This is a genomic window from Paenibacillus sp. CMM36 (assembly GCF_053570945.1).
In genome coordinates, this window is record NZ_JBSEDY010000001.1 from 345060 (window position 1) to 402730 (window position 57671).

Below are 57671 nucleotides of genomic sequence, written 5' to 3' on the forward strand. Positions count from 1 at the left end.
GGTTCCCCAACCGATTCGCCCCCGTTCATTGGACCATAGAGGTGCTAATATGCAGTGGTTGCACGAATATGCCCAAAAAATTGAAGAGAACAAGCTGATTGCCCAATTACCCTATTTAAATGGTTGGGTAGATTGTCCAGTGTGTAATACGCCCATATATATATGGGATGAGTTGATGAAAATGGCTGATGGTGTTCGGAGGTATACCGCTTAATCAATCAAAAAAGGGTGCTGTCTTCTACAGCCCCCTCATTTCCTCTTCTATTTTTCTATCTAATCTCCGTATGCTTTGCTCAATTCTACTCCCGGAACGGATTCAAAAAGGTTTTAGGAATGTCGGATTCAAAACGCAGCAATACCCCGGTGACGGGATGAATAAAAGACAATACCCTCGCATGTAGGCCAAGGCGCCCAATCGACTTGGATTTGGAACCGTATTTTTTATCTCCAACAATGGGATGACCGATATCCTCCATATGTACGCGGATTTGATTTTTGCGTCCGGTTTCCAAACGTACTTCCAGCAAAGAAAAATGCCGATTGGCTTGGAGCAGCTTATAGTGAGTGACTGCGTGTTGTCCGTCATTCGGATAAGGACTGGAATACATTTTTAGCGTCTTGCTTTCTTTCAGCCATGAGGTGATTGTACCCTCAGCTTTTTTAACCTGTCCTTCTACAAGAGCAATGTATGTTCGTTCATACACAACTTCCTTCCACGCTTTTTGCATTTCCTGCTGTATGGCTTCGCTTTTCGCAAACATCATCACTCCTGATGTATCACGATCCAAACGATGCAGTACAAAAATACGATTGTACGGATGCTCGCGTCTCACATGGGCCGTAAGCTGGCGATAGGCTGTTACTTCCTGCTCCTGCGCTGAAGCCACGGACAGCAACCCGGCATCCTTATGGATAACGATAATGGCTTCATCCTCATGCAAAATACGTAGCCCAGTCAGTGGTACGACGGGAATTACCTTTTCCTTGGAAAGAGCGACAGTCTGACCTTGCTCCAGTGGAAAATTATGCACGGTACGCGGAATGCCGTTGACGGATACCTGCCCACGAGCCAGTGCTGATTTAATGGAGTTGCGACCCATGCCAGTCACATGCTCTACTAAAAAGCTTAACAGCTCGGCAGGCTCCTGGACGATGTATGTTTTGGCAGGGGCTTTATCAAAAGCATTCGTTCTCCGTGGAGCTTCCGGTCTATGGGAGCCAGATCTTCCGGCAGGTTTATGACTGCGTTTGGAATGGCTTGCGTTTGACGTAGATTTTGTATGATTTTTCCGTTGGGGTTTCCGATTGTTCATGGGTTCTTTCTCCTTCTTGGAACCGTGTCTCTTCATAATTATGGACAAATTTTCGGCACCGTGTTCACTATATCATGAGAAAACAGCGAACGCCATAAGGGACTAAACCAGATTGGTAGTCTTCTAGCGGTTGAACATTACCCTGAACCCCGGTAAACTAAAGGTAACGAAAGAAAAGCCGATATGCGTCAAGGACGCTAGAAATATGAGGAGTTTTGAAACTATGAGTGTACAAGCACCAACCTTGGAACGGGCGCAGGACTTGCTGCAAAAATTTTATGGCTATCCCGATTTCCGGGAGGGACAAAAGAAAATTGTGGCCAGTATGCTGGAGGGCAACGATACGTTGGGCATCATGCCGACAGGGGGCGGAAAATCGATATGCTACCAGATCCCCGCGTTGTTGCATGAGGGGCTGACCATTGTCGTGTCACCGCTCATTTCGCTGATGAAGGACCAGGTGGATGCGCTGACCACGATGGGGATTGCTGCTGCCTACATCAATAGTACGTTGAGTGGTCGAGAAGTGAATGATCGCATACGAGCCGCACGGAATGGTGACTTGAAGTTACTGTATGTCGCACCGGAACGACTGGAACTGGACTGGTTTCGCGATGAAATGGCTCAGTTGCCGATTTCCTGCGTAGCGGTAGATGAGGCTCACTGCGTATCGCAGTGGGGCCATGATTTCCGTACCAGCTATCTGGCTGTGGCTCCATTCGTGGACGGGCTGTATGAACGTCCAATCGTGGCTGCGTTTACGGCAACGGCGACACCGCAGGTCATGGATGACATCGTGCGCTTGCTTCGTCTGCGCTCACCGGAGACGTTCGTTACAGGCCTTGGACGGCCCAATTTGGCGTTCAGTGTGCTGCGCGGGGAAGACAAACGCAGCTTTTTACTGAATTACGCCCGTGAGCATGAGGGTGAATCGGGCATTATTTATGCGGCGACACGTAAGGACGTGGACGATTTGTACCAACGGCTGCGTGATGCAGGCATGGCGGCTGGACGCTATCATGCCGGGATGACAGATCAGGAACGTGCAGATAGCCAGGAAGGGTTTCTGTACGACGATATCCGTGTCATTGTAGCAACTAATGCCTTCGGCATGGGGATAGATAAATCGAACGTACGCTATGTCATTCACTACAACATGCCTAAAAATATGGAGGCTTACGTACAAGAGGCGGGACGCGCAGGACGTGATGGCGACCCGAGTCAGTGTATTCTGCTGTTCGGACCACAAGATATCGTGACGCAGAAGTTCCTGATTGAGCAAAATCCACAGGATGAAGACCGCAAGCGTAATGACTATCGCAAGCTCCAGCAGATGGTTGATTATTGCTACACGACTCGTTGCCTACGTACAGCACAGCTTGAGTATTTCGGAGAAGCGGAGGAGCATAAAGCTTGCGGCATATGCAGTTCATGTACAGATGAACGGGAACTGGTTGATATGACCATAGATGCGCAAAAGATTTTTTCGTGCATTCACCGCATGCGGGAACGTTATGGGGTCTCGATGGTCGCCTCGGTGTTGAAAGGCTCGCGTAACAAAAAAGTGCTGCAGTATGGTTTTGACAGCCTACCAACCTATGGCGTGATGGGCAACCGGACGGAAAAAGAGATCGCCGAAATCATCAATGTTCTTGTTTCGGAAGGCTATCTGATGTTGTCCGAGGGACAATATCCGGTCGTACGCTTGCAGCAGCTTGCGGCTGAAGTGCTGAAAGGCCAGCGAGAAGTCATGCAGCGTGTGGTGCGACATGCCACGGCTTTTGCAGGTGGAGCAGGTTCACGCGGACGACAGGGACGCGATGCATACCCGGCCGCAGTCAACGAAACCGTGTTCGAGCAATTGCGCCTGATCCGCCGCGATCTGGCCGCTCAGGAGCATGTACCGTCTTATATCATTTTCAATGATGCGACGCTGCGTGAGATGAGCGTAGCGAGCCCACAATCCGAGGCAGAGATGTTGCGGATCAAGGGTGTCGGAGAAGTGAAGTTCCGCAAGTACGGCAAGCCGTTTCTTGATTTTTTTCATAATCAGGGGAATATCGGGGGAACGGTAAGTGAGGACGAGATTTATGCAGACGATGTGTACGAGGATTTTGAATAGCCATACTAAGGTAAGGATATAACAGTCCATGCAAACTATAGAAGGTTGTGACCTATGAAAGTCATTTTATCAACGTTAAATGCAAAATATATTCATACCTCGCTGGCCATCCGATGTCTCAAAGCCTACAGTGAAAAGGACTTTGATATCGAGCTAGCGGAGTACACGATTAAAGACCCGGTGATGAACATCGTATCCGATTTGTTTCAACGGGGGGCAGATGTCATCGGCTTTTCCTGTTATATTTGGAACATTGAAGAGACGATTAAAGTCATCGATGTATTGAAAAAGATTATGCCCGAAGTCAAAATTGTTCTGGGTGGTCCAGAGGTATCCTACGATACGGATCACTGGATGAAGCGTTTGGCGAATGTGGACTTTATCGTGGTTGGTGAAGGAGAGGAAACCTTCCATCAACTGCTGCAGGAGCTGGAAGGGGATCGCAAGTTCCATTTTGTGTATGGACTGGCTTACCGTAAGGGAGAAGAGGTCATTCAGATGCCCGGTCGCCCGAAAGCGGACTTGAACGAGCTGCCGTCGCCCTATCGTTTTGCAGAAGATATACCGGAACTCGGGAAACGGGTTGTTTATTTTGAAACGAGCCGGGGTTGTCCGTTCAGCTGCCAGTTTTGTCTGTCAAGCATCGAAGTTGGGGTGCGTTATTACGATATTGAGCGCACAAAGTCAGATATTTTATATCTGATCGACAATGGAGCCAACCTAATCAAGTTCGTGGATCGGACGTTTAATATTAAACGCGATTATGCACTGGAAATGTTCAAATTTTTGATTGAAAATCACCGTGGATGTGTCTTCCAGTTTGAGATTACGGCAGATATTATGCGTCCCGAGGTATTGGATTATTTGGCGGAAAACGCGCCGCCGGGCGTATTTCGTTTTGAAATCGGCGTCCAATCAACGAATGATCCTACCAATGAGCTGGTTAAGCGTCGCCAGAACTTTACCAAACTTTCTCGTACTGTTACAAAGGTCAAACAAAGCGGTAAAATCGACCAGCATTTGGATTTGATCGCCGGATTGCCCTTGGAGGACTACAACACATTCCGTAAAACGTTTAATGACGTTTTTGCGCTCGGCCCGGAAGAGCTTCAACTTGGCTTCCTCAAAATGCTGCGTGGCACCGGACTGCGTATCGACGCAGACAAGTATAACTATACGTATATGGATGTTGCGCCGTATGAAATGCTGAGCAATGACGTCCTTTCCTTTGCCGATATCGTCCGACTCAAGCGCTTGGAAGATGTATTGGAAAAATACTGGAACTCTCATCGTATGGATCATACAGTCAACTATCTGATTGAGCGTGAATTCTCGTCCGCCTTTGATTTCTTTCAGGAATTCGGAGACTACTGGGAAGGACAGGGCTGGCAAAAAATCGGACATCAGCTCGAAGACTTGTTCACACGTCTCCAGTCCTTTCTGGAATCGCGTGGAACAAAGCGAATGGATATGGTGCTTGGACTGATGAAGCTTGATTATTTCCTTAACCATAAATATAAGCCGCGTAAAATTTGGTGGGAGCATAGCTTGGAGAAGAATGATTGGTCCAGCTATATGAAAATGGTTCTCCAGCACCCGGATGCGCTGTTGTCACCTGTGGTTGCAGATTTTGTGGCAGATGCGAGCAAGGAGAGTACAGGCGGAACGGATGTAGGCAGTCAACAGCCGCAGCCATACCGCGAGATTATCCCAGCCTTTGCTTCCTTGAAGCTGAGTGAAAAAGAACTGCAAAAGCACGCTGTGCTGGATGTACTGCCGTTCAGTCTGGATCATATCCTGAGTGGGGGTAGCCCATTGACTGCCGAAGGCCGCACGCTTCTGCTTGTAGTCTATCAGCAAAATGGACAGCAAAAGCCGCTCTACTACACCATGCCGATCGGCAAAAATATCGCTGCGATTTAATATAAGAGGCATCGACTTTGATATACCAAGAGTCGGTGCCTTCTTTTGTCTTATAAAAAACAGGTGAGCACTCCAAATTTTACATTCGTGTAATCTATTGCTTTACGATGCTTTACAAAGCAGATATATGATTACTTTATCATATATGAATATTAAATTTATTGGAGTGTGACCTTGTGAAAAAGCGTTCGATGAAAAAGAGTATCCTTGCTTTAGGTGCCATTACCGTTTTGAGTGCGCCATTGTTATCTGCTAATATCCCTAACGCTTTTGCAGCCTCATCTAATACCAAGTCTACTACGACACAGGTATCCAAAGGACAGAAAACCTCGTCAGCGAAAGTCGATGCCCCTAAGAATGTCATTCTCTTTATCGGCGATGGTATGGGAGAAGCAAGTCGCAACGCGATTCGCTTGGCGACGGTAGGGAAATCGGGATTACTTGAAATGGACAACATGCCTGTAACCGGCCTGGTTAGCACAAGTTCAGGGGATAACCTGGTTACGGATTCTGCCGCCGCTGCGACTGCTATTGCAACAGGTGTGAAAACGTATAACGGCGCGATTGGAATGGATTTGAATAAAAAACCAGTGACAACGATTATGGAGCTGGCTAAAAAAGCAGGCATGTCTACAGGTGTCGTGACGACAAGCCAAGTGACAGACGCAACGGGGGCTGCCTTTGGTGCGCATGTCGAAAAACGCTCCGCTCAAAGCGAGATTGCCAAACAGTATTTGGAGAAAAGCAAGCTGGATGTTATTCTGGGCGGTGGTGAGGATTTCTGGTACCCTGCCGGAACAGTAGGCAAACATCCAGATGCTCCGGCAGAAGATCCTGAGGAAGCGAGTAAGGGAACTCAAGGGAATTTGGTAGAACAAGCGAAGAAGCTGGGTTATAGCTATGTGACGGATCAGACAGGAATGAAAGCAGCCAAAGGTTCTAAGTTGCTGGGGCTGTTCGCCAATGAAGAGATGTTCCAAGCTCACAACAAGCAGGGTAACTCTTACAATCCAACGGTTTCTTTACCGGATATGACGACCAAAGCAATTGATGTTCTTTCCAAAAACCAAAAAGGTTTTTTCCTGATGGTAGAAGAAGAAGGAACGGATGAGATGGCGCATGACAATGAAGGTGAGCTAACGATTAAGGCTGGGCAACAGCTCGATAAGGCCGTTAAAGTAGCTAAAGAGTATGCCAAAGCACATCCAGATACATTAGTGTTGGTGACGGCAGATCATGAAACGGGCGGTTTGGCGATTGAAGGCGAAGATGCGGAGGATGAATCCGGTGAAGGTGTTTCCAAAGAGGATGGTCCTTTTACTGTAAAAGGCTCTAATGAAAAGTTTTATATTGACTGGACCACGGGAGGACATACATCTGTTGATGTGGCGTTAACCGCGATGGGCCCAGGCTCTTCTCAGTTTAGCGGGAATTACCCGAATACTGCCATTCATGATAAGCTGGTTAAGTTGCTTCAATTAAAGAAATAGCTCGGGGTGTAAGCCGCCACTTTAAAGGCTTTCCATATTGGCAATATGGTTTTTCCTGTGATAAATTAAAGCTAATAAGTATATACTGAAAAAGAGCAAGGATGCTGCCAACATCCTCACTCTTTTGCAACAGCCGCTTATAAGGGCGGTAGTTGTAGGGTTGGATTAGTAAAATAGACCGCATTCCTTTTCCAGAGGACGGTCTATTTCTTTTTGTTGAAGGAAAGAATCAAGATCACCAATGTCGCAAATTGAATCATCAACATCAATGTATCTTTAACCTCCACAGGCATTACCTCCTTTGCAGGAGACTAGCCGACCGTGTTCTACCTTTACTCCTCCGTTGTTTTCTTTCCCCATACTAATTTCATTATAAAAAATATAATGGTCAGCATGATGACAAGCAATGCCATCTGCGAGCCATAACGATGAATCAGTTCTCCTACTGCCTGTACATGATCGCCAAAGATACGCCCGAGTAGAAAGAAGATCAGCGTCCAGATCAAACCCGTTGAATAAGAGAAGAGGGCATAGCGCTTGAAGCTCATTTTATTGATTCCGACAATATAAGGAATAATGTGACGGACGATCGGCAGCAAATAACTGATGCAAATAGTGAAGTTCCCATACTTATGTATCAATTTTTCCGAAAACGTAATGTACTTGTCCATTTTTTTCTTCCGGCGTAAACGTTCTAGAATCGGTGTGCCCACGGTTCTCCCCAATACATAACCTAAGGACAGGCCTGATATAACCCCAAGATATACAATTAAAAAAGCGGGTAACGGGTGAAGTATGCCCATGCCTGTTACAGCCCCGCCAGTCATCACAATGACTTCATCCGGGATGGGCAGACCCACAATCCCAAGCCATAGAGAAAAGAATAATGCTGCATAGCCGTATTGTTCGATGATGGAAATTAAATATTCCACGTCCATACCCGTACTCCTTTCTTAAGCTTTCTTTCGGCATACATACACGAATGCGGGTGGAACATTCATGGGCACAAACTTGATTTCTTCAATATCAAACCATTCACCTAACTGCTGCTTCATCTGTTTAGAGTATTGAAAGGCCACAAACATTCCTCCATCCCTGAGCGATAGATGAATTTGTTCTACAATTTGATTCCGCATCGCTTGTGGAAAATTGAAAAAAGGCAGCCCACTGATTATGCAGTCAAGCTGTTCTATTTGGGCATTTTTCATAGCAAGCTGAAGCTCACGCGAGTCGGAATAGCACAGATAATTCGGGAATCTTCTTTTTAAACTCTGCTGCATGGTTTGGTCTTTCTCAAAGAGTAAAACCTTGGGTTGAAATTCAGCAGCAGACGGGATGTATTGGGTAATTGCCCCTGTTCCAGCACCAAGCTCGGCAACAGCATGAACTTCACTCCATGGAATGGATTCTATCATATTTTTAGCTAAAAATCTGGAACTTGGTGTTACACTACCCACATATGCAGGCGAGTACAAAAATTTGAATAGAAACATAAGTCTCTCGTGAACCAAATGGCTAATACGGATCATACATCATTTCCCTACTTTCAATTTTTAAAATACGTTCATTTATTCTTTGCTAAGAGTAACAAATTATCCCTTTACTTACTCCTGTCTCAAGTAGGGTTGATCCCCCCGTCTTGCGGAGGGGATTTTCCTTGACTATGGTCTAGGAAATAATAAAAGGGTTACGGTATTAATGAGTCTGTATTGATTCAGTTATCATTCAGCATACCCTCAGGTTGCATTCAGATTTGCTACCGATGAAAGGTAGGTGGGCAGCCAAAAACATTATGTACACTGAGAGGGAATCTATTTTGTCACTATCCATTAACAGACATCTTATCACGACTTCCTATGATCATTCGAATACGGTGAAGTCACATGAGAATGGACTAAATACCACGGGGCATACCACACACAAGAAATCTAACGATTCACTCGAACTGAGCAAGGAATTCATGAAATACACGGGAGGAATGCAGGCTCCGCTTCCTACGAATGCCACAGATGAAGAAATATCGGCTTTATTCGATAAAATCGCTAAGACTTTTGAACAATCTGTATCATCGTAGTCATAGTCATTAGAGTGCAACACCATAGCTTAGAACCGGTTAGCCCACACGTGTAAACTCATACTTTTATAAAGGGGAAATCTCGTATGAACATTTCATCCACATCCAGCAGTTCTATATCTATTTCAAGCACTTCATCTTCATCCAGTACCAACGATACAGCTAGTCTGGAAAAGCAAAAAGCTCAACTTGAAGCGGAGTACAACAAGGTACAGCAAAGTAAGGATAATAAAGATACAAAAGAAACAAAAATGAAGCAGCTTCAGCAACAAATTAAACAGATTGAAGCTCAAATTGCACAGCAAAGTTCGCAATCCAGCAGTACGTCAACTCCAAAAATGGAAAAGCCCGCTCCAAGTAACACAGAAACAACTCGTATCAACAGCGCTAACAGCAGCGATATTACGGGAGTTGGGAAATCACTGGATATTTCAATTTAATCATCCCCTCTCTTCTCCTGTATGGCAGACGATGGATATAAAGGATAGCAGGTTCTCCGTTTCAGAGGGGCCTGCTTTTTTCGTTACTAAATATTTTGCATGAATCCAGGGAACGACTTTAATCAGCGATATTTAGATTAGAATAATTCTGTCCATCTAAATTGAATCATGTGACTAAACATAGAAAAGTATATACAATATATAACAGTAGGAAGATGAAAGTATTTTAACCCTATTATTTTCTATATTTAAATCAGTAAGTGCTAGTAATCATTTCAAATTGGAGGATTTATGCCATGACGCTGGAACCTCAGATGAATCGAAGTAGTAGAGATGAAGCGCGTTTAGTCAGAAACAAGTTGATTGAGTTTAATGCGAAACACGTTCCAGCAGATATTCGAACCCAATACGAAGAGATTAATCTTACGCTTAAAAATGAAGACGGTCAGGTGATAGGCGGTCTCCTAAGTGTACTATGTTGGAACTGGGTGGAGGTTGATATTTTGTGGGTAGATCAGAGCTACAGAGGAAAGGGCTACGGTTCACAACTACTCGGTGAAATTGAACAAATTGCTAAAGAAAAAGGGTGCGATTTTATACAACTTAATACCTTTACTTTCCAAGCGCCCGAATTCTATGAAAAGCAGGGGTATGAAGTCGTTGGTGTCATTGACGATGCTCCGAGAGGCTTTAAACACTATTATTATAAGAAAAATATCTACTGAGGATTCTATAGATGCGCGTACAGATCAAGGAAATAAATAAAGATCAGCATATCACCATTCGTAATATTGGCAAGGAAAAAGTATACGGCTACTGGACATATTTTTGGCATGAACTGACTTCTGGATATGCGTATGTTGTCCCGTATGAACAAAGCTTAAATAAGATGATTCCCGGTTGTGTAATTTCGGTCGAGACTTCTCAATCCAGTATAGAGGGGTTCAGGAGGCTGAAGCCTACTGAAGAGACAGGGATTTTTCGACCTCAACCAAAGCTAGGCGACTATTGGATTCAAGGAACGATACATCAAGTGATGCAAGGCGAAGCAGACGAGATAGAATGTGTGGAGATTGTAGTAGGAGACACTACGTTTATTTTGGATTCTGAAGAAGTGAATGGTGATGTCAACGTTAAAGCGGGCGACGGTGTCGCCTTTGAAATCATAGGCCTACAGTTGTTTGACGAGGGACTGTGAGCGTTCTATAGCGATTGATTCGAAAAGAGGTAACACATGTCTAATGATAATAGTAAATCGAAAACGTTGGGAGCTTTTCTGAAATCACGTCGAAATCGACTTCAACCAGAGCAGGCAGGTCTTAGACTTTCACAGGGTCAGCGAAGAACACCGGGGCTTCGCCGAGAAGAAGTTGCGATGCTGGCAGGTGTCAGTGCGACGTATTACACATGGCTGGAACAAGGTAGAGAAGTAACAGCATCTAAGGAGATTATCGAAAGTATAGGAGAAGCTCTACAATTAACTCATGATGAGAGAGCACATCTAATTCAATTGTGGAATCCCAATGAGGTGGTTGCGATTTCGCCCATCCATACAAGGCTGAATCCACAGTGGCAACATATTATTGATCAGTTGTCCTATCCTTCCTTTATCAGCAATGAAAAAGCGGAAGTGCTTGCTTGGAATAGCGCGGCGAATGAGGTGATTACCGATTTTTCTTCCCTGTCCGTTTCTGAACGTGTCATGATTCGTTTATTGTTCGTGGATTCCGAATTACGTCGTCGAATGGTTAACTGGGAAGAATTCGCGTCCTATTCGGTAGCTGTTTTTAGAACCTATTATGACAAGTATTTAGGAGATCCTTGGTTTGAGGAGACGGTAGAACGGCTGCGTGTGGAAAGTATGGAGTTTGACACCATGTGGAAGCAGCATCATATCCAGCTCAAAAAGGTGAATCGGGTTTCCCTTCAAATCCCTGGCGCTGTGGAAGCAGTTTCCTATGATATTAATTCTTTAGCAAGTATTACGGACCAACCGGGTCTGCACTTTTGTATCTACACGCCAGTAAGCCAATCCTCTGCCTGGTAATCTTGTTACTAGTATAAACGTACTGTGGTTGCCTCCATAAGGGTCTATTAGAATGAGTACATGTTCATTCCATCCATTTACCCAAAGAAAAGAGGGAACCATGATATGCTGAAAAGGAAATTGGGATGTGAAGGGCTGGAGGTATCAGCTCTGGGCCTTGGCACGATGATGATGCCGAACAACGAGGAGTCGGTGCGCACACTTCAGGGAGCGCTGGACCTTGGTGTAACGTTGTTTGATACAGCAGATCTTTATGGTGAGGAATACGCACAGCAGAAGTTCGGCGGCAATGAGAAGCTAGTTGGACGTGCGCTCAAGGGTCGTCGGGAGGAGGTAGTGATTGCCACTAAATTCGGGATCACACACACTCAGGGACCCAAGGGAGATCCGGCATATATTAAAAAATCCGTAGACGCCAGTCTGTTTCATCTGGGGACTGATTATATCGACCTGTATTATCAGCATCGAGTCGATCCCAATACTCCGATTGAAGAGACCGTCGGAACGATGGCCGATTTGGTTAAGGAAGGGAAAATCCGTTATATCGGCTTGTCGGAAGCGTCGGCTGAACAGATCCGCCGCGCGCATGCGGTGCATCCAATTACCGCAGTAGAAACCGAATATTCCTTGTGGAGCAGAGAAGTGGAAGACGATGTCCTTCCGCTACTAAACGAACTGGGAATCGGCTTCATCCCCTACAGTCCACTGGGTCGAGGTTTCCTCACGGGACAGATCAAAAAATTTGACGATCTGCCAGTGGATGATTACCGCCGTCATTTCCCTCGCTTCCAAGGCGAGAATTTCACCAAAAATCTAGAGGTTGTCCTCCTGATCGAAAAAATGGCTGCTCAAAAAGGTTGTACTTCTGCTCAGTTGGGGCTGGCATGGCTGCTGGCGCAAGGCGACCATATCGTCCCGATTCCAGGAACGAAGAGATTGGAAAGAGTGCGTGAAAATCTTGGTGCCCTACAGGTCTCTTTGTCGGAAGCAGAGCTTCAAGAGATCGAGCGTATTTCGCCCAAAGGTTTCGCAGTAGGTTCTCGTTATCCGGAGCGTGCCTAGAAAACGGAGTATTGGCATGATGATTAAGTTTAGGATAAGACCGTTCCTTTCTGGAGCCGCTGGTAGTACCAGCGGCTCTGCAGAAAGGCGGTCTTTTTTTTACTAATTTTGACCGACGTAGGCATGAGTTCTCAAGTCTAGTCTATGGCTAGAGTTATTGCACTCTACAAAATAACGAGTTAAAGTATGGGAAATGCCATATTTAACCACAGTTTGTCGGTGTGAAAGTAAAACTAGATTTTAGTGAATCGTGAATAAAGAAAGGTATGATCGGATTGACAACAGAAGTGACACATAAAATATATACCATGTGTATGATTCAGGACGGAAGTAAGGTATTGCTTATGAATAGACCCAATCGAAAGGGGTTTCCGGGTTATATTGCTCCAGGAGGAAAAGTAGAGTTTCCAGAAAGCATTGTGAATGGGGCCATTCGTGAAGTAAAGGAAGAAACAGGCTTAGCCGTTACGGAAATTGTATTTAAAGGAATCGACGAATATTGTGACCCAAGCCAAGGGCTGAGATATATGGTCTTTAACTATTTGGCTACAGCCACTGAGGGTGAACTATTAAAAAATCCCCCCGAGGGAGAACTGCTGTGGGTGGATATGAAAGAAGCGCTAAATCTGCCGATGCAGGATTGGTTTAAGCGGAGATTTCCATTGTTTTTTGAGCCAGGAACGTTTGAAGTTAGTTCCGTGTGGCTGGCGGATACAGATGAAACTCTGGAAGCAACGATTAAGAGCTATGGTGTATAGAGATGACGACGACCATATATTTCTCATCTAATCGGCTAGGCGAGGTAACAATTGAACAAGTGCAAAGGATGCTGAATCGTTTTGATTTGGGACGTTTGCTGTCTTATAAGCAAAGCTGACCTCGCTGGATAAACAGCAAATGGCTGAAATGCTTGCTACTGTTTTGTTAGTGCTTCATAGATGGAAGGTTAAGAACAGTGGAGAGCTGGATACAACAACTCTAGGCATTCGTCCTTTTGAAGTCTCTTATCGAGTATGGTTGTATGGACGAATTCGCTATTGGCTAGAGGATGCCAAAAAATACTCGAACATTTCTGTACAGGATATGGAATGGGTAGAGGAAATATTGGAAGGCTCCCGTCAAGCATTCGATCAGCTGGAAGCTGCCACTTTCGTGATGGGGGATTTTAAACCGCAAAATTTCCTTGTGCAGAATGGGAATAAGGGCTGGGGAGTCAGTGGTCTTTTTGATTTTACGACAGCCTATTTTGGGGATGGGGTTGCAGATCTTCCGAAAATAACCATCATGTATCTGGAGAACGGCGAAGAAGAATTGGCAAAAGGTTTTCTTACTGCTTACGCACAAGGGATGGAAGCTAAAGAAGGATTTACTGAGCGTTTCCGGGTGCATATGCTGCATCAGCAGGTTCTAAACTGGGGATGTGCCAAAGCGATGAAGCAAATCACTTGGGATGATAAGCTCTCTTTTGCAGATTGGGCGCAAAAATTCATGGATATTAAGGTATAAAGCAATAGCAGACAAATTGAGTATTTAAAGAGGAGGTAGTGAGTGGGATGCAGACTGTCAGATTGGTAAAGCCGGATCAGGACTGGAAGGAAGCTTATCTTTCATTTTATGAGGAATGGAAACAGAGCCAGGAGCATATGGTACCTTGGGTGATCTCTGTAGAGCCGTACGATTTTGAAGGTATGCTGACGTTTTTAAGTAATCAGGAAAATGGAATGAACCTGTCTGAAGGCTGGGTTAAAAGCTCCACATACTGGCTTGTGAATGCGAATGAACAGGTTGAGGGAGCGGTGAATATCAGGCATGTCCTTAACGAACACCTAATGAATGCCGGAGGTCATATCGGTTACGGTATCCGTCCTTCTGCACGAGGGAACAGGTACGCTGTTACAATGCTGGCCTTGGCGCTGGAAAAAGCAAAAGAGCTGGGGATTTCCCGAGTCCTGGTCGTATGCGACTCCGATAATATTGCCTCCAAAAAAACAATCATACAAAACGGCGGAATGCCGGACAAGGATTACATAGAGGAAGACGGAAACCGTGTAAACCGGTTTTGGATCGAACTGTGAGTGAGAAAGAGGGGAACGCGAGAAGCTCATGAAATTATGGCCTGAATATGCGCAAAACATCATTGTTGGTGTTATTTTTGAAGGAAACTGGAATTGGTATGTGACGGAAAGAGAATATTGGTTTTTGAATACCGAGATGGAGGAACGGTTTGGTATCCCTATTTTGGATGAAACCACAGCAGGAGCATTTTTGGATCACATCTGTGAATATAAGGTGGCTACAGGGGAGCTAACTTCAATGCTCCAGTTGCTGGATGATGCTATTCAGCATCAGGATGAAGTGCTGGAGTTTTATCCTGCTCTGTATGTTAACTTTGATGAGAAAGTTCTCTATTCGCTATTTCCTGAGCCAGCTTCGTTTGAACACTATGTCCCAGTGGGGTGGAAAGGAGAATATCAAAACTTTATGAACGAGGTACCTTCATCTGAACAGTATTGGATGATCGATGGAAGTAACTTTTTTGAAACATTCACTTGATAGAACGAAAGAGGAAATGAATATATGGATGCTTCCATGCATGAGTAGCTATATTAACCCATAAGATGTAGTTCTAAGGTCACGAAAACCTCTCCAAGGGCCATGTTTTTATTTCCTAATTGATATTGATAATTATTATCACTTATAATAAAAGCAGACATATTACGCTATGATAGGGAGAGTTGCAGAGTGACAGTGTCCTTGGAATTATATGATGTAACGATCATCGGCGGTGGTCCTGCCGGTATGTATACCGCATTTTACAGTGGAATGAGAGATATGAAGACCAAGCTGATCGAAGCCAAGCATGAGTTGGGCGGACGGATGCGCATATACCCAGAGAAGATGATATGGGATGTCGGAGGGGTTACCCCGGTTTTATGTGAAAAGCTGATTGATCAGCTGGAGCAGCAAGCGCGGACGTTCGAGCCTACCATTGTGCTGGGGCAGCAGATCACTGGTTTGGATCGGCAAGAGGATGGCACGTTCCTGCTAACTTCTGCCACAGGGGAACAGCATTGGACACGCACGATCGTTCTGGCAGTAGGCTATGGTATTCTCAAAATGGCTAAGCTGGAGATTGAGGGGGCGGACCGCTATGAGGTTACGAACCTGCATTATACTGTACAAGAGCTAGAGCCATTTCGGGGCAAGCACGTCCTGATTTCCGGTGGGGGCGACTCAGCAGTGGATTGGGCGAATGAGCTGGAGTCTATTGCGGCGAGTGTGACCGTCGTACATCGTCGGGATCACTTTGGTGGACATGAGAAAAATGTAGCGCGTATGAAATCATCTTCGGTCCGTGTTCTCACGCCATACGCGGTGAGTCAGCTACATAGCAACAATGGAGAGACGATTGAACAGGTAACGATCAGTCATGTAGATACGGACGAAATACAGGTGCTGAATGTCGATGCAGTCATCGTAAATCATGGACTAAAATCCGATTTCGGTCCGCTTCGGGATTGGGGACTGGATATGGGGGAGTGGCATGCCCGAGTGAGCGAAAAGCTGGAAACGAATCTGCCGGGGATTTTCGCGGCAGGCGATTTTGTCGAGTACGGAAGTAAGCTGTATCTGATTGCCGGTGCGTTCACAGATGCCGCCCTTGCGCTGAACAGCGCGAAGCTGTATATTGATCCGGCAGCTGACAAAGCGGCATATGTTTCTTCTCATAACAGCCGCTTTAAGGAGAAGAACCGCGAGCTTGGTGTCGTGGAGTAGAGTAAGATACGGAATTAAGTTATATAGGATTAGAGATAGGGTAGGGAAAATGTAAAAGAACTTCCGCGACTACGATTGATGTGGTTTGCATTAAAAAATCAAACGAACCTACCATAGAAAGTATGGACTGGATTGAAAGGTGACATATGAAGAGACGAACGGAGCAACAGGAAGCGATTTGTGCAGATATTACTCAAAAGGCAGAGCCCTTTGTACAGCAACAGTTGGAGCATGATCATAGTGGTCACGATTGGTGGCATATAGACCGGGTGAGAAAGCTGTCTCTTAAAATTGCTGCCAAAGAGGGCGCAGATTCGTTTATTTGTGAACTGGCAGCACTGCTGCATGATGTAGCGGATGAAAAATTAAATGATTCCAAACAAGCCGGGCTGGATAAAGTAGAGCAGTGGCTGCTTCTGCATGTAAGTGATCTGGATATAATCGCGCACGTGATGACTATTATTGCTACGATGTCCTACAATGGTGGACAAAACCCGCCCATGGAGACGCTGGAGGGTCAAGTTGTGCAGGATGCGGATCGGTTAGATGCTCTTGGAGCAATTGGGATTGCAAGAACCTTTATGTATGCAGGCTCAAAAGGCAGTATGATGCATCACCCGGATAAAGATTTTTCACAGCATGAGTATCGTGCCGCAGGTAAAAGTGCCATATACCATTTTTACGAAAAGCTGCTCAAGCTCCAGGATTTAATGAATACCACTTATGCCCGAGAGCTGGCGGAGGTTCGGCATCAATGGATGGAGCTGTACCTGGAGCAGTTCTATAGAGAATGGAATGTGGATGATGTTCAGCAGAGAGAGGAAGGCTGATGCTTCTTAGATGCAGTGATTCCAAGGAAAAAAGCTCACCTTTTTAATAAATATTAGAAAAAATATTGCAATGCACTGATTTCTCTCCTACTATTGATAATAGTTATCATTGATAATGATAACTATTATCTGTAATCAAGCAGTAGAGGGGAGCCATTCAGGTTATGAAGAAGTTTGCAGTAGGGGTGTGTACTTTATTATCGGCAAGTTTGTTGTTGACAGCGTGTGGTGGAAAAGTGCAGGAGGTGGATAGCTCGGCTCAAACGAATTCCAATGCATCGACACAGACGTCAGTTTCCGACGGAGAAAGTGCCAAGACGATTACATATCTAGATAAGACTTATAAGCTGACCAAGACGGATCATATTATTGTAGCAAGTCTGGAAGCGATGGAAGATGCGGCTGTCCTGGGAGTAAAGCCGACTGGGGCGGTTACTTCGGGAGGAAAATTCCCCGAATACATGGAAAAAGCGATGGAAGGAGCCGCAGATGTTGGTGACCGAATGCAGCCTAGTGCTGAAACGATCCTGAAACTGAAGGCAGATGTGATTCTTGGGAGCTCCAAATTTCGACCTGCGGTGGCAGAACAGCTGGGGAAGGTCGCTACATTGATTCCAGTATCTCATATTTCAACGAACTGGGAAGCGAACCTGCTCATGTTGGGGCAACTTACGGGCAAAGAGGCGAAGGCGAAAGAGATACTGAACAAGTACAAGCGAGATGCTCAGGCGGCCCAACAGAAGCTCAAGCCATTATGGGAAAACAAAAAGGTGCTTATGGTACGGATTCGTACAGGTAATCTGTATGTATATCCTGCAGATGTATATTTCAATCCTTCGCTATATGTTGATCTGGGAGCTAAGGTACCGGAAGAGTTAAATACAGTAAAGGCACAAGAGGCAGTTTCTTTGGAGAAGTTGGCTGATATGAACCCTGATTATCTGTTCGTGCAATTCTCAGAAGGAGAGAACAAGGATCAGCCGCAGGCATTAGCAGATCTGGAGAAAAATCCGATTTGGAGCAGTATCAGCGCCGTAAAGAATGGGAAAACCTTCGTCAACATCGTAGATCCCAATGCTCAAGGCGGTACTTCATGGAGCAAACTAGCCTTTTTGGAAGCGGTTATGAACCGACTTTCGCAGTAAAGGTAGGAACATGGGAAAAAAATTAATCTCTCCTTACCTTATCATCTTCGTCTCTCCCTTGTTTATCGTGTTAACGTTACTGCTGTCTGTGATGTACGGAGCCAAGACGATAGAATGGGAGACGGTAATTGCTACATTTTTCCATTTTGATGCTGGGAATGTAGATCATCAGGTCGTATTAAACTCTCGTCTGCCTAGAGCGGTCGGCTCTATATTGATTGGTGCTTTTCTCGCGATTTCAGGAGCCATTATGCAGGGAATGACGCGGAATTTCTTGGCTTCACCCTCCATTATGGGCGTGTCAGATGGAGCGGCATTTGTGATCACCTTAATGATGATCCTCGCGCCGAACTCCACTTCGATGGGGCTGATCGGCAGTTCTTTTGTAGGATCGGCTCTTGGGGTAGCTATTGTATTCGGTTTAGCCTGGATGATTCCCGGGGGTCTTGCTCCGGTTCGTATGGCCATTTTGGGAACAATCATCGGCACGTTTTTAAGCAGCCTGTCGGCCGTTCTTTCCATTTATTTTAATGTATCGCAAAATGTAAGCTTCTGGTTTAACGCACGACTGCATCAGATGGATCCCGGGATGATCCAATTGGCAATTCCCTTTGCTCTTGTGGCAGTTGTGGGGGCGATGCTGCTGGCCAAGCCAATAACACTACTGTCGCTAGGCGACGACGTGGCCACAGGCCTGGGACAGCGGTCATTACCGGTCAAGCTGGGGGCGATGCTCTGTGTAGCATTGCTGACGGGTGTTTCTGTTGCGCTGGCAGGAAAAATTGCTTTTGTTGGCTTATTGATTCCGCACATCACCCGATATTTAATCGGAGTAGATTACCGTTGGGTCATTCCATGCTCTGGTTTGATCGGTGGCGTTTTTTTGGGTATGTCTGATGTGTTGAGCCGTTTTCTAAATTATCCGTTTGAAACGCCTATTGGTGTGGTTACCTCAGTCATTGGCATCCCTTTCTTTCTGTACTTAATACGTAGAAAAGGAGGGGGAGAGCATGCGTAAAATCAGTGCAAAACGCCTGTGGCTCGTACTTTTAAGCGTGGCTGCGCTCATTTTAGTAGCCTCCTATATTAGTCTGACCCATGGGGAGTTTGACATGACTCTGCAGGAAGTGGTTCAGACGTTGTTCCGTATTCATCCTACTCCGCAGTTGGATTTGGTAATTTTTGATTTTCGGCTACCTCGTATTGTGATTGCAGCCTTGGTCGGTCTTGGGCTGGGGATTGCTGGGGCGGCGGTACAGGGAGTTACACGGAATGGCTTGGCTGATCCCGGCATTTTGGGCATTAATGCAGGGGCGGGGGCAGCCATCGTCATATTTATGTTCTTTTACCAAGGACAGATGGAAACGACAGGCTGGACTGCGGCGTTGGCTATGCCCTTTTTTGGCTTGATTGGAGGTTTGATGGCTGCCCTGCTGATCTATTTATTTGCATGGAAAGCAGGACGCTTGGATCCGCAGCGGCTGCTTCTCGTAGGTATCGCGATTGGCTCTGGCTTCGGTTCCTTAAGCTTATATCTATCGCTGAAAATGAAAGCCTCGGATTTCGAGATGGCGACAGTATGGATGTCGGGCAGTATTTGGAGTGCGGATTGGAAGCTGGTTGCCGCCGTAATTCCGTGGCTTGTCATTTTGATCCCTGTTATTTGGTTGAAATCGTATGTTCTGGATCTGTTTCAATTGCATGAACATACAGCTAAAAGTCTTGGCGTTGCGACCGAAAAGGAAAAGTCTATTCTTCTGCTGTCCAGCATTGGACTGGTGAGTGCCTGTGTGTCTGTTTCAGGAGGAATAGGCTTTGTAGGATTATTGTCCCCTCATATCGCCAGAAGACTGGTTGGCCTTCATCATCGTCTTGTGATTCCCATATGCGGCATGGTGGGTATGGTGCTGGTACTGTTGTCTGATTTTGTTGCCAAAACGGTGGTTGCGCCTGCGGAAATTCCTGTTGGGCTGATTATTGCGGTGATCGGGGTCCCTTATTTTGTAGTCTTGCTCATGAAAAAAACGGCCTAATTGAATTGAAATTGAGGTTCTATAGGAGGTTATTCCCGTGAAAGACCTATTTACGCATGTTCATCGTTCCAGTGATGCACATGGAGCTGTGTACGTTCCTCGAAGTCAGCATCGAGTGATGTATTCACAGGCTGAAAACCGTGAGTATCATATTTATATTGCGATCCCTGCTGAGAAACCTCCTGTATCCGGGTATCCAATTATTTATGTACTGGATGCCAATTCTGTTTTTGGAACCCTGGTGGAAGCGGTGCGTGTTCAGGGCAGACGACCCGACAAAACGGGTGTTGTCCCAGCTATAGTTGTAGGAATAGGCTACCCAACAGAGGCTCCGTTCCATCCTTCTCGATATTACGATCTTACACTACCAAGGACGGCAGTAGAGCTTCCTGTAAGACCAAACGGAGAAGCACCTATTGAAAGCGGGGGAGCCGAGCATTTCCTGTCATTTATTGAAGATGAGCTAAAGCCTAAAATGGAGCGTGATTTTCACATCGATCGCAGCCGACAAACGATCTTCGGTCATTCATTAGGGGGCCTGTTCGTATTACATACCCTGTTTACAAGACCCGGCTCTTTTCAGATCTATGTGGCGGGAAGTCCCTCTATTCACTGGGGCGGGAGGGCCATTATGGAGGAAGAGAAACACTTTTTAGCCTCCACAGCTCAGGAACAGCGGAACAAAAGGCTGTTGATTGCAGTGGGTGAGCTGGAAGCAGGACATTCAAGTGGTATGCAGGAAAAGGCCAGGGAGCTTGCCGAGCGTTTAACAAATGTGAATGATTCGGGCTTGCACGTAGAATTCCGTGAATTTGCAGATGAAGGCCATATATCCGTGTTGCCAGTACTGGTGAGCAGAGCCGTTCGTTTTGCTTCGGTTTGTCACTAAAACTATAAAAAGAATCAAAAAATGAAGATATATAAAGGGATATTGAGTATAAAAAGGGATAAAATTCAAAAAAACCTCTCCAATGCTACCAGGAGAGGTTTTTTTGAATTGATAATTTTCTTAAATGTACAAATATGGACGAAAACAGACGATTTTCAACATTGACTGTAATTGATGGTTTAGTTATCATATTTTGTAACTCCTAATTGATAATGATTATCATTATTAGTTATTTAAATTCAAAATGAATGATGATTACAGCAGAAACTGGGCGTTAAACTGCTTTTTTTGATTTCGCTGGAAAGGGTGGAATGAACATGAGTGATGACGGAATACAGGGGAAGGTAGCTCTGGTTACAGGTGCTGCCCAAGGTATCGGTGCTGCTGTGGCGCGTTCTCTGGCCGAATTGGGAGCAATCATTGCCGCTGTAGACCGAAACGCAGAAGGTGTGAGCAGGCTGGTAGACGAGCTGGTGCGTGACGGCTATCGTGCAACGGCTTTTCCTGTCGATGTCAGCCATCGTGCGGCTGTCGATGAGACGGTAGAGCAGATTGAGCATCATCTCGGACCAGTTGGCATTTTGGTGAATGTTGCGGGTGTGCTACGAATTGGGCTAGTAGACACGCTCCGTGACAGTGACTGGACGGAAACCTTTGCTGTAAACACAAACGGTGTCTTTTACATATCCCGGGCTGTGGTGAAGCATATGATTCCCCGGAAATCGGGTTCGATTGTCACGGTGGGTTCCAATGCGGGAGCTGTACCTCGTATGTATATGGCAGCTTATGCAGCTTCAAAGGCCGCTTCGGCGATGTTTACTAAATGCTTAGGATTGGAGGTTGCCTGCCATCATATTCGCTGTAATGTGGTGTCCCCAGGTTCTACGGAGACAGAAATGCAGTGGTCCCTGTGGTCTGATGAAAGTGGGGCACAAGCAGCTATTGACGGATCGCCGAACGCTTACAAGGTCGGCATTCCACTGCGAAGGTTGGCTGATCCGGCAGATATCGCGGATGCTGTTGTTTTTCTTGCTTCGGACAAGTCACGCCATATAACGATGCATGATTTGCGCATTGATGGTGGCGCTACGTTAGGTGTCTGAGTGGAATGCAGCAGTCTTGTATGGGAATAGATGATGGCAATCGTGACAGAAAACAATGGAACAGGAGGCAATAACGTATGAAATCCAATACTGCGCTTGAAGTACAAGCGACTCACTTGCTAAAAGATTACAAGCCAGGCTCTTCCTTCTTTTTTGCGTCACCCACCCGGACTTTACTGGCCCAAGGTACGTTGGGGGCATTGCCGCATGGGGAGGCAAGCGATACGGAGGGCGGATTGACCGGGCGTGTAGCCACGTTGCTCGAGAGTGTGCGTCAGTCCCACGGTGGACATCCGATTGTGGTGGGAGCTATTCCCTTTGATGCTTCACGGGCTGCACAGCTTCTGGTTCCGGCAGAGACTCGCTGGGCGGGGCCGCTTCATTCTCACTCTACGAACTGGCACTCCGAGAATGGGAAAGCTGCCGATTCAGCGAATGCTGCCAGCCGTGTGAACCCGACAAAGCTTGGGCAGGCTCCGGACTACGGTATTCGTTCCGTGCCCGATCCGTCGGAGTTTGTACAGGGGGTGGAACAGGCCCTGAAATATATTGCGTCCGGGGAGCTGAACAAAATCGTGCTCTCCAGAACACTACAGCTGGATACTTCGGAACAAGTAGACGTTCCAAGTTATTTGCATAATTTAGCCAGACATAATACCAAGGGCTATACCTTCGCTGTTGATTTACCCGCTTTGGAGGCGGAAGAAGCAGGCTCGGACGGGGCTGTTGTCGGTGTGGAACAGCGAACGCTGATTGGAGCTAGCCCCGAGCTGCTCGTTTCCCGAGAGGGGCTGCATCTGACGGTTAATCCGCTGGCTGGCTCTGCACCTCGCAGTGATGATCCTGTCGAAGATAAGCTGCGGGCTGCGGCATTGCTGGAATCAGTCAAGGACCGGCATGAGCACGCGGTAGTCGTTGAAGCGGTGGCCTTGGCACTCAGACCGCTATGCCGGAGACTGGATGTGCCGCAGAAGCCTTCGCTGATACAAACAGAGACGATGTGGCATCTTTCGACTGAAATTACGGGGGAATTAGTGGATTTGACGGTTTCATCTTTGGCCGTTGCCCTGGCGCTGCATCCTACGCCAGCCGTATGCGGTTCGCCTACAGAGCAGGCCAAAAAGGTTATCCGAGATATCGAATCGTTTGATCGGGGCTTTTACACGGGAATTGTTGGATGGTGTGATGCAGCCGGAGATGGAGAATGGGTGATTACGATCCGTTGTGCAGAAGCTGCAAAGCATTCCTTGCGTTTGTTTGCAGGGGCAGGCATTGTGGCGGCTTCAAACCCGGAAGACGAACTGGCGGAAACAGCAGCCAAGTTTGGAACCATGCTTCAGGCATTGGGACTGAAGCATGAATAACGAGAACGATACAGAAAGAGGAGGAATATCATGATGTTGCCCGGATGCCCTACATGGCCGCAGGAATTTGCCGAGCGTTACCGGAAGGCAGGCTACTGGGAGGGAGTGACCTTTGGAGAAATGTTGCGGGAGCGTGCAGTATCGCAAGGTGACCGGACGGCAGTGACGGACGGCCAAACAAGTACAAGCTACCGTGAATTGGACGAAAAAGTAGATCGTCTGGCAGCCGGATTTTACCAATTGGGAATTAGATCGACGGATCGGGTCATCGTTCAGTTGCCAAATGTTACGGAGTTTTTTGATGTATGCTTTGCGCTGTTCAGATTGGGGGCGTTACCCATATTCTCGCTTCCGGCTCATCGAAGTAGCGAGATTGCCTATTTCGGTGAATTTTCCGAGGCGGTTGCTTATATCATTCCAGATGTATATTCGGGCTTTGACTATCGTGGACTAGCCAGAGAGGTACAAGCCAGAGTGGCAACCCTGCGTCATGTCATTGTTGTGGGCAAGCCGCAGGAATTTACGGCTCTATCCGGATTGTATATCCAACCTGATCAGTCGTTACCCCAGGTGCTTGCGGGGGATATTGCCTTTCTCCAGCTTTCCGGTGGGAGTACAGGCTTGCCCAAGCTAATTCCAAGGACACACGATGATTATATTTACAGTCTGCGGGGCAGTGTTGAAATATGCGGTCTGGATGAAGATAGCGTGTATTTAGCTGCGCTTCCCATGGCTCACAATTACCCGCTCAGTTCTCCGGGTGTCTTCGGAGCCTTATATGCGGGAGCTAAAATTGTACTTGCGCCTACGCCGAGTCCAGATGATGCTTTTCCATTGATTGAACAGGAGCAGGTGACGATTACTGCTTTGGTCCCGCCGCTTGCGCTGGTATGGCTTGATAGTGCTTCGTCGAGAACCTGTGATTTGTCCAGTCTTCAGGTGCTTCAAGTAGGGGGAGCCAAATTCAATGAGGAGGCTGCTCGTCGCATAAAGCCGGAACTTGGGTGTACCCTGCAACAGGTGTTTGGTATGGCGGAGGGGCTGGTCAATTATACCAGACTGGATGATCCGGAGGATATCATTGTAGCAACTCAGGGACGTCCCATTTCAATCGACGATGAAATTAAAATATTGGATGATGAGGACAAAGAAGTGGCACCGGGAGAGGTAGGCCATTTGCTTACACGCGGACCTTACACGATTCGGGGTTATTATAAGGCGGATCAGCATAATGCAAGAGCATTTACGCGGGATGGATTTTATCGTACGGGCGATTTGGTGAGGTTGAGTCCCGATGGCAATGTGATTGTGGAAGGCCGAGCGAAGGATCAAATTAACCGGGGCGGAGAAAAGGTGGCGGCTGAGGAGATTGAAAATCATTTGCTGGCCCATCCCGGTGTGCATGATGCAGCGATTGTAGCCATGCCTGACGAATATTTGGGTGAACGTTCCTGTGCTTTTATTATCCCGTATGAGATGGTACCGACCGTAACGGAGTTGAAGAAATTTCTGCGTGAACGTGGTTTGGCGGCTTACAAAATTCCTGACAGAATTGAGTTTATAACAGCGTTTCCACAGACCAGTGTAGGCAAGGTTAGTAAAAAAGCATTGCGGGAAATGATTACACAGCAGCTAGCATCTGCACCTGAACCGCATGGAGACATAACGATGAGCAAGAACACATAACGCAAGACAGATACTCGTAATGAAAAATGAAAGGAAGCGATATGATGGCTATTCCTCCAATTTCAGCTTATCCGATGCCGAGTGCTTCGGATATGCCCCAAAATAAAGTGGCATGGCGGCCTGATCCCAGACGTGCAGTGCTATTGATTCATGATATGCAGCAATATTTTGTTACCGCTTTTGAGGCTGGGCAATCTCCGGTCAAGGAGTTGATCGCTAACATCCAGTTGTTGAAAAGCCACTGCCAGCAGCTTGGGATACCTGTAATCTATTCGGCGCAGCCGGGAGGTCAGGCTCCGGAGAAAAGGGGGCTACAGCAGGATTTTTGGGGCAAGGGGATGGATGATGGACCTGTTCAAAAGGAGATTGTGAACGAGCTTGCCCCTTCGGATCAGGATATGGTTATGACGAAATGGAGGTATAGCGCATTTCAAAAAACCAATTTAGACGATATATTGCGGCAATATCATCGCGATCAGATCATGATTACCGGTATTTACGCACATATTGGCTGTCTAATGACCGCGACCGAGGCATTTATGAAGGATATACAGCCTTTTTTTGTAGCTGACGCCTTGGGGGACTTTTCACTGGAATACCACAAAATGGCCCTGACTTACGCTGCTGAGCGTTGCGCGGTTACGATGCTGACTGCCCCCTTGATTGACGAGTTGGAGACTACGAAGGGGGCAGCAACGGAAGGTACTCAGGTGCAAAGTGTAAATATGGCTACAGCTCAGACAGGTATAGCTGACCAGAAGCCTGGTGAAAGAGAAAGCGAGGCAAAGACTTCAGATTCAGCAATGGCTGAAAAGGAAGTGCCTGCGGCTCCGCAGTTAACTGAACAATTGGTACGTGAGCAGGTCGCAGGACTGCTGCAGGAATCAGCGGAAGGATTGGCTACCCACGATAATCTGATGGATAGGGGACTGGATTCGATTCGTATGATGAGTCTTGTGGAAAAATGGCGCCGCTACGGGGCAAGGGTGACGTTCGTGGAGTTGGCTGAACGTCCGACACTTGCTGATTGGTGGAAGCTATTGTCTTCGCGAACTAGGCAGTCAATGCCTAATTTAGACTATTTTTCCCTTTAAAGGAGGGTTTGTGTATGCTCAAGCATCAGGCTATTCGTCTTCCTTTGTCGGGAGCGCAAGCGGGCATTTGGTTTGCCCAACAGATGGATTTGCAAAATCCGGCCTATAATACCGGTGAATACGTTGAGATTCACGGGCCGGTCGATCCCATTTGCTTTAAGGAAGCACTTCGCCGCACGATGGCAGAGGCTGAATCACTGCATTTGCGGTTCGGAGAGGATGAGGATGGACCCTGGCAGATGATTATGCCTTCTGGGGAATGGACGCTGCACCAAATCGATGTAAGCGCAGCTCCTGATCCTCGTAAAGTTGCTGAAGTCTGGATGAGGGATGATTTGCTGAAGCCGATTGATCTTACCCAAGGGCCACTGTTTACACAGGCATTGTTTCGGGTAGGTCATCATCAATTTCTCTGGTATCAGCGTGTTCATCATATTGCATTGGATGGTTTTGGCTTTTCGCTCATAGCGCAGCGGGTGGCTCAACTGTACACATCTTTAGCGGAAGGCCGCTTGGACGAAGAGGGTTGCTTTCCGCGGTTTAGCCAACTATTGGAGGAAGATTCGGTCTATCGCGTCTCGGAGAAGTTTGGACAGGAGCGTGAATTTTGGATCAAACGCTTTGCTGATGGGTTCGAGGTGGCCAGTTTGGGAGACCATGCGACGAGAAACTCCAGGCATGTAGCTTCGAAAGAAGCGATGGCTGGAGGTTTCGTACGCGTTACAGCCCATGTCACCTCTGCGGAGCGTGAACGTCTTCAGATGGCTGCGGAACGTCTCAACGTGAGCTGGCCGGATGTAATTTTGGCGGCAATGGCTATTTATATTCACCGGTTCACAGGTGCACAAGACGTTATACTTGGCTTGCCAATGATGAACCGATTAGGCTCAGCCTCGCTCCGTGTGCCGGGTATGGTGATGAATTTGTTGCCGCTGCGTTTGTCGATTCAGCCAGGAATGAAGGTAGCCACATTGCTCCGTCAATTGGTACAGGAGCTGGGTGAGATACGGCGTCATGCAAAATACAGGCATGAGGAGCTACGGCGTGATCTGCGCTTGCTTAGTGAAAACAGGAGATTGTTTGGTCCATTGGTCAATATTATGCCATTTGACTATGAGCTGAATTTTAACGGTTCTCGCGGAATTACACATAATCTGTCGGCAGGCCCGGTTGATGATCTGTCCTTGAATGTCTATGACAGGTCGGACGGATCTGGATTGCGCATAGATTGGGATGCCAACCCTGCTATGTATAGCAAACGGGAAATAGAAGAGCATCAACAGCGTTTCTTGCAGTTGCTTACAAAGGTCGCAGCTTCGGAACCAGAACAGCCGGTTGGACAAATCGACCTCCTGCTGCCTGCGGAGCGTCAGCTTATACTGAAGGGCTGGAATCGTTCTTCCAGTCCGATGCCAGTCGCTTCCTTACAGGAAATGCTCCAGCTACAGGCGGAACTTAGACCTGATGCTGTAGCTGTGGAATGTGACAACGACATGGTGGTTAGCTATAAGGAGCTGAATAAGCGGGCGAACCGATTGGCCCATTGGCTGATTGCTCATGGGACAGGACCTGAGCAGATCGTTGCCCTGATGCTCCCTCGCTCCGTCAATATGGTTATAGGGATGCTGGCTGTGCTTAAAACGGGCGCGGCTTATGTTCCACTGGACCCTGATTATCCGCAGGATCGTGTTGCTTATGTGCTGGAGCATGCGTCTCCGGTCTGCATTTTAACCAATGCCCAGGTAGCGGACCGCATACCGGCAGACATTTCTGTGCCACGTATGTTTTTGGATGGAGGAAGCGGCCAAGGGGATTCGGCGGCTGTTTTGAACGGACATAATCATGAACTATCAGCCTACCCGGATACGAATCCTACGGATCGTGAACGTGTTCAGCCTTTATCCACGGACCATCCTGCGTATATTATTTATACCTCTGGCTCAACGGGCAAGCCGAAGGGAGTCGTTATTACTTTCAAGAGCCTGACAAATTTTTTGCTTGCCATGCAGGATCAATTCACGTTGTGTGAGCAGGATCGACTGCTGGCAGTTACGACGATATCCTTTGATATCTCCGGACTGGAAATCTATTTGCCCTTGTTGAATGGTGCGCAACTGATTATTGCCCGGAAGGAAACCGTTCAGGAGCCGTCTGCTTTGGCCGAACTGATTAACCGTTCACAGCCTACCCTGATGCAGGCGACGCCTACGCTGTGGCATGTGCTGGCAACGGAACATGCAGAGGCTATTCGGGGTTTGCGGGTGCTGGTTGGAGGCGAGGCTCTTCCAGAGGAATTGCTGCATGCACTCCAGCGTCTGGATTGCCGCATTACGAATCTGTACGGTCCCACCGAAACGACGATTTGGTCTACTGCAGCTTCCATCGAAAAAGGGGACACGGGAACACCGGCTATCGGCAGGCCTATCCGCAATACGCAAGTGTACGTGCTTGACGGTAGTCTTCAGGCAGTTCCGGCAGGGGTCACAGGGGACCTGTACATTGCCGGGGATGGGCTGGCTCGGGGATATTATGGGCGCCCGGATTTGACAGCGGAGCGTTTTGTAGCCAATCCGTTTGGCCCTCCGGGGAGCCGCATGTATCGAACTGGAGATTTGGCCCGCTGGAGATTGGACGGATCTCTTGAATACGGGGGGCGTGCGGACCACCAGATTAAAATTCGCGGCTTCCGCGTAGAACTGGGTGAAATTGAAGCCGTTTTGGCGCGGCATTCCGATGTAGCTCGAGTCTCTGTGATTGTCCGTGAGGACCGCGAGGGCGATCAGCGGCTGGTTGCCTATATCGTACCGATCGCTGCCGCAGCAACGCCGGTGCTTACCGGAGCTGAGACAGAGACTATTCAGCAGGAGCCGGGTAGGTCATCGAGACAAAGTGAGCAATCCGAACAAAAAGCGCCTGCCGAACCTTTTGGATATCAAAGTATAAGAGGGGACTTGTGCTCATCGCCTCATCGTTTGCATTCACTGGCGTTACGTGAATATGCCGCTGCGAGTCTGCCCGATTATATGGTACCTTCAGCGTTTGTGATGCTGGGGGCCTTGCCGCTCATGCCTAATGGCAAGCTGGACCGTAAGGCATTGCCTGCTCCTGTTATGGATAAGATTCTCCACGTCCGTACTCCCAGAACACCACAGGAAGCCATGTTGTGTGACCTGTTCGCAGAAGTGCTGGCACTACCGATAGTCGGTATTGATGACAGTTTCTTTGATCTGGGTGGTCACTCGCTACTTGGCGCACGCTTGATGGCAAGAATTCGGGAGGTATTCGGGGTAGAACTGAATATAGGCCGCCTGTTTGAAACTCCTACGGTTGCCAGTTTTGCGGAACGACTGGACCAAGGGCAGAGCTTAAGGCCCTCATTGCTTCCGGCCGTACGTCCACAACGAATTCCTCTCTCCTTCGCCCAGAGCCGATTATGGTTCCTGCATCGGATGGAGGGACCAAGCCCTACATATAATATCCCACTCGTTATCCGTATGTCGGGGGATGTAAATGTGGAGGCACTTCAAGCTGCCTTAGGAGACATCGTGGCCCGCCATGAGACGCTGCGTACGATTTTTCCAGATGTGCAAGGTGTAGCGCAGCAGGTCATTCTGGAAATGCAGCAAGCTTGGCCTGTACTCCGTGTGACGAAAATTTGTGAGGCAGAGCTGCCACACATGCTTGCTGAAGGGTCACGTTACTGCTTTGATCTTGCAGTGGAGCCGGCTTTGCGAACCGAACTGTTCACGCTGTCTGCTGACCAGCATGTGCTGCTTATGACGTTGCACCATATTGTCGGAGATGGCTGGTCGCTGAATGCTCTCACACGTGATTTGGCTACAGCCTATGCTGCGCACATCGACCGTTATGCACATGCGGGACAATCCGCACATCCTGAAAGCATGGCACCGGTGTTGCCGATGCTGCCTGTACAATATGCGGATTATGCGTTATGGCAGCAGGATCTGCTTGGCAGGGAGAACGAGACTGGCAGCCTGATGAACAAGCAGCTTGCTTATTGGCACGACGCATTGAAAGGTCTGCCGGATCAAATAGATCTGCCTTCAGACTATCCACGCCCTTCCGAGGCCAGCTACCGGGGAGATACCGTTGTATTGCGTATCGCTCCCGAATTGCATGAGCAGTTGCTGCGTTTGGCTCGTGAAAGTCGGGGCAGCCTTTTTATGGTGGTGCAGGCTGGGTTGGCCGCATTGCTAACCCGATTGGGTGCAGGAACGGATATCCCGGTGGGCAGCCCGATAGCGGGACGTAACGCAGAGGGACTGGATCATCTCGTGGGCTTGTTTATCAACACGCTGGTGCTTCGTATCGACACATTGGGCGACCCTACTTTCCGTGAGCTTTTGGAACGGGTCCGTCGCACTTGTCTGGATGCGTATGAACATCAGGATGTACCCTTCGAGCGGCTTGTAGAGATGCTGAACCCTACACGTTCCAGATCGAGACATCCATTGTTTCAAGTTATGCTTGCTTTACAAAACACCCCTGATCCCGAATTGCTGTTGCCCGGTGTGGAAACTCAACTGCAATTGGCCAGTGTGGGTGCAGCGAAATTTGATCTGACGGTGGAGCTGCGCGAGTGTCGGACCGCAGACGGGCGACCTGATGGAATCAAGGGATGGATCGAATACAACACCGATTTATTTAAAAGAGAAACGATAGAAGCTATGAAGGTACGGCTGGAGCGACTATTGGTGGCCGCGGTGGCTAATACAGAACAACCGATAGGGGCCCTGGATATTTTGGGACCAGAGGAACGACACGAAATCCTCGTGAAGTGGAACGGTGACACGAACGCGAGCACTCGTCCTAACCAAGCGTCTACCTCAAGCTTGCCTGCTCTATTCGAACAACAGGCTGCCCGTACCCCGGGAGCTGTTGCAGTTTCATACGAAGGCAACCAGCTAAGTTATGAGGAATTGAACGCGCGTGCCAATCGACTGGCGCATCTGCTGATAGCGCGTGGTGCAGGTCCAGATCGCATTGTGGCGCTGGCGCTTCCTCGGTCACTGGATATGGTTATTGCATTGCTGGCTGTGCTTAAATCGGGAGCCGCCTACTTGCCGCTAGATCCTGATTATCCGGCAGATCGTCTCGCATATATGCTAGAGGATGCTTCACCTGCTCTGATGATTACCAGCATTCACGTGACAATATCCTCAATTCCGGTAACAAGCACGGTATTCCCGGTTGTACTGGAGGATCCTCAGACAAATAAGGAGCTGAAGTCATATCCCGACCGGAACCCGGTGGATGCAGACCGTCTGATGCCTTTGTTGCCGCTTCATCCTGCTTATATTATTTATACGTCCGGTTCTACCGGAAAACCAAAGGGAGTAGTTATTCCTCATCAAAATGTCGCGCGTTTGTTTGATTCGACGCAGCCCTGGTTTCATTTTGGTCCATCGGATGTATGGACTCTGTTCCACTCCTATGCGTTTGATTTTTCAGTATGGGAAATTTGGGGACCGTTGCTGCATGGAGGCCGTCTTGTCATTGTGCCGTATACTGTCAGTCGTTCTCCGGAGCAATTCCTGCAATTGCTGGTGAACGAGAGTGTAACGGTGCTCAATCAGACACCTTCGGCATTTTATCAACTGATGCAGGCTGATCTTGAACAGCCTGTCCTTTCACAAAAGCTGGCGTTGCGTTATGTCGTATTTGGTGGTGAGGCTCTGGAACTGGGCCGGCTGCCTGCATGGTATGAGCGTCATGCAGACGATGCTCCTACCTTGGTGAATATGTATGGGATTACGGAGACAACTGTACATGTCAGCTATATTGCGTTGGACCGTGATATGGTGGCTGAAAAAGCAAACAGTCTGATTGGGCGTCCCATCTCTGATCTGCAAGTGTATGTGCTGGATGATCGACTTCAGCCTGTCCCGCCGGGTGTAACGGGTGATTTATATGTCGCCGGTGCTGGATTGGCACAAGGCTATTTGGGAAAACCCGCTTTAACGGCAGAGCGTTTTGTAGCCGATCCGTATGGTTTGCCGGGGAGCCGGATGTATCGGACAGGTGATTTGGCCCGCTGGCGGTCTGACGGCTCGCTGGAGTATGCCGGACGTGCTGACCAGCAGGTCAAAATACGTGGTTTTCGCATGGAGCCGGGAGAAATTGAAGCGGTGCTGGTTCGGCATGATGATGTGGCTCAGGCAGCGGTCATTGTCCGCGAAGATCAGCCGGGGGACAAACGACTCGTCGCCTATATTGTTCCTGTACCTGGCGGTGAACCGCAAGCGTCCAGACTCCGACTGCATGCAGGAGTCAGCTTGCCTGATTATATGATACCGTCAGCTTTTGTCACGGTATCCGATCTCCCGCTTACACCTAATGGCAAGCTGGATCGTAAAGCATTACCTGCTCCCATGCAGATGGCTGCGGGTGGAGGAAGGGGACCGCGAACGCCACAGGAGGAAATCCTGTGTGATTTGTTTGCCGAGACGCTTGGCATGGAGCGAATCGGTATAGATGATGGCTTTTTTGATCTGGGAGGTCATTCATTGCTGGCTGTGAAGCTGATTAGTAGAATCCGCGAGGCATTGGGTATCGAGTTGGGCATTGGCAACCTTTTTGGAACGCCAACAGTGGCTGGCCTAGCCGAGCAGTTGAACGTAGGTGCCAGTCAAGGGGCTTTGGACGTTTTGCTGCCTTTGCGGGCAAGCGGATTGCAAGCTCCGTTGTTCTGTGTACACCCGGCAGGCGGATTAAGCTGGTGTTATGCGGGCTTGATCCAGTCCATGGGCAAGGATTATCCGATTTATGGCTTACAGGCTCGCGGGATCGCCCGACAGGAGGAATTGCCGCAGACGCTGGATGATATGGCAGCCGATTATATTCGTCATATTCGCACAATTCAGCCCACAGGACCGTATCATCTGTTGGGGTGGTCTTTGGGAGGGAATGTAGCTCATGCAATAGCGACACAGCTTCAATACGAAGGAGAGACAATTGCGATTCTGACCATGCTGGATTCCTACCCAAGCAACCATTTGCCGCTGCGGGGAGGACCAGATGAGGAGGAAGCGTTAATTGCTCTGTTGGCTCTGGGGGGTTATGACCCGGATAGTCTGAATGATGAGCCTTTGCGGCTTTCCACCGCCCTGCATATCTTACGAAGCGATGGTAGCGCCTTGGCCAGCCTCAGCGAGGAGACGATTTTAAACCTCAAGGATACTTATGTAAATTCTGTGCGTATCTTGGGGGAGTACGTTCCGAGACGGTACAAAGGTGATATATTATTTTTCCGATCTACAATTATCCCAGATTGGTTTGAGCCAATTGCTCCGGAAACCTGGCTTCCCTATATTGATGGACAGCTAGAGCAGCATGAACTGGATTGCCGTCATAAGGATCTGTGCCAGCCGGGACCCTTGGCTCATATTGGAAAACTGATGGCAGCAAAACTATACAGGCTTTCTAAATCAATACATCACAATCGCAAGGAGGAAAACAAACCATGATTAATCCTTTTGAGCAGAATGAAGGTGGTTATTTAGTGCTGATGAATGGAGAAGGACAGTATTCACTCTGGCCTGATTTCCAGCATGTACCGACTGGATGGGAGGTCGTTCACCCGACAGACAGCCGTGAGGCATGTATGAATTATATCAGCACACATTGGACAGATATGAGGCCGGATTCCTTGCATCCCAAGGCCGATGCAGTGCGTCGCTAATCGGGGAGTCATCATATCTTTATACAACTATACAACTGTTGCTCATATATGACCCATGAAATGATGACAAATGTAACGCCTTTTGATGATACCATACAATTTTTCGTGATCTTTAAAGTTTCATAGGAAGGCAGAGAACGAATTAGGCTGTTTCCTCTAACCGAGCGTATCGGAGGGGAAACGGCCTTTGTTTTTTATAAATGTCATATTGATATTATCGGGAACATGTGTTATTTTATTGTTAATAACAAAATGATAATAACAAAATAATATAAATTGTAAAGAAAGCGGGGAAGCAGCTATGTTTGGATTTAATTTTGTTAAATTTCAGCCCAGTGAATATGTGATGAAGGTGAAAAACGGGAAGGTGGTTCGGGAGGGTGTTGGATTATCCTTTTATTACTACGCCCCGACCACCTCGGTTGTTGTCGTGCCCGTCTCTTCTATTGATGCGCCGTTCATGTTTGAGGACATGACAAATGATTTTCAGGCGGTGACGGTACAGGGGCAACTGACTTATCGAATTGTGGATTATCGGAGAACGACGCAGATTTTAAACTATACGTATGACTTGAAGGAACGACGTTACATTTCGGATGATCCAAGCAAGCTGGCCCAACGGGTGATTAACATTGCCAAGGTGCTTACCAAAAAGTATTTGGAGCGTGTCCCGCTCAAAGAAGCTGTTCAGTCCAGTGAACGTCTGGCCCAAAACATGACAAAGGATATTGCTCAGCATACGGAAATGGAAAAGCTCGGCATTGAGGTTATGGGGCTGTCGATTTTGGCGATTCTACCTAATAAGGAGACGATGAGAGCGCTGGAGGCTCAAGCGAGGGAAGAGATTCTTCGCAACGCGGATCATGCTTTGTATGAGCGTCGTAATGCATCTATTGAGCAAGAGCGGCGTGTGAAGGAAAACGAGCTGAACACTGAGATTGCAGTGGAGACGAAAAAAAGGCAGATCCGTGAAACTCAACTTGATGCCGAGCGTTCCGTAAAGCAAAAGCAAAGTGAGATGAAAGAGGAGCAGCTACGATTTGACACGGCCTTGGAGGAGAAAAAACGCGAGCTGATTGAGCTGACCGTAACGAATAAAAAGGCAGAAGCCGATGCCAAGGCCTATGAGCTGACAGCCGTCATGAAATCGTTGCAGGATGTTGAACCGAACGTACTTCAAGCTATGGCTAACATGGATATGAGCCCGGATAAACTAATTGCGATTGCATTCCAGGAGCTTGCAGAAAATGCAGGGAAAATCGGTCAGCTGAATATTACGCCGGATCTGCTGCAAGGTCTCATGTCAGATACGGGAGCAAGCGGATCAGGAGGATCGAGAGGGTCTGGAGGAAGAACACGATGAGCGGCCGAATGACAGAGCAGAAGATCATTTTGGTGAAGCGTAAAACGCGACTGGAGGAACTGATTGTCCGATACAATACGGTGCAGCAGGCTCGCTTCTTTATGGAACGGCTGGGTGCGGATTTCAGTGATTATGTGCTGGAGGACGAAAATTACCGCAGGGCGGTGGCAACGGCAACGTCGGAGTTAACGGCCTTGGGTCGTGTTCAGATTGTGGAGCGGGAGCATGTGCCGAACTTTATTTTTGGTGAGCAGGATACAGTGGTGGTGCTGGGTCAGGATGGGCTGGTAGCCAACACCTTAAAATATTTGACCGAGCAGCCGCTTATCGGCGTGAATCCAGATCCATTGCGCTGGGACGGGGTATTGCTGCCGTTTACCGTATCCGACCTGCGCTGGGTAGTGCCGGATGTATTCGTGCACAGACGGCCAATTAAGGAAGTTACGCTGGCTAAGGCCCGATTAAATGATGGCCAATCCTTGTATGCTGTAAATGATTTGTTCATTGGACGCAAAACTCATGTTTCCGCGAGATATGAGCTAAGGCTGGAGGATCAAGTAGAGCAGCAATCCTCCAGCGGCATTATCGTTTCAACCGGATTGGGAGCGACAGGCTGGCTGACCAGCGTACTGGCTGGAGCGGCCGGAATTGTCGGCAGTGCTACACGGCATCCAATCTCGCTGACTCCAAGCCAGCTGATGCCAGGTACAGCCTTCAGTCAGGAAGGGACAGCAGACGGAATGAGTCATGATCATCGTGCAACCTGGAGTTCGCCATCGCTTTATTTTACGGTGAGAGAACCATTCCCCAGCCGAACGACTGCTGCGGATCTCGTGTTTGGTCAGGTAGCAGCCGAAAAACCGTTACGGATTGCATCGCAGATGCCGGAAAACGGAGTTATTTTCAGTGATGGAGTAGAAAGTGACTTTCTGGAGTTTAATGCTGGCATTGAGGCGATCATTGAACCCGCGGAGAAAAAAGGGCATCTGGTCGTGTAGAGGTTTGTACAGGACGGCAATGGGTAATTATGAGTAAGGTACAACCATCAGATGAAATTAAAAAAGGAGGAATCAACATGAGCGACCACACTCAAGACGAAGCGAAAATCCGCAACAAGAAGGACGAGGACGGAGATTCCTTGATGGAGAAAACGAAGCTGGAAAATGGCGTGGATATCGAGCCTGAGGCTGATGAATGGATTGCGAAGCCCTCACCAGTGTCATACGATGATACGAACTCCTCTTCGAAGAAATAAGGCTCTGGCATTCCAATAGAGCAGTGATGCAAAGACAGATGATCCCTAATCGGGTCATCTGTCTTTTTTACATAGGTTAATTGAATCTGGAATATACCTTCCATACTAGCTCACGACGGCTGCTTACATCTGTTTTCAAGAAAATCGCTTTCAGGTGATCCTGCACCGTGTAGGCAGTAATATGAAGTGCGCTGGCCAGCTCCTTGGTCGAAAAGCCCTGAACAATGAGTTGGACAATTTGTCTCTCTCGTTCGGACCATGAGTACACCTCAGCCATAAGCGGTAGCATGTCAGTTGCTTTAGCAGCCTCAAACCATACGGCTAGCTGCTTCTGTCCCGTATGCTTCTGTCCGCCTTGCAGAAGGGTGGCTCTGATGGTTACCCATGGGGCTCCTGCGTCTGTGGAAGGGATACATAGTCGTGCTGGTGCAGTGGCAGTGGATAGCGCTCGCAAGCATACCACCCGGACGGGAGCCGGAAGACCGTCTTCATGGATTCCCTCCTGCTGCCGAAGCAACTGTAGCCACTGCTCTGCTACTAAATTGGACGAAATCGGTTTTAGCTTATCGGAAAGCATGAGAACTCCTGGCTCAAGTCCATTTTCCGTGATCATGGCAGGGGATGGAGATAAACCGACACTGGCCTGACGCAGATGGTAGGCTATGGACGGCGCTAACGTTTCAAGCAGTTGTTGCTCTTCCACGCTGAATACAGGCTTTCCGTGATGACGGAACAACGTAAGAAATCCCCAACAGCTCCCTTTGTACATAAACGGAACACGTAGCTCGTCCCCGAATCCGGCGGGTTGCAAAACATCTCTATATCGTGTGCTCCGATCCGGTTGGCCTTGTGTAGACCCATGTAGCGTCGCTACAGACCGTCCTTCCCGCACCAACTGATCATATTTCATCATATCGGCGTGCAGGTATTCGTATTCTAATAGTTTGTTATGAATGTCCTCCACACCCGACTCTGTAAATGCCCCTGTGGAAAGCAGCGTACGCGGATCTACTGAGGTACAGCACGCCGCATCGAAAGTAACCTGAGTACGCAAGCGGTCGATTAGGGTGTGCTTGTAGTGTGCGTTCATCATTTACTCCTATCGTGAAAGCTGGAGATTCTCAAGCGCGATTATTAAATCCCGCATTTATGGGATGGTGGATATTTGTATTGTCTTTATAATTGAGAATGATTCTTAATTAAATCTACAATAAATGAATGGTCTGAGAAGATCAAGGCTAAATGTTTGGAGGAAAGCACATATGAGACATACCCCTATTGGAAATACGGACTCAAATCAACCTATGAGCTGGAATCATCCGAATGTGCATAAGTACGCGGATACGATTGCTTTAAAAATACCTGGATATGCTCATTTGTACGAGATGACAGACGGTTTGATAGCCGCACAGCTTGAAGCACAAACTCATATTCGAAATATAGATCCAAATGTGCTAATTGTCGGAGCTGGAGGCGGTCAGGAATTGATTACGCTCGGAGGGCGCCATGATGCATGGTCCTTTACGGCAGTTGATCCCTCTGAGCACATGCTGGATTTGGCACGTAAGCGTGTAACACATGCGGGCATCAGTTCAAAAATATCGTTTGTTGCAGGTACGTTGGAAGAGTTGTCTGGAGAACAGCCTGAAGAACAGCGCGAAAAGCACAGCGAAGAATCATGCAGAGAACCGGTCTATGACGCTGCAACCTGCCTGCTGGTGCTTCATTTTCTTCAAAGCTTGGAAAGTAAACAGGCGTTGCTACGCCAGATATCTACTCGACTCAAGCCGGGTGCGCCTTTTTGTTTAGCTTCTATTAATGGGAATTCACAGGAGCCTTCTTTTTCCATCCAAATGCAGGCGTGGAAAGGTCATATGCTGAGCCAGGGCATTTCACTGGAGGATTGGGAACGATTCGCTGCTTCCATCGGTCGTGAGTCAAACCCAGTGTCCAATGCGGCAATACAGGAACTGTTGATAGATGCAGGCTTTACCCACATCACCCGGTATTATGGTGCTTTTTAGTAAATGCATGGTTTGCAGTTAAAGAGGGAGGGACATCTTATGACAAAGGATAACATCATCATCATTGGCGGGTATGGCCATGTTGGAAAAATTGTATGTACAGAGTTAAGTGAAATGTTTCCCGGCAAGGTATTTGCCGCAGGTCGTAGTCTGGAACGGGCCACTGAATTTAGCCAACGATCGAATGGTAAGATACGGCCCTTGCAGCTTAATATTCATGAGCCGATGGACCCGTCGATATTAGAGCAAGCCAAATTGGTAATCATGTGTTTGGATCAGGACAATACGGCCTTGGTACGTGCCTGCCTTCGACATGGGGTGCATTACATGGATATTACCGCGAATGCGGACTTTTTGAGTCAGGTGGAGCAGTGTCATCAGGAGGCCCGAGCTCATCAGGCCACAGCCCTGTTAAGTGTAGGATTAGCTCCGGGACTGACCAATCTGTTGGCACTGCAAGCGACACAGCTCATGGATCAGACGGATGAGTTGAATATATCTTTGATGCTGGGTTTGGGAGATCGACACGGTCAGGCTGCTATTGAGTGGACAGTAGATCAGATTCATGCCGATTTGGAGGTTATAGAACAGGGACGTTTTGTGACTCGAAAAAGCTTTACTGGCGGAATAGTGGCAGATTTTGGTGCAGGAGTGGGTCGTCATCGGGCGTATCGATTTCCTTTTTCAGATCAGCAGACACTTCCTCGTACGCTCAAAGTTCCTACGGTTAGCACACGCCTTTGCTTCGATTCGCGCTTGACCACTCGGCTTCTAGCAGGGCTTCGGACGATAGGAGTTTCAGGTCTACTCCGACAGCAAACCGTGCGTGATGCAGTGGTTCGCAGCTTTAGCAAGGTACATATAGGTGGGAATGCTGTAGCGGTCAAGGTAGATGCTCGAGGAACTCTCAATGGCAAGGAGACGAAGGTCGAATGTCGGCTAAGGGGTCACCATCAGTCTGATTTAACCGCTAAGGCAGCCGTCTTTGCAGCGCTCGCCCTGTACCGTTCAGAACTTCCATTCGGTGTATTTCATACGGAGCAGGTTTTTTCATGGAATCGCATGCGGGCTTGGTTAGGGCAGCAAGTAGCCGCAGATATTCAGGTGAACGGACAGCAAGCATAGAAGTCATACATTCTAATAAATGAATCTCATATAATCCAAGCTTATTCAGCAACGCATTGCGGATAGGTCTTGGATTTCTTTTCCTGTTAGATTACACTAGAATGAAGTACATATTTTTGGAAAAGACCTAAGGGGATGATATGAAATGTGGAACCCCTATGAAAATAGCAGACAGCATCCGCACGATTTTATAATAAAATATCGATTTTACACACCGGAAGAAGGAGGCAGGAAACAGCTGCCTATTCAGGGTTATCGCTGTGATTTTGCCTATGAGGGTGACGACATCGGGAATACGGGAATTTATGCCATACATCCTGAGTTTGAAGATGGAGATGGTCAACTGATTATGGATGTTGGTCGTCCTGTTCAGCGGGAAGGGCAAGCGAGAATGTGGATTTTGTTTGGAGAAATGAGGAAAAAGGTACACCGACATCGGATACAGGTAGGAACAAGGGGATATTTCATGGAAGGTCCGCGCCGTGTTGGTGAAGTTGAAGTTACAAGCCTGGTAGGCCTCTTGACCAATCCGGTCAACTAGGTAGTTGCTGAGGAGTCGATAAGAGATGGATATCGCTTATATCATAGATTTATTACGTAAACACGATGTGACCCTAGCTCCAGGCTTATCCATGCAGGAGATTACCGACGTCGAAAGCAGGTATGATATTCACTTCCCGCCCGATTTGCGGGAGCTTCTGATGAGTGTTCTTCCCATCGGTAAAAGCTTTATCCCTTGGAGAGATACGTCACCACAGCGGATGGGTGTAATTCGGCAAAGGTTGAATTGGCCGTTAGAAGGTATGATTTTTGATGTAGAGCAGCATGTATTCTGGCCTCCCGAATGGGGCGAAAAACCGACAGATTCGGCGGAAGCTGTTGATATATGTAAACGTGAGTTTTTACGTGTGCCCAAGCTAATCCCAATCAACGGACATCGATATATCCCAGAGCAGCCATCTGAAGAAGGAAATCCGGTATTTTCCGTATATCAAACGGATATTATCGTGTATGGGGAATGTTTACAGGAGTATTTCAAGCTGGAATTTGGGGAGAAGCCTTATGAACAAATTGATTTTAATGCCGTAAAAAAGGTGCGTTTTTGGAGCAGCTTGTGTGAGTGAGTATCAGGAAGGTGAATAAGTCGAAACGAAGGAAGGGGAGCATGATGTGAAGGTGGAGCAGGATTTGGAAGAAATCAAAGAAAGGTTGACCCAGATCGAGATCAAACTGGAACAAAAGTCGACCTCCAAGAGAATCTTAAAGTACATGATCATTATTTTCTTTTCTATTTTTCTTCTTTTATTTCTAATCGGAATTATTCAATTTGTTTCAACCTAATCGGGCAAGAGGATGAAGGAAGGGAGCTATTTATGTCCATAGAAGCGATTGTTTTTGATCTGGATAATACTCTTATTCATCGTAAACAGGCGTTTGCGGCATATACAGAGCGTTTTATAGAACGATTTATAGTGGCAGAAGAACCGGCGATCCGCGCGGCTGTCGTTGAACAGATACGATTGGCGGATCGGGACGGATACCGGGATAAGAAGGAACTGTATACCGAGCTGCATACAGACTTGGAACTGAAAAATCCCGATACGTCAGTACAAGAGATGCTGGGCTTTTGGTATAGTGAATTTCATAAGTTTACGGTGTTGATGGACGGGGCCAAGGAAGTATTGTCCGAACTGCGGTCGCGTGGCTTGAAGCTCGGTATTATTACCAACGGCTCACTCCGCACGCAGCAAGCGAAAATCGACCGAGTTATGCTGAGGGATTATGTGGATTCTATTATCGTATCGGGTGGCGTCAACATCCAGAAGCCTCATCCTCGAATTTTCGAGTTGGCTCTGAATGAGCTGGACATTGTCGATCCCGACCATGCCTGTTATGTAGGCGATCACCCGACAAATGATATTCGTGGTGCACAAAGTGCAGGATTGCATACCATCTGGCTGGAAGGCTTTATGACGTGGCAGGAAACGGGCATTGTACCGGACTATCAGATTGGGAGTTTGCGTGAAATCACAGGTTGGCTGGATCGTCGCAGTTATTCAACGAATAAGGAGGAGGGTGCATTATGAGTATGGAGCAGCAACCGAATCCGATTCTCTTATCGTTCCCGGACCAATTCCAGACGGAGAGATTGACCATACGCGCTCCGCAGTGGGGGGATGGAGCGGCAGTCAATGAGGCGATGCGAGAAAGTGCGAATGAACTGCGGCCTTGGCTTCCGTTTGCAAGAAATCTTCCGACGGTAGAGGAATCTGAAATCCGTTCGCGTCAAGCCAGACTTAAATTTCTGGATCGCTCTGATATGATGTTGTATATATTTGATACGGCTTCGGGAGAATTTGTAGCCAGCAGCGGTCTGCATCGGATTGATTGGGATACACGAAGATTTGAAATTGGGTATTGGCTCAGAACATCCTGGACTGGAAAAGGCATCATAACAGAGGCCGTGCACGGTATTACGGATTTTGCCATACAGCATTTGCATGCCAATCGGGTGGAGATTCGTTGTGATTCCAGAAACACGCGCAGCGCCAAGGTAGCGGAACGTGCAGGTTTTACACTGGAGGGGATTTTAAGAAACGTCGAGTATGATGAAAAGGGGAGCATGGCACACGAAATGGTTTTTGCCAAGGTGCGTGGTATTGAATTTTAGTATCCTCACATGAATAGTTTGGAAGTTGCTGATATGTTTGTACGATATTACGGAGGCTCATTATGATTAATTATATTATGAAAAATACAGACAAGTTGGTGTGCATACAATATGACATCAGCAAAAGGTTCTGCAATCTTGCAAACGCTATCCAAGAGAGGGTGCTTAAAAATTTCCCGCAGCTTGGCGAAGATGTCCCAGCATTAGGACAGGTGATTTAGCATGAGGAGCGTTCGTAAGAGCGTCAGCAGGAAGGCCAATCGGGAAATAAAGGCGAAATTCCGCTGGAAGGCCCGTGCTGCGTACCTTGTTGCTGTGCTGGTCACGATCTTGTTGGGTTTGGGAAGCCGAGTTTTCTCCTCCCAGTTGCCTGAATTCGTTGCTAATCACTTTGGGGATGCCTTGTGGGCGTGCATGATTTATTTTGGGCTGAGAATGTTGGGGGTGAATCGTCAATTGTCCGTAGCCCTGTGGGGCAGCTTGCTGTTTTGCTTCGCCATTGAGTTCAGCCAGATGTACCAGGCTCCCTGGATTAACCACATTCGGGCAACGACACTGGGCGGCTTGGTGCTTGGGAAAGGGTTCCTGACCGCGGATCTGATCAGGTACACGGTTGGCATTGTGGTATCCTGGGCGCTGGACCAAGGCTGTCAAAAGCTAGCGGGGATCAATACACGTATAGACGATGACAAACCACTCAAATAATCTGAAAAGCGAGGGTTGCGCTTGAAACAAAAGGGAAAGCGTCACAGGTTGTTCGGTAAGATGATTGGATTATGCGCAGGGTTCAGCTTGTTGTTTGCAACCATACTTATCCCAGGGCAGGCATTAGCCGAAAAACAGCTTGTGGCACCTCTTCGTTTTGATTTTGGCCCCGGCAAGGTAGCTGACGGCTACACCCAAGTCACTGCCAATGATGTTTACACGCCTGAGCGAGGCTATGGATTTACCGATCTTTCCAAAGTGAATGAAGAAGATGTGGTGGAAGTGATGCTATACGCTCAGATTTTGTTCGTGTTCAAGGATCATCCTTTGTTGTCAATTTACCACCTGCGGATTACACGCTTTCCCTGATTGCCGGAGATACTGCCGGAAACACAGACATTACGGTTAAAGCCGAGTCCATCGTCAAGGTAGAACCTACTGCCAAAACAGCAGGACAATTTATCGAGGCTGGATTTGAACTTGCACTCATCGACGGTCAGCTCGAATTGTATTTCTCAGGTAATGAAGCGAAGATTAACGCTTTGGTTATTACCCCAAAGGATGCTCGAACGGCTGGAGAACATCCTTCGGTATACCTTGCGGGAGATTCTACGGTTCAAACCTATAAATCCGCGATGAAGCCTCAGGCGGGCTGGGGGCAAATGATTGCTCCGTTCTTCACAGATGAGCCTATTTTTGTGAACCGTTCTATTGGTGGACGAAGCACGAAAACCTTTCTGGTACAAGGGCGGTTAGATGATATTTTACGCAATATCCGTCCAGGAGATTATCTGCTCATTCAGTTTGGGCATAATGATGCCGCGATCAACAACCAAGAGCGTTATGTTTCACCCGCGGATTACAAAGTTTACTTAAAAACCTACATTCAAGGAGCCATCCAACGCGGTGCAACACCTGTGCTAATTACTCCTGTTGGCCGCCGGGATTATGATGCGGCAAGTGCCTCGTTTCGGATTAGTTTCCCGGAATATGTGCAGGCCATGAAGGAAACAGCATCGGAGACAAATGTTGCACTGGTCGATCTTAGCCGCTTGAGCGTAGCGTACTATGATACACTTGGACTGGAAGGAACACTCCCGTTATTTTTGCATGTGGAGCCAGGGGTGTATCCTGCATTTCCTGATGGAGTGAAGGATGATACTCATTTTCAGGAATATGGTGCGGAGCAAATAGCTCGGCTGGTAGCTCAGGGAATACGTGAGCTGAATATTCCTTTATCCTCTTATGTACAGGTGGAAGATTCGCAATAAAACATTATTTCCATAGCCATGGTATACTTAGAAAATAAGCTGGCCCTACCCAAAGATAACATTGTTTAGGCTTGGGTAGGGCTTTAATGTTCTGGATCTTAAGGAGGAAGCGAGAATGACAGTCGCTCAACTTCATAAACTTATTAACGGTCAACTCCTGTACAATCAGCATCGGAGTTTATTTTATATGCGTGAGGGTTCTGTTCTGTTAGGACCTTCAACGGAAATGACGTACTGGCTGACGCAGAGAAGCTCAGAACTGATCCTCATGCTTCAAGGCTTGAAGCGCCAGCATATGTATAACGCTTTTGTGACGGATGTAGCGGCTAAAATACTGTCCCAGTTTGTAAATACCAATCAATATCTACATTTTCACACAGCTCATGTGAGGGAGCTTACGGAGCTGTATGATCGACTTTTCACCCGGATTGAGAACCTGTTCCAGAAGAAATTTATAGATAGAGCAACCTTGGACTTACTGCTTCAGCAGCATTACGGGCATTTGAGAGATTTTTTAACTCGTACCAACGGACGTGAAATGTTTGCTAAGTATGCAGAGTGTGAGTATACCTTTTGGATACCTTGTGAGGAATATACGCCGGAGTTGCAAGCCAATCTGCTAGGATTGGACATTGCTCGTTTGCAAGAGCCTGTTCTAGATGTTGGTTGCGGATCTGAGGCACGGTTGGTTACTTATTTACGTGCCTGTGGAATTGAGGCTTACGGAACAGATCGGTTGGCTGAAACAGAAGGTTGGGTCACTCAAGGAGATTGGTTAGAGACCACCTTTGGGGAACGCACATGGGGAACGATCGTTTCACATATGGCATTCTCCAATCATTTTATACATCATCATCTGAAGGCAGATGGTAATATTCATGAGTACGCTCGCAAATATATGGAATTGCTTAGAGCCATTCGGCCCGGAGGGAGTTTTATTTACAGTCCGTGCCTTCCATTTATGGAAGGGCTTTTGGATGCCCGAATGGGTTATGAGGTAGAGTATATCCAGTCATCTGAAGGTTACAGGGCCACGAAAATAACGCGTATACATTCATAAGCGCTAGTAGTAGTCCATTCATTTGTCAGATTCCTTCTTGGAATGGTATTATAAGGATAGATATTACTCTATTTGGGATTCAGTTGATGATAGAAATTCTCATGACGCTAATTTGACACCATAGAGGATGATCATTAGCAGCATGGCTGCACTGAATAATAATGATTAGCCTACGGATAACTGAATTTTAGGGAAGATTAAACCATATTTTCCTAAAAGCCGATATATGGGAATGAGGCGAGAACATACTGTTATTAAACCCGCCCGAAAATGGATGTATATAATTGGGTTAGGAGAGTAGAAGAAGTGTCAGATCTGTATACGAAAAAAGAAGTAGAAGATTATGTAACCAACGTGGTTTTCGAACGACCTTTAGGTGTAAGCATTTCAGCCATTTTATTGATCTTTAATGGAGCACTTCTGTTGGTGACCCAGCTATTGACGCTTAATGCATTAAATGAGGCTGCTACGTTAGTAGGCATTTGTAGGGGCATGTTTCAAGGATTTATCGCGTTACTTGGTTTGGCAGGGACGACTGCCGGTATCGGCATGTTATTTGGTAAGAAGTGGGCTTGGTGGCTGGCAGTATTTTATTTTACATATGAGACCATGCGTTATACGTGTGCAATTCTGTTTATTCCAGATGTCCCTCCAACGTTGGGCGGTGTACAGTTAAACCCTGCTTTATACTACGTAAAATATGGTATGCGTATTATTTGGAATTTGTTGTTTACGTTGTTCATGTGTCGTAGTAAAGTGACGGGTTTTTTTCAAACAAGTGGAATCAGCAAGTGGAGAGCATGTATTGCATTATTCTTCATCAATGGAGTGATAGTTGGGATTGGCTGGTGGCTGATAAGATAAGGTTCTTCGATGTGAAGGAGGAGATAGATCATGGCAATGGAAACGTTTCCGATTTTAGAAACTGATCGGCTTCGTTTAAGACAGCTTACAGTAGGGGATGCGGAGGATGTATTCGGTTATTTCTCCAAGGATGAGGTCACACAATATTATGACTTGGAAAGCTTTACAGAGGTAGAGCAAGCCGAAAAATTTATTCGTTCGATGCTAACCAGATATGAGAAGCAAGAGGGCTTTCGTTGGGGGATTACATTAAAAAAAGCTCCTGAGCGGATCGTGGGTACAATTGGATTTCATAACTGGCAGAAGGAGCACTCCCGTATTGAAATCGGCTATGAGCTGGCACCGGAATATTGGCGGCAGGGTTTGATGACAGAGGCGATGACGGTGGTAGTGGATTATGGCTTTCATTTGCCGCAGGTTCACCGTATAGAAGCCTTCATTGATCCAGATAACGAAGGCTCCAAACGGCTGCTACTCAAAAGTGGCTTTACTAAAGAGGGTCACCTGAGAGACTATTTTTATGAAAAAGGTCAATTTGTCGACGCTATTATTTTTGGATACCTTCGGGAAGAGCATCCCGTGGATTGGTAATTTACAAATACCCTTTGTCCCCGTAAGGCTGGAGTCGATCAAGCCAGGTCTGCTCCAGCTTTGCTAGTGTATCCTTGACATCAAAGAACGCGGATTCCTTTTTCTTCAAAACGTCCAGCACTTCAAATTCAAACGAATCTTCGCCATACTCATTCCATTCCTGTTGCAGTTGTTTATTCTTAAATCCACCCATATTTAGCTCAAAACGCCGTCCATTCAGCGACTTTAAATTCGGCGTGGAAGAGACGAAAATTTTCCCATTACGTGTATTGCGAATGCAATAGATTCCTGCCTCTGTCTTCATCTCCATGTATTGCTGCACCAGTTCTTTTCTTCGATTCATTGTCGAATCCTCCTATTTGAGCATTTCGCATAAATCCCAAGAGCCTTTTCAAATCAGCAATGTATAGATCGAAACGCTTTAGTTCGTCTATATATTGTACCTACGAGCGTTGGGAATCGAATTATGCAAAATGCTGATTTCATAAGCGCCTAGCTTCAAGATTCCTTCAACCAATACTCACTGCCATCCGGTTTGCGATCCAACAGACTGTATTCAATCATATATCTTCGCACCGTGACATAATCGTCATACACTTCCTGTAAAATCGCATTGATATCCTTCTCATGATATATTTGTCCCTTCACAAAACGGCTTGCAATTTCACGCAGCACAATCAGCTTGTGCTTTTCTTGCATTTTAAAGGTCTTAAGGCGTCCGTCTGTACCATTCGGAAAATACTTCGTGAGTACCTTTTGTCTTTCGTCTTCCGTAATGTTATAGCGTTCGTCCACCATCCGTGCTCCTATGGGTACTTCTACAATGGCGGGAGCGTGACGATCTTTCTCCTTTAGTAGCTCCATTAATGTGAGAAATACTTTGGCCTGTCGTTCTTTTTCTTTGAGACCAAAGCGATGATTGCGTATGGTGGATGCGCTACCGATTCCGGTTTCCTTTTGAATGTCCGCATCGCCCATGCCTTGATAAAATAACTGAAGCAACCGATTCTGATGATCCGTCAGTCCAGTCAGCTTTTTGTCCAGACCGATCAAATAGTCAAAGACCGAACCGTACGTCCGCTCAATATGAAGTCGCATGTACCTCTCCGCGTCATAAAATACCCCTTGATCCTGATATATGATGCCTTGCTCAAATCGCTGTCCGTCCAGCAAGCAAATGACCTGCTCTCCTTGGCGAATATATCCACGCTTCAGTTCTTCGATACCAGCATTCCAGAATAGTTCGGAATGATCCATTTTAGCAAACACCTCAATTAAATGATGATTATATTATAGACAATATAACATTTTGTTTATTTTAAATCAATGAGTGGATATCTCTTTAGGGTTTCGACAATGTTCGCTATATACAAAAGAGACATCAGATTGTTATCATATGTAAATTATTGAATTACATTTAAGTCTGGATAGTTGCTATATATTGTAATAAGGTGGGCTGGTAAACTATGAACAAAATACGATTAGAAGAAGTCATAGAAAGTGGAGATTTAAAGGAAGCGGTAAAGATTATAGAGGATGTGGGTGAAAAGCTGGATCATACATTCACTCCAATATTATTGAGATATTTAGTAACGACGGATAGTGTATTGCTAAGAAATGTAATCGCCATTACGCTAGCTGATCTAGGAGACAGTGAAGCGGTGTTACCTCTTATCGACTTGTTAAAAAATCCAAAGACCAAGGGGAATAGAGGAACGCTGTTATATGCTTTAGAATTTTTTGACGTATCTACTTATGTTGTGATGTTGGTAGATTTACTGGATGATACCTTTGAAGCGAGTAGACAATCCTACCAACTGATATGTACCGTGCAAGATAAAATCTCTGAGGCTCAAAAGGATATATGTAGACAAATGATAAGAAGAAAGCTGACCGATCATAAAAACAAATATAAGCGTGACTTTTTGCTGGAATCTTTAGAGCTTTTTACATGATTCTTTTATTAGAGAGGTTTGGTTGGAGTGGTAAAAAAAGCTGTTTTATTCGTGATCATCATTGTCATTGCATATATAGTTGTATCCATTACAACAGGAAGTCCAATTGAAAGAGTCAAATTTCGGAGCAACGTTACTGACTACCTACATAAAACATACACTATGAACTGGAAAATTGATTCAGTAGATTATGACCTTAAGAATGATAAATTTATAGCTAATGTGATCTCTGGATTAGGGATTTCTTTTTTGGTGGAAGAAGACTATTATGGGCTAATGATGGATGACTATGCCTCTTCTGTGTGGAGAGATGAGCTAAAAGAAGCTGTAACACAAAAAACAAAGCAAGTTACAGGATCAGATGCAGAAGTCATCGTAAATGTATCTAGTATGGGGCAGGATGCTTTAACCTACCATGACGAGGTTCCAAGCTATTCTATGGTTAGTCAAAAACTCTCCTCAGAAGCTTCAATTTGTATTAAAGGTAACTTTTCGGCCACTCACTATCTGCAAGAGATGTTGGAAATAAAGCAGTGGATTGTTGAAAAGAAGTATGATGCTTCGTTAACATTTAAGTCCGAGAAGGAAAAAATTTATTTTGCAATACCTGCAGAAGATCTAAAAAAGATAAAAAGTGTAGAGGATCTCAATCCTTATAGGCTTCAAATTGATTAATTATTGGCTCTATTCCGAAATGCTAAATGCTACATTCCTTAAAACTATTGTGAGGAGATATGATATGAAATATAGATTTGCTGTCATTGACGATGAAAGTGGGCTCACGGTTGGTTATTGTAGAGATGTGGTTGGCTTAACGGGTGATATCATTGTCGAAACGTATGAAAAGGTTATTTTTGAACAATTTGTCTTTAATGAGGATTTCATAGGAAACATAATAAAGACAAAACAATCTGTACACAACTTGTACATTGCTATTTTAAATGATGAAGAAAAAGTGATTGGAAGCTATCATTATCACCTACCTGAATCCTACATAATCCATAAACTAAACTACAATAAAGGAAACTTCAATCTGGAGTTAACAGGTATACTTGAAACGAAGCCCTCCCCTGTGGAATTAAGATTATGGGAGTTTTTAAAGGGTGCTCAGTCGCTTGAAAATAATATATGGCAAGGCTTTTCTAAAGAAGAACGGTCCGGGTGGCTAAACGTGACTAGAATACATTCTGCATCTAATCATTTTGCTAGACTGGATAAACGAGGAGAAGTCTACACCTTGGACGGCGAATACATATCTGATTTTACAACATTTTTCATAGCACTTGGTGAAGCGATTAATGGACCCGGAGGGTACTATGGATTTAGCTTGGACAGTATATCGGACTGTCTCTGTGGAGGTTTTGGAACAGTAGGACCGTTCACGATCCATTGGAAAAACGCACATTATTTCTTGGAAAGATTCGAGGAAGAATGGGATCAAGAAGAGAGATGTTATAGATTTTCACCACAGCAATATTTTATGGATCTTTTAACGATCTTAGTATCAGGTGGTGTTACCGTGAATTTTTTTTCGAATAAGATAGCAAAGCAAGAAGGGGATTTTGAAATGGATATAAATTAATGCAACCACCTTTTGACATGAAAGAATACTCTGAAATGAGTAAAAACGAAGGGAAAGAACATTTAGAAGCAGATGAACTTGTGGCAAATTCCTTAAAAGAAATTTTAATACGGGAAATGGAAAAAGAAATCTAACAAGAGATATTAATTACTTAAGGGGGAAAAAGGAGCAAGAGTGTTTTTTAGAATGAATAATGGCCAAATGAACATTTTGGCTAAGGCTAATATGGCTAAGTTATTGATATCATATATAAAGTTTACGGTAAATGAGGAGGCCCAAATGAAAGTGAAAAAAATTGTATATCCAACTTCACTATCTCAGATAGCAGATATTGAGGATGATAATATAGATGTATTTATTGAACTTGAAGATGGGACTAATATTTCTGTTGCTGTATGTACCCCAAAAAATCTAATTAGTTATATGACCAAAGAGAATATTAATTTTATTCCTGCATCGCCACCAGATATTATTGTGAAGTCATTAACAGAAGAAACTATTGAACAAGCTATTGAAAATTACGCTCAGGAGGATGCTTTCTGGCTAAAGTTGTTTTTTGTAGCTGGCGTTGATAAAACAGTCATAGATTTAGACAGAATTGATTTGTGCCTTAAAGAAATGAAAAGAATAAATCAGGAACTCTTGAACGATTAAAAATTAATTGTATAGTTATTTTGACCATATGGAGTATAAATCTCTATGAGGTTTCTTTTTAGCTCCTCATTCTGAAAATATATAATTAGGAGACAACATGCTCTAAGATGATCATTTGCTCGTTAAATTGAGAGTAGGAGGATTTTTTCCTGTTCCACGGATGCATGTTCCAATTATCTTGTAAGGAGAATATTTTGTGAAAATATCAAATATTATCAGAAAAACCATAGGGAACAAATTAGCTGCTTTGAACTTTACTTATGAGCATTTAAACAATACTTGGTTTTTTACAAGAGTAGTCAATGGATTTAAGGAAACAATCCAAATCGATAAAAGTTATTGGACAGAGAATGCAATACGCATTACTTTTATGACTGAGTCCGAATCAGTGTATAGCTTTTATTTCATTGATGGATCAAAGATAGATAAATTCCATTACTATGAGGATGAAGAGTCATTACGAGATATATTTATCACCCTAGGAAAGATTATTGATGAGCATGCTCTAAAATGGTTTGAAGAGAATGTGCCTAAAGATACGCTTCCTCCTGCAAATTTTTTGGATAAAGGATGGTTTGAGAAGCTACAGAAATTTGTCGAGGTAAATAATCTGAACTTTAAAGATGAAAAGTCGCTAAAAACCATCGAAGCTTTGCTAAGTTCAGAACCGACGGAGGAAAACGTTCTGTTATCAAGCTATTTCTTAGGAGAATTTTTTATCCATACGTTAGATGGTGAGTGGTACTACGATCAAAATTATGGCCCTTCTATTAAAAATATAGGTGGAATTAGTAGTTTTAATAGAAGACCTTATAAAATCTCTAACAGTTTTGCTTCTAATCCTCAAAATAACTCAATTATTAATCACTATCAGGCCATTACTGGAACTGTAAAGAATCTTCAAGGTAATAGGAAATAATCAAATTAAATTGAGAGCAAAAACATGTTCCGATTTTTTATTCGGTCCAAGATGTTTCTTTAATAGTGAGTTTGCACTCCAATCACATGGATTGATTCTATGTGGTTTTTCTTTTCTATGGGTTTAAGAGGAGTTGAAACTGTATGGATTGTACAAGTTTATACAGGAAAAAAGGGTGAAATGAGAAAATATAAATGACCCAATGCTTTATTCGACATTTATAATATGTGGGAGAAATATATTTAAAGTGGCCTGATAGAAAGGGATTACATTGTTCAAATTTAATTGAGTGGAAGATCGGTAAAAAAGTATTTTGAATATTACACAAAGAACAGAGAGCCGTAAGAATGTTAACGGCTCTCTCTGGCAAGTATTCGATCAGTTCACTAGGGAGTACGCCGGTTCTAAACCTAATTGAAACAGTTTCCCATAACAAGAGAAGTCCATTTTACTAATTTGTATCATCCTCTACATACTCGATAACATCTTGAACATGGCAGTCTAGAGCTTTACAAATTTTATCTAGCGTATCAAATTTCACACCGTCTGTTTCTTCGTTGTAAAGTTTGGTGATTCCGTTTCTATGTAATCCAGTCATGCGAGAAAGCTCGGCAATATTTATTCGTTTTTCGCCCATAATACGGGAAAGATGAATCTTTATCATATTTTCCTCCAGATAAATGCACTCTATAGTGTTAAAAAAACCCATCAAAGTATTGACAATAAACACTATTCAATGTATTCTAGAAACAACAAAAATAACACTGTAATGTGCATTTGGTTTATTGAGATGTTATTTGTGAACGTCATAGTAATATGCTTATCGTATCAAAACGTTTTACAATTAGCAATTAATTATCGTTCAACAGCCTAGTTTGAAAAACTACCTGTAAAAGAGAGCATATTGGCAAATAAGAAACTTTGAACAAAGGAATGGAGCGAGGATGTATGACAGAATCGGTAATGGAATTGGAACGGGTATCCATGGTTCAGGGGCCGTATGATTACCCTCATATGTATGAGATATGCGAAGGGGTTCTTTATGACCGTCAATATTTCTTTTACCTCGAAAATGGCTTACTGTGTCTGCGCCATGTGAAGAAGGTGGAGCAGTCATATCATACGCATCTTTACCTGGATGGAGAAAGCGGAGGTTTGCAACTGGCAGAGGGTGTACAAGGGGAAGTTATGCAAGTTGTCACGGAGATCATCGAGCGCTTGCGCGCCAAGGATGGACTGACATTTTTATTCGATGAACTGCTGTGGCTACATGGTAGGGGCCCCATTGAATTAAACCTTTTCAATAAGAAGGATGAAGTGACCTTAGGTGGCAGACAATTTGCTACGAAATAAATGATTCTTATGCTTTATATCATGGAACTTGTCGAAATAAAGCTTATGATTTCACCGAATATATCAGTTGTTGACTGATGAAAATGAGCGGATTCCGAATCCATATGGTCAATTCCAGCATCACAGCATCGGCAGAAGGACTAAAGCCCCAATCACCTCCGAATAAAATGTTTTGCTGCTGCTCTAATATAGGTGACTGAGGTTCTTCCAAGCCATACTGTTCTTTGAATCTCTCTTTCGTTTCATGATCTATGACAAGGTTATCCTGTGCAAAGGTATAGCAGATAGGAACGCTTAACTGTATTAAAAGAAGTAATGCAATGGGGATAAGTAATTTTTTGCTTTGCATGGTTAGCTCCTATGATCTCTGTTTTTGACCTCTTAACGTGAAAATAATCCCTTTACAGGATTTTATGACCAGAATATAATGGTAAATAACAGCATCGATCTACATACACTGGGTTATCGGGGTATAGCGCAGCTAGGTAGCGCGCACCCTTGGGGTGGGTGAGGTCGTGGGTTCGAATCCCGCTACTCCGATTTCAATCAAAATGTCCTGCTGATGCAGCTAATGCGTCTGCCGGGCGTTTTTTTTGAATATTACATACCCTATCGTTTTTGTCTCTACTGGGTTATGACGAGCTAGTCGTATGCAACGAATGTATGAAGCCACCTCTGAACTGGATTCGGAGGCAGAAGTGGCAACTCAACAATCGCAATCGCTGGCGGAATGGTCTGCTGTATGACTTTTTTAATTTGCCTATAAAGATTCCTGAAGGGTCTTGGAAGAAGTACTGTAATCAGCATAACGGGGAAGCACAATAGTGTAGTATATTCCTACAATAACGGTACAGATCCCAACTAATAAAAACAAGACTTCAATTGAAATAAATGAAGGAAAGCTTATAGCAATGAAACCTAATGTAAGAGACTGGGACAGCATCATTAACGGATTAATCAAACCTTGCACACGTCCCATCATTTGAGGATCTACAATACGAGGAAGCCATCCTCCTATACCAATGTTAATGAACGGAAGTATCAGTGCGATGACAAAGTTGATAATCAGGAAAGCATAGATGTGGTTAACAAATCCAAGTGTGCACATACCCATTCCGGCTACCAGAACTCCCGCTGCAATCATTTGGTGTAGTTTTAGCTTGGCAGAGATGAGAGAAGCGATTAGGGTACCAAGCAACACACCAGCCCCAAAAATAATACCCGTCCATACCATATACTGCTCGTAATTGCCGGGAGCTAGCTTGTATTTAAGAATAAACATCGGTAAAACGCTAAAACCACCATTTAAAATACCGAACATAAAAAAGCCTGAAACCAACCAAAGCAATAGTCTGTTGCGTAATATGTAAAGAAACCCTTGTTTAAAATCGATCATGACAAGTTTGAATTTTAATTGTTTGAATTGATGTGCCCCGTTCGGAAGGCGTACTTCCTTTGGAATTTTGCAGGAACGAATAAGCAGTGCAGACACAATAAAAGAAACAGCATCAATTAGGATGGCTCCAGTAATTCCAAAGTGCCAGTAAACGACAGCCCCGAGAGTTCCTCCGAATAGCATGAAAAGACTCCCCATCATTTGATTGAGGCCTGCGGCAATGGTGTAATCATCTTCGCTTAATATCCCCTGTATAATGGCACTTTCGGCCGGGAAGAAAAATTTGGAGGCAGCACTACGGATGAACAGGAGGGCAAATATCAAAGGAATCGAATCGACCCAAATAAAAATAAGCAAACATAAGGATAAAAAAGCGCTGATCCAGTCACAATTAACAGCAATTTTTTGTCTGTCCATCCGATCTGCCAGCACTCCAACTACGAGAAATACTACCAGCATAGGAAGCGAATACATTAACTCGGCAAGCGTTGCATAATAAGGCTGATTTGTAAACCGTTTCAACAAATAAAACATGAATGCAGTAACCCCGATAATTCCTCCCATTTGTGAGGCGAAGGTTGCCAGAAAAAACCTGACATAATTCTTGTTTCTGAGTACTTGTTTTAGTCCAGTCACAGTTCCATCCCTTTCGCTTTCAAAGCGGTTTTTAGATGCCTAATTAAAATAATAGTGAAAAGTAGGAATATTGTACAGAAAAGTGACTTTAATGTCACTTTACGTTTGAATTTGCATCGTATCGGACCTTCTGCCTTTTAAATTCTGCTGTTGACGGTAATCATAGTGGGGTGGACTCGGAAGTTGCATTCAAACTCGTTTGGCGTTATGAGGTGCAACATAGACTAAATAACCAGCTGTCAGTTGATATTCGACGGCTGGTTATTTAAGTTGCCAGGTGTTTGATTACAGATTAGCCCGATTCATCTCATTTACGCATGGATATGTTGAGAAAAAGGAAATGCTCATAGCTAGAAAACTTTATACAATGGAAGAGGAATAAGAATTGTGAAATTCGACTTTTGATGAAGAATTTCATATAATGTGAGCATATTGTGAACAACTTAAATTGAAGATTAATAAAAAAATGAAAATGATTTCCGTCCAGCTATGAATTTCAAAATTTGACGGAGGGAACGAGATGACAATGGAAGAGAGCAGCAGACAGGTACCTTGGCAGGCGTATTACGGACCTAATCTAGGTTATGTGCAGGACCAGTATGAAAAGTATGTAGCGGACCCCGGAACGGTTGACCCGGCTTACCGCGAGCTATTTGATCAATGGGGTGAGCCGCCACAATCCGAATACTCGGCTGCTTCCATGATAGACAACAAATTGCAAGGCCCCCCCACAAGTGCTTTGGGGCATCTTGATTCGAATACATTACAGAAAGCGGTTACAGCGGGCAAAATGGTATGGAATATCCGTGAATACGGACATTTAGCCGCCCAAATCGATCCGCTGGAACTGGATGCAGAGCAGGATACACGCTTGCTTAATCCAGCATCTTACGGTTTAACTGAACAAGACTTGAAGGCTTTTCCAGCCTCTTTAATATGGGATAACGCTCCTGCGGGAACACTTAACGGATGGGAAGCCATTCAACGGCTACGTGTAGCATACACAGGTCCGATTGCCTATGAATTTAGTCATATTCATAACGAGGAGGAACGCCGCTGGCTGAACAGCTATGCAGAATCCGGTTGGTCCTCCAAGCCCCTCACCACACAGGAACGCAAGTCGTTGCTGGGCAGATTGGTAGAAGTAGAACAGTTCGAAGAGTTTTTGCATAAAACATTTGTCGGACAGAAACGTTTTTCCATCGAGGGTAATGATGTGCTTGTCCCTGTTCTCGACGAGATTATTCGTCTAACCACAAATGCAGGAGCAAGTCATGTCCTGATGGGTATGGCGCATCGCGGCCGTTTGAATGTACTGGCACATGTGCTGGGCAAGCCTTACAGTAAAATTTTCTCTGAATTTCATCATTCGCCGAATAAGGATTTGATCCCGTCGGAAGGTTCCACAGGAATTAACTACGGCTGGACTGGCGATGTGAAATATCATCTGGGTGCTGATCGTTTTGTAAAAGATGGGGGAGCGGTGCAGGCCCGTCTGACATTGGCGAATAACCCAAGTCACCTGGAATATGTGAATCCGGTGGTACAAGGGTTTTCACGAGCTGCACAGGAAGACCGCAGTGAGGCTGGTTATCCGAAGCTGGATGTGAGCAAGGCAGCTACCATTATTATGCACGGTGATGCTGCTTTCCCAGGTGAAGGTATCGTGGCAGAATCACTTAATTTCACGAATTTGCGCGGCTTCCGCAATGGCGGTTCAGTTCATATTATTGTGAATAATCGTCTGGGCTTTACGACAGAGAGTGTTGATTCCCGTTCGACCCGTTATGCCAGTGATCTCGCTAAAGGCTATGAAATTCCAATTGTGCATGTGAACGCGGATAATCCCGAAGCTTGTATTGCAGCTGCTCGTATGGCTGGCGAATATCGCAATCGTTTCAAGAAGGATTTTCTGATTGATCTGATTGGTTACCGTCGTTATGGTCACAATGAATCCGATGACCCGGAAACAACACAACCGCTGGTATATCGTAAGGTGAAGAATCATCCGACGGTGAGCAAATTGTATACTCAAAAGCTGATGAAGCAGGGGATTGTGGACGAAGCGTTTAGTGCCGGCCTCATTGAGAAGGTGCAAAACAGACTGAAGGAAGCGCATGAGCAGGTGAAGAATCAACCGGAACAAGAGCCGG

General features: G+C 45.9%; 58 protein-coding genes, 1 tRNA gene and 2 pseudogenes (2 of these 61 cut by a window edge). 51 read left to right on the top strand and 10 right to left on the bottom strand.

What is annotated here, in order from left to right:
* A protein-coding gene (locus ACWA2B_RS01755) for a hypothetical protein (RefSeq protein ID WP_029516410.1) crosses the window boundary here: on the top strand, positions 1-214 show its end. 635 nt of this gene lie to the left of the window's left edge; 214 of the gene's 849 nt are visible here — the last part of the coding sequence; the start codon falls outside the window, past its left edge; the stop codon is at positions 212-214.
* A gap of 85 nt (positions 215-299) precedes the next feature.
* On the opposite strand, the gene ACWA2B_RS01760 is transcribed toward ACWA2B_RS01755, so the two are convergent.
* Positions 300-1313: an RluA family pseudouridine synthase gene (locus tag ACWA2B_RS01760; protein WP_069012016.1), complete on the bottom strand. Its 1014-nt coding sequence runs from the start codon at positions 1311-1313 to the stop codon at positions 300-302.
* Positions 1314-1536: 223 nt separating this feature from the next.
* Between ACWA2B_RS01760 and recQ the strand changes: the two genes are divergently transcribed.
* From recQ to ACWA2B_RS01775, 3 genes are all read left to right on the top strand, one after another.
* Positions 1537-3435 carry a DNA helicase RecQ gene (recQ, locus tag ACWA2B_RS01765; protein ID WP_029516412.1) on the top strand — a complete coding sequence of 633 codons (1899 nt, stop codon included), beginning with the start codon at positions 1537-1539 and terminating at the stop codon, positions 3433-3435.
* Positions 3436-3489: 54 nt separating this feature from the next.
* Positions 3490-5358, top strand: coding sequence for a B12-binding domain-containing radical SAM protein (locus tag ACWA2B_RS01770; RefSeq protein WP_069012020.1), 1869 nt, complete (start codon positions 3490-3492; stop codon positions 5356-5358).
* A gap of 176 nt (positions 5359-5534) precedes the next feature.
* Positions 5535-6848, top strand: coding sequence for an alkaline phosphatase (locus ACWA2B_RS01775; RefSeq protein ID WP_185156331.1), 1314 nt, complete (start codon positions 5535-5537; stop codon positions 6846-6848).
* A 203-nt stretch (positions 6849-7051) separates the two neighbouring features.
* Here the strand turns inward: ACWA2B_RS01775 and ACWA2B_RS01780 are convergent, their stop codons facing one another.
* The 3 genes from ACWA2B_RS01780 to ACWA2B_RS01790 are packed head-to-tail and all read right to left on the bottom strand — an operon-like array spanning position 7052 to position 8377.
* Positions 7052-7141 carry a putative holin-like toxin gene (locus ACWA2B_RS01780; protein ID WP_367988533.1) on the bottom strand — a complete coding sequence of 30 codons (90 nt, stop codon included), beginning with the start codon at positions 7139-7141 and terminating at the stop codon, positions 7052-7054.
* A 39-nt stretch (positions 7142-7180) separates the two neighbouring features.
* A complete protein-coding gene (locus tag ACWA2B_RS01785; protein ID WP_342434978.1) occupies positions 7181-7786 on the bottom strand; it encodes a DedA family protein in 606 nt (201 codons plus the stop codon).
* A gap of 15 nt (positions 7787-7801) precedes the next feature.
* Entirely contained in the window at positions 7802-8377 is a 576-nt protein-coding gene (locus ACWA2B_RS01790) for a class I SAM-dependent methyltransferase (protein ID WP_322251346.1), read from the bottom strand.
* A 233-nt stretch (positions 8378-8610) separates the two neighbouring features.
* Between ACWA2B_RS01790 and ACWA2B_RS01795 the strand changes: the two genes are divergently transcribed.
* The 25 genes from ACWA2B_RS01795 (at position 8611) to ACWA2B_RS01915 (ending at position 36712) form a co-directional block, all read left to right on the top strand.
* Positions 8611-8922 carry a hypothetical protein gene (locus tag ACWA2B_RS01795; protein WP_449291638.1) on the top strand — a complete coding sequence of 104 codons (312 nt, stop codon included), beginning with the start codon at positions 8611-8613 and terminating at the stop codon, positions 8920-8922.
* 86 nt (positions 8923-9008) lie between these two features.
* A complete protein-coding gene (locus tag ACWA2B_RS01800) occupies positions 9009-9362 on the top strand; it encodes a FlxA-like family protein (protein ID WP_165144962.1) in 354 nt (117 codons plus the stop codon).
* A gap of 296 nt (positions 9363-9658) precedes the next feature.
* Positions 9659-10087 carry a GNAT family N-acetyltransferase gene (locus tag ACWA2B_RS01805; RefSeq protein ID WP_165144965.1) on the top strand — a complete coding sequence of 143 codons (429 nt, stop codon included), beginning with the start codon at positions 9659-9661 and terminating at the stop codon, positions 10085-10087.
* A gap of 11 nt (positions 10088-10098) precedes the next feature.
* Entirely contained in the window at positions 10099-10560 is a 462-nt protein-coding gene (locus ACWA2B_RS01810) for a hypothetical protein (RefSeq protein WP_069012027.1), read from the top strand.
* A 36-nt stretch (positions 10561-10596) separates the two neighbouring features.
* Positions 10597-11409 (top strand): helix-turn-helix transcriptional regulator, encoded by an 813-nt coding sequence (locus ACWA2B_RS01815; RefSeq protein WP_449291639.1) that lies wholly within the window; start codon positions 10597-10599, stop codon positions 11407-11409.
* Positions 11410-11514: 105 nt separating this feature from the next.
* Positions 11515-12471, top strand: a complete 957-nt coding sequence (locus ACWA2B_RS01820) for an aldo/keto reductase (RefSeq protein ID WP_449291640.1) — start codon at positions 11515-11517, stop codon at positions 12469-12471.
* 266 nt (positions 12472-12737) lie between these two features.
* Positions 12738-13229, top strand: a complete 492-nt coding sequence (locus tag ACWA2B_RS01825) for an 8-oxo-dGTP diphosphatase (protein ID WP_029516423.1) — start codon at positions 12738-12740, stop codon at positions 13227-13229.
* A gap of 139 nt (positions 13230-13368) precedes the next feature.
* The gene (locus ACWA2B_RS01830; protein WP_449291641.1) at positions 13369-13977 is read left to right on the top strand and encodes a phosphotransferase; all 609 of its coding nucleotides are present in this window, start codon (positions 13369-13371) and stop codon (positions 13975-13977) included.
* 47 nt (positions 13978-14024) lie between these two features.
* Positions 14025-14546 (top strand): GNAT family N-acetyltransferase, encoded by a 522-nt coding sequence (locus ACWA2B_RS01835; protein ID WP_165144974.1) that lies wholly within the window; start codon positions 14025-14027, stop codon positions 14544-14546.
* A gap of 28 nt (positions 14547-14574) precedes the next feature.
* Positions 14575-15024, top strand: a complete 450-nt coding sequence (locus tag ACWA2B_RS01840) for a hypothetical protein (RefSeq protein ID WP_165144977.1) — start codon at positions 14575-14577, stop codon at positions 15022-15024.
* A gap of 189 nt (positions 15025-15213) precedes the next feature.
* Positions 15214-16248 (top strand): NAD(P)/FAD-dependent oxidoreductase, encoded by a 1035-nt coding sequence (locus ACWA2B_RS01845; protein WP_103047635.1) that lies wholly within the window; start codon positions 15214-15216, stop codon positions 16246-16248.
* Positions 16249-16394: 146 nt separating this feature from the next.
* Positions 16395-17078: an HD domain-containing protein gene (locus ACWA2B_RS01850; protein ID WP_449291642.1), complete on the top strand. Its 684-nt coding sequence runs from the start codon at positions 16395-16397 to the stop codon at positions 17076-17078.
* Between the two features lie 164 nt (positions 17079-17242).
* The gene (locus ACWA2B_RS01855; protein ID WP_029516428.1) at positions 17243-18223 is read left to right on the top strand and encodes an ABC transporter substrate-binding protein; all 981 of its coding nucleotides are present in this window, start codon (positions 17243-17245) and stop codon (positions 18221-18223) included.
* 10 nt (positions 18224-18233) lie between these two features.
* The gene (locus ACWA2B_RS01860; protein WP_039269698.1) at positions 18234-19241 is read left to right on the top strand and encodes a FecCD family ABC transporter permease; all 1008 of its coding nucleotides are present in this window, start codon (positions 18234-18236) and stop codon (positions 19239-19241) included.
* Positions 19234-20256 (top strand): FecCD family ABC transporter permease, encoded by a 1023-nt coding sequence (locus ACWA2B_RS01865; RefSeq protein WP_449291643.1) that lies wholly within the window; start codon positions 19234-19236, stop codon positions 20254-20256. The genes ACWA2B_RS01860 and ACWA2B_RS01865 overlap by 8 nt, the downstream gene beginning before the upstream one ends.
* A 118-nt stretch (positions 20257-20374) precedes the next feature.
* Positions 20375-21145: an alpha/beta hydrolase gene (locus ACWA2B_RS01870; protein WP_449291721.1), complete on the top strand. Its 771-nt coding sequence runs from the start codon at positions 20375-20377 to the stop codon at positions 21143-21145.
* A 317-nt stretch (positions 21146-21462) separates the two neighbouring features.
* Positions 21463-22248 (top strand): 2,3-dihydro-2,3-dihydroxybenzoate dehydrogenase, encoded by a 786-nt coding sequence (locus ACWA2B_RS01875; RefSeq protein ID WP_039269699.1) that lies wholly within the window; start codon positions 21463-21465, stop codon positions 22246-22248.
* A gap of 77 nt (positions 22249-22325) precedes the next feature.
* On the top strand, positions 22326-23612 hold the full coding sequence (dhbC, locus tag ACWA2B_RS01880; RefSeq protein WP_449291644.1) for an isochorismate synthase DhbC: 1287 nt from the start codon (positions 22326-22328) through the stop codon (positions 23610-23612).
* A gap of 33 nt (positions 23613-23645) precedes the next feature.
* The gene (locus ACWA2B_RS01885; protein ID WP_340933887.1) at positions 23646-25298 is read left to right on the top strand and encodes a (2,3-dihydroxybenzoyl)adenylate synthase; all 1653 of its coding nucleotides are present in this window, start codon (positions 23646-23648) and stop codon (positions 25296-25298) included.
* Positions 25299-25342: 44 nt separating this feature from the next.
* The gene (locus tag ACWA2B_RS01890) at positions 25343-26392 is read left to right on the top strand and encodes an isochorismatase family protein (protein WP_029516436.1); all 1050 of its coding nucleotides are present in this window, start codon (positions 25343-25345) and stop codon (positions 26390-26392) included.
* A 14-nt stretch (positions 26393-26406) separates the two neighbouring features.
* On the top strand, positions 26407-33879 hold the full coding sequence (locus ACWA2B_RS01895) for an amino acid adenylation domain-containing protein (protein WP_449291645.1): 7473 nt from the start codon (positions 26407-26409) through the stop codon (positions 33877-33879).
* Positions 33876-34094 (top strand): MbtH family protein, encoded by a 219-nt coding sequence (locus ACWA2B_RS01900; protein ID WP_029516437.1) that lies wholly within the window; start codon positions 33876-33878, stop codon positions 34092-34094. Before ACWA2B_RS01895 ends, ACWA2B_RS01900 begins: the two co-directional genes overlap by 4 nt.
* A gap of 301 nt (positions 34095-34395) precedes the next feature.
* Complete coding sequence (locus ACWA2B_RS01905; RefSeq protein WP_029516438.1) at positions 34396-35457, top strand: SPFH domain-containing protein; 1062 nt, start codon at positions 34396-34398, stop codon at positions 35455-35457.
* Positions 35454-36455, top strand: a complete 1002-nt coding sequence (locus ACWA2B_RS01910; protein ID WP_029516439.1) for a diacylglycerol kinase catalytic domain-containing protein — start codon at positions 35454-35456, stop codon at positions 36453-36455. Before ACWA2B_RS01905 ends, ACWA2B_RS01910 begins: the two co-directional genes overlap by 4 nt.
* Before the next feature lie 77 nt (positions 36456-36532).
* A complete protein-coding gene (locus tag ACWA2B_RS01915; RefSeq protein ID WP_013309345.1) occupies positions 36533-36712 on the top strand; it encodes a hypothetical protein in 180 nt (59 codons plus the stop codon).
* 76 nt (positions 36713-36788) lie between these two features.
* On the opposite strand, the gene ACWA2B_RS01920 is transcribed toward ACWA2B_RS01915, so the two are convergent.
* Positions 36789-37802 (bottom strand): LuxR C-terminal-related transcriptional regulator, encoded by a 1014-nt coding sequence (locus tag ACWA2B_RS01920; protein WP_449291646.1) that lies wholly within the window; start codon positions 37800-37802, stop codon positions 36789-36791.
* A gap of 172 nt (positions 37803-37974) precedes the next feature.
* On the opposite strand from ACWA2B_RS01920, the pseudogene ACWA2B_RS01925 reads away from it, so the two are divergent.
* The 13 genes and pseudogenes from ACWA2B_RS01925 to ACWA2B_RS01985 all read left to right on the top strand — a co-directional run bounded on the left by ACWA2B_RS01925 (position 37975) and on the right by ACWA2B_RS01985 (position 47023).
* Positions 37975-38789, top strand: a pseudogene (locus ACWA2B_RS01925) (class I SAM-dependent methyltransferase).
* Complete coding sequence (locus tag ACWA2B_RS01930) at positions 38776-39861, top strand: saccharopine dehydrogenase family protein (protein WP_340954851.1); 1086 nt, start codon at positions 38776-38778, stop codon at positions 39859-39861. Before ACWA2B_RS01925 ends, ACWA2B_RS01930 begins: the two are co-directional and overlap by 14 nt.
* 145 nt (positions 39862-40006) lie before the next feature.
* Positions 40007-40402, top strand: a complete 396-nt coding sequence (locus tag ACWA2B_RS01935; RefSeq protein WP_029516441.1) for a hypothetical protein — start codon at positions 40007-40009, stop codon at positions 40400-40402.
* Positions 40403-40427: 25 nt separating this feature from the next.
* A complete protein-coding gene (locus ACWA2B_RS01940) occupies positions 40428-40985 on the top strand; it encodes an SMI1/KNR4 family protein (RefSeq protein ID WP_449291647.1) in 558 nt (185 codons plus the stop codon).
* 46 nt (positions 40986-41031) lie between these two features.
* Complete coding sequence (locus tag ACWA2B_RS01945; protein ID WP_318626838.1) at positions 41032-41202, top strand: hypothetical protein; 171 nt, start codon at positions 41032-41034, stop codon at positions 41200-41202.
* A 32-nt stretch (positions 41203-41234) separates the two neighbouring features.
* Complete coding sequence (locus tag ACWA2B_RS01950; RefSeq protein ID WP_449291648.1) at positions 41235-41948, top strand: HAD family hydrolase; 714 nt, start codon at positions 41235-41237, stop codon at positions 41946-41948.
* On the top strand, positions 41945-42532 hold the full coding sequence (locus ACWA2B_RS01955; protein WP_209949601.1) for a GNAT family N-acetyltransferase: 588 nt from the start codon (positions 41945-41947) through the stop codon (positions 42530-42532). Before ACWA2B_RS01950 ends, ACWA2B_RS01955 begins: the two co-directional genes overlap by 4 nt.
* Positions 42533-42594: 62 nt before the next feature.
* A complete protein-coding gene (locus tag ACWA2B_RS01960) occupies positions 42595-42753 on the top strand; it encodes a hypothetical protein (protein ID WP_209949598.1) in 159 nt (52 codons plus the stop codon).
* A gap of 1 nt (position 42754) precedes the next feature.
* Positions 42755-43237 (top strand): ribosomal maturation YjgA family protein, encoded by a 483-nt coding sequence (locus ACWA2B_RS01965; RefSeq protein ID WP_029516445.1) that lies wholly within the window; start codon positions 42755-42757, stop codon positions 43235-43237.
* A 60-nt stretch (positions 43238-43297) separates the two neighbouring features.
* Positions 43298-44508: pseudogene (locus ACWA2B_RS01970) on the top strand (rhamnogalacturonan acetylesterase).
* A 115-nt stretch (positions 44509-44623) separates the two neighbouring features.
* Positions 44624-45568: a class I SAM-dependent methyltransferase gene (locus ACWA2B_RS01975; protein ID WP_341039112.1), complete on the top strand. Its 945-nt coding sequence runs from the start codon at positions 44624-44626 to the stop codon at positions 45566-45568.
* 306 nt (positions 45569-45874) lie between these two features.
* Positions 45875-46432, top strand: a complete 558-nt coding sequence (locus ACWA2B_RS01980; protein WP_029516448.1) for a hypothetical protein — start codon at positions 45875-45877, stop codon at positions 46430-46432.
* A gap of 30 nt (positions 46433-46462) precedes the next feature.
* Positions 46463-47023 carry a GNAT family N-acetyltransferase gene (locus ACWA2B_RS01985; protein ID WP_029516449.1) on the top strand — a complete coding sequence of 187 codons (561 nt, stop codon included), beginning with the start codon at positions 46463-46465 and terminating at the stop codon, positions 47021-47023.
* A gap of 1 nt (position 47024) precedes the next feature.
* On the opposite strand, the gene ACWA2B_RS01990 is transcribed toward ACWA2B_RS01985, so the two are convergent.
* Positions 47025-47366: a GIY-YIG nuclease family protein gene (locus ACWA2B_RS01990; RefSeq protein WP_449291649.1), complete on the bottom strand. Its 342-nt coding sequence runs from the start codon at positions 47364-47366 to the stop codon at positions 47025-47027.
* A 155-nt stretch (positions 47367-47521) separates the two neighbouring features.
* Positions 47522-48280: a DUF2087 domain-containing protein gene (locus ACWA2B_RS01995; RefSeq protein ID WP_029516451.1), complete on the bottom strand. Its 759-nt coding sequence runs from the start codon at positions 48278-48280 to the stop codon at positions 47522-47524.
* Between the two features lie 209 nt (positions 48281-48489).
* On the opposite strand from ACWA2B_RS01995, the gene ACWA2B_RS02000 reads away from it, so the two are divergent.
* From ACWA2B_RS02000 to ACWA2B_RS02025, 6 genes are all read left to right on the top strand, one after another.
* Positions 48490-48978, top strand: a complete 489-nt coding sequence (locus ACWA2B_RS02000; protein WP_449291650.1) for a HEAT repeat domain-containing protein — start codon at positions 48490-48492, stop codon at positions 48976-48978.
* Between the two features lie 162 nt (positions 48979-49140).
* The gene (locus tag ACWA2B_RS02005; RefSeq protein ID WP_449291651.1) at positions 49141-49653 is read left to right on the top strand and encodes a hypothetical protein; all 513 of its coding nucleotides are present in this window, start codon (positions 49141-49143) and stop codon (positions 49651-49653) included.
* Between the two features lie 64 nt (positions 49654-49717).
* The gene (locus ACWA2B_RS02010; protein WP_318626833.1) at positions 49718-50560 is read left to right on the top strand and encodes a barstar family protein; all 843 of its coding nucleotides are present in this window, start codon (positions 49718-49720) and stop codon (positions 50558-50560) included.
* Positions 50560-50694, top strand: coding sequence for a hypothetical protein (locus ACWA2B_RS02015; RefSeq protein ID WP_274385797.1), 135 nt, complete (start codon positions 50560-50562; stop codon positions 50692-50694). The genes ACWA2B_RS02010 and ACWA2B_RS02015 overlap by 1 nt, the downstream gene beginning before the upstream one ends.
* Before the next feature lie 145 nt (positions 50695-50839).
* Positions 50840-51214: a hypothetical protein gene (locus tag ACWA2B_RS02020; RefSeq protein ID WP_165145016.1), complete on the top strand. Its 375-nt coding sequence runs from the start codon at positions 50840-50842 to the stop codon at positions 51212-51214.
* A gap of 196 nt (positions 51215-51410) precedes the next feature.
* A complete protein-coding gene (locus tag ACWA2B_RS02025) occupies positions 51411-52133 on the top strand; it encodes a hypothetical protein (RefSeq protein ID WP_029516456.1) in 723 nt (240 codons plus the stop codon).
* Between the two features lie 451 nt (positions 52134-52584).
* On the opposite strand, the gene ACWA2B_RS02030 is transcribed toward ACWA2B_RS02025, so the two are convergent.
* Positions 52585-52797: a helix-turn-helix domain-containing protein gene (locus tag ACWA2B_RS02030; RefSeq protein WP_016820594.1), complete on the bottom strand. Its 213-nt coding sequence runs from the start codon at positions 52795-52797 to the stop codon at positions 52585-52587.
* A gap of 284 nt (positions 52798-53081) precedes the next feature.
* Here ACWA2B_RS02030 and ACWA2B_RS02035 point away from each other — a divergent pair, with 284 nt between their 5' ends.
* On the top strand, positions 53082-53486 hold the full coding sequence (locus tag ACWA2B_RS02035; RefSeq protein WP_449291652.1) for a hypothetical protein: 405 nt from the start codon (positions 53082-53084) through the stop codon (positions 53484-53486).
* 43 nt (positions 53487-53529) lie between these two features.
* On the opposite strand, the gene ACWA2B_RS02040 is transcribed toward ACWA2B_RS02035, so the two are convergent.
* Entirely contained in the window at positions 53530-53835 is a 306-nt protein-coding gene (locus ACWA2B_RS02040) for a hypothetical protein (protein WP_318626831.1), read from the bottom strand.
* A 117-nt stretch (positions 53836-53952) separates the two neighbouring features.
* Between ACWA2B_RS02040 and ACWA2B_RS02045 the strand changes: the two genes are divergently transcribed.
* Positions 53953-54026 (top strand) — tRNA-Pro (locus tag ACWA2B_RS02045).
* A gap of 220 nt (positions 54027-54246) precedes the next feature.
* Here ACWA2B_RS02045 and ACWA2B_RS02050 read toward each other — a convergent pair.
* Positions 54247-55518, bottom strand: a complete 1272-nt coding sequence (locus ACWA2B_RS02050; protein ID WP_340884810.1) for an MFS transporter — start codon at positions 55516-55518, stop codon at positions 54247-54249.
* A 520-nt stretch (positions 55519-56038) separates the two neighbouring features.
* Here ACWA2B_RS02050 and ACWA2B_RS02055 point away from each other — a divergent pair.
* On the top strand, positions 56039-57671 hold the 5' portion of the coding sequence (locus tag ACWA2B_RS02055) for a 2-oxoglutarate dehydrogenase E1 component (RefSeq protein WP_342425852.1). Its footprint extends 1259 nt past the window's final position; the window shows 1633 of its 2892 coding nt (coding positions 1-1633); its start codon is at positions 56039-56041; its stop codon lies off the right edge, out of view.

Coding starts and splice junctions, on each gene's coding strand:
- ACWA2B_RS01760 (WP_069012016.1), bottom strand. CDS start 1,313: ATGAACAATCGGAAACCCCAACGGAAAAATCATACAAAATCTACGTCA.
- recQ (WP_029516412.1), top strand. CDS start 1,537: ATGAGTGTACAAGCACCAACCTTGGAACGGGCGCAGGACTTGCTGCAA.
- ACWA2B_RS01770 (WP_069012020.1), top strand. CDS start 3,490: ATGAAAGTCATTTTATCAACGTTAAATGCAAAATATATTCATACCTCG.
- ACWA2B_RS01780 (WP_367988533.1), bottom strand. CDS start 7,141: ATGCCTGTGGAGGTTAAAGATACATTGATGTTGATGATTCAATTTGCG.
- ACWA2B_RS01785 (WP_342434978.1), bottom strand. CDS start 7,786: ATGGACGTGGAATATTTAATTTCCATCATCGAACAATACGGCTATGCA.
- ACWA2B_RS01790 (WP_322251346.1), bottom strand. CDS start 8,377: ATGATCCGTATTAGCCATTTGGTTCACGAGAGACTTATGTTTCTATTC.
- ACWA2B_RS01795 (WP_449291638.1), top strand. CDS start 8,611: ATGAAAGGTAGGTGGGCAGCCAAAAACATTATGTACACTGAGAGGGAA.
- ACWA2B_RS01800 (WP_165144962.1), top strand. CDS start 9,009: ATGAACATTTCATCCACATCCAGCAGTTCTATATCTATTTCAAGCACT.
- ACWA2B_RS01805 (WP_165144965.1), top strand. CDS start 9,659: ATGACGCTGGAACCTCAGATGAATCGAAGTAGTAGAGATGAAGCGCGT.
- ACWA2B_RS01810 (WP_069012027.1), top strand. CDS start 10,099: ATGCGCGTACAGATCAAGGAAATAAATAAAGATCAGCATATCACCATT.
- ACWA2B_RS01815 (WP_449291639.1), top strand. CDS start 10,597: ATGTCTAATGATAATAGTAAATCGAAAACGTTGGGAGCTTTTCTGAAA.
- ACWA2B_RS01820 (WP_449291640.1), top strand. CDS start 11,515: ATGCTGAAAAGGAAATTGGGATGTGAAGGGCTGGAGGTATCAGCTCTG.
- ACWA2B_RS01825 (WP_029516423.1), top strand. CDS start 12,738: ATGATCGGATTGACAACAGAAGTGACACATAAAATATATACCATGTGT.
- ACWA2B_RS01830 (WP_449291641.1), top strand. CDS start 13,369: ATGGCTGAAATGCTTGCTACTGTTTTGTTAGTGCTTCATAGATGGAAG.
- ACWA2B_RS01835 (WP_165144974.1), top strand. CDS start 14,025: ATGCAGACTGTCAGATTGGTAAAGCCGGATCAGGACTGGAAGGAAGCT.
- ACWA2B_RS01840 (WP_165144977.1), top strand. CDS start 14,575: ATGAAATTATGGCCTGAATATGCGCAAAACATCATTGTTGGTGTTATT.
- ACWA2B_RS01850 (WP_449291642.1), top strand. CDS start 16,395: ATGAAGAGACGAACGGAGCAACAGGAAGCGATTTGTGCAGATATTACT.
- ACWA2B_RS01855 (WP_029516428.1), top strand. CDS start 17,243: ATGAAGAAGTTTGCAGTAGGGGTGTGTACTTTATTATCGGCAAGTTTG.
- ACWA2B_RS01860 (WP_039269698.1), top strand. CDS start 18,234: ATGGGAAAAAAATTAATCTCTCCTTACCTTATCATCTTCGTCTCTCCC.
- ACWA2B_RS01865 (WP_449291643.1), top strand. CDS start 19,234: ATGCGTAAAATCAGTGCAAAACGCCTGTGGCTCGTACTTTTAAGCGTG.
- ACWA2B_RS01870 (WP_449291721.1), top strand. CDS start 20,375: ATGTATTCACAGGCTGAAAACCGTGAGTATCATATTTATATTGCGATC.
- ACWA2B_RS01875 (WP_039269699.1), top strand. CDS start 21,463: ATGAGTGATGACGGAATACAGGGGAAGGTAGCTCTGGTTACAGGTGCT.
- dhbC (WP_449291644.1), top strand. CDS start 22,326: ATGAAATCCAATACTGCGCTTGAAGTACAAGCGACTCACTTGCTAAAA.
- ACWA2B_RS01885 (WP_340933887.1), top strand. CDS start 23,646: ATGTTGCCCGGATGCCCTACATGGCCGCAGGAATTTGCCGAGCGTTAC.
- ACWA2B_RS01890 (WP_029516436.1), top strand. CDS start 25,343: ATGGCTATTCCTCCAATTTCAGCTTATCCGATGCCGAGTGCTTCGGAT.
- ACWA2B_RS01895 (WP_449291645.1), top strand. CDS start 26,407: ATGCTCAAGCATCAGGCTATTCGTCTTCCTTTGTCGGGAGCGCAAGCG.
- ACWA2B_RS01900 (WP_029516437.1), top strand. CDS start 33,876: ATGATTAATCCTTTTGAGCAGAATGAAGGTGGTTATTTAGTGCTGATG.
- ACWA2B_RS01905 (WP_029516438.1), top strand. CDS start 34,396: ATGTTTGGATTTAATTTTGTTAAATTTCAGCCCAGTGAATATGTGATG.
- ACWA2B_RS01910 (WP_029516439.1), top strand. CDS start 35,454: ATGAGCGGCCGAATGACAGAGCAGAAGATCATTTTGGTGAAGCGTAAA.
- ACWA2B_RS01915 (WP_013309345.1), top strand. CDS start 36,533: ATGAGCGACCACACTCAAGACGAAGCGAAAATCCGCAACAAGAAGGAC.
- ACWA2B_RS01920 (WP_449291646.1), bottom strand. CDS start 37,802: ATGAACGCACACTACAAGCACACCCTAATCGACCGCTTGCGTACTCAG.
- ACWA2B_RS01930 (WP_340954851.1), top strand. CDS start 38,776: ATGACAAAGGATAACATCATCATCATTGGCGGGTATGGCCATGTTGGA.
- ACWA2B_RS01935 (WP_029516441.1), top strand. CDS start 40,007: ATGTGGAACCCCTATGAAAATAGCAGACAGCATCCGCACGATTTTATA.
- ACWA2B_RS01940 (WP_449291647.1), top strand. CDS start 40,428: ATGGATATCGCTTATATCATAGATTTATTACGTAAACACGATGTGACC.
- ACWA2B_RS01950 (WP_449291648.1), top strand. CDS start 41,235: ATGTCCATAGAAGCGATTGTTTTTGATCTGGATAATACTCTTATTCAT.
- ACWA2B_RS01955 (WP_209949601.1), top strand. CDS start 41,945: ATGAGTATGGAGCAGCAACCGAATCCGATTCTCTTATCGTTCCCGGAC.
- ACWA2B_RS01960 (WP_209949598.1), top strand. CDS start 42,595: ATGATTAATTATATTATGAAAAATACAGACAAGTTGGTGTGCATACAA.
- ACWA2B_RS01965 (WP_029516445.1), top strand. CDS start 42,755: ATGAGGAGCGTTCGTAAGAGCGTCAGCAGGAAGGCCAATCGGGAAATA.
- ACWA2B_RS01975 (WP_341039112.1), top strand. CDS start 44,624: ATGACAGTCGCTCAACTTCATAAACTTATTAACGGTCAACTCCTGTAC.
- ACWA2B_RS01985 (WP_029516449.1), top strand. CDS start 46,463: ATGGCAATGGAAACGTTTCCGATTTTAGAAACTGATCGGCTTCGTTTA.
- ACWA2B_RS01990 (WP_449291649.1), bottom strand. CDS start 47,366: ATGAATCGAAGAAAAGAACTGGTGCAGCAATACATGGAGATGAAGACA.
- ACWA2B_RS01995 (WP_029516451.1), bottom strand. CDS start 48,280: ATGGATCATTCCGAACTATTCTGGAATGCTGGTATCGAAGAACTGAAG.
- ACWA2B_RS02000 (WP_449291650.1), top strand. CDS start 48,490: ATGAACAAAATACGATTAGAAGAAGTCATAGAAAGTGGAGATTTAAAG.
- ACWA2B_RS02005 (WP_449291651.1), top strand. CDS start 49,141: ATGAACTGGAAAATTGATTCAGTAGATTATGACCTTAAGAATGATAAA.
- ACWA2B_RS02010 (WP_318626833.1), top strand. CDS start 49,718: ATGAAATATAGATTTGCTGTCATTGACGATGAAAGTGGGCTCACGGTT.
- ACWA2B_RS02015 (WP_274385797.1), top strand. CDS start 50,560: ATGCAACCACCTTTTGACATGAAAGAATACTCTGAAATGAGTAAAAAC.
- ACWA2B_RS02020 (WP_165145016.1), top strand. CDS start 50,840: ATGAAAGTGAAAAAAATTGTATATCCAACTTCACTATCTCAGATAGCA.
- ACWA2B_RS02030 (WP_016820594.1), bottom strand. CDS start 52,797: ATGATAAAGATTCATCTTTCCCGTATTATGGGCGAAAAACGAATAAAT.
- ACWA2B_RS02035 (WP_449291652.1), top strand. CDS start 53,082: ATGACAGAATCGGTAATGGAATTGGAACGGGTATCCATGGTTCAGGGG.
- ACWA2B_RS02040 (WP_318626831.1), bottom strand. CDS start 53,835: ATGCAAAGCAAAAAATTACTTATCCCCATTGCATTACTTCTTTTAATA.